Origin of the sequence: Rhizobium oryzicola (assembly GCF_030504645.1) — a bacterium.
Taxonomy (GTDB): Bacteria; Pseudomonadota; Alphaproteobacteria; order Rhizobiales; family Rhizobiaceae; genus Neorhizobium; species Neorhizobium oryzicola.
The window spans coordinates 114,462-172,132 of record NZ_JAUKWQ010000005.1 but is presented as its reverse complement, the minus strand read 5'-3'; the positions used below and the strand labels follow the sequence as shown (position 1 = coordinate 172,132).

The 57,671-nt window shown below is 59.1% G+C and carries 53 protein-coding genes (2 of these 53 cut by a window edge); 22 read left to right on the top strand and 31 right to left on the bottom strand.

Annotation, left to right across the window (positions count from 1 at the left end; genetic code table 11):
• The 6 genes in view from Q2T52_RS16790 to Q2T52_RS16765 are tightly spaced (at most 17 nt apart) and all read right to left on the bottom strand, a layout consistent with a single transcriptional unit that may run on beyond the window.
• Nucleotides 1-1,304 carry the 5' portion of a 3-hydroxyacyl-CoA dehydrogenase NAD-binding domain-containing protein gene (locus Q2T52_RS16790; RefSeq protein ID WP_302078162.1) on the bottom strand. It extends 667 nt beyond the left edge of the window, so 1,304 of the gene's 1,971 nt are visible here — the first part of the coding sequence; its start codon is at nt 1,302-1,304; its stop codon lies off the left edge, out of view.
• Nucleotides 1,305-1,315: 11 nt separating this feature from the next.
• Nucleotides 1,316-1,714 (bottom strand): RidA family protein, encoded by a 399-nt coding sequence (locus tag Q2T52_RS16785; RefSeq protein ID WP_302077944.1) that lies wholly within the window; start codon nt 1,712-1,714, stop codon nt 1,316-1,318.
• Between the two features lie 17 nt (nt 1,715-1,731).
• Nucleotides 1,732-2,907: an acyl-CoA dehydrogenase family protein gene (locus Q2T52_RS16780; RefSeq protein WP_302077943.1), complete on the bottom strand. Its 1,176-nt coding sequence runs from the start codon at nt 2,905-2,907 to the stop codon at nt 1,732-1,734.
• Nucleotides 2,908-2,909: 2 nt separating this feature from the next.
• Nucleotides 2,910-3,761, bottom strand: a complete 852-nt coding sequence (locus Q2T52_RS16775; protein WP_302077942.1) for an enoyl-CoA hydratase family protein — start codon at nt 3,759-3,761, stop codon at nt 2,910-2,912.
• Nucleotides 3,758-4,549, bottom strand: coding sequence for an SDR family NAD(P)-dependent oxidoreductase (locus Q2T52_RS16770; protein WP_302077941.1), 792 nt, complete (start codon nt 4,547-4,549; stop codon nt 3,758-3,760). Before Q2T52_RS16770 ends, Q2T52_RS16775 begins: the two co-directional genes overlap by 4 nt.
• Before the next feature lie 12 nt (nt 4,550-4,561).
• Nucleotides 4,562-6,877 (bottom strand): bifunctional salicylyl-CoA 5-hydroxylase/oxidoreductase, encoded by a 2,316-nt coding sequence (locus tag Q2T52_RS16765; protein ID WP_302077939.1) that lies wholly within the window; start codon nt 6,875-6,877, stop codon nt 4,562-4,564.
• Nucleotides 6,878-7,131: 254 nt separating this feature from the next.
• On the opposite strand from Q2T52_RS16765, the gene Q2T52_RS16760 reads away from it, so the two are divergent.
• On the top strand, nt 7,132-7,557 hold the full coding sequence (locus Q2T52_RS16760; protein ID WP_302077937.1) for an OsmC family protein: 426 nt from the start codon (nt 7,132-7,134) through the stop codon (nt 7,555-7,557).
• A gap of 3 nt (nt 7,558-7,560) precedes the next feature.
• On the opposite strand, the gene Q2T52_RS16755 is transcribed toward Q2T52_RS16760, so the two are convergent.
• Together Q2T52_RS16755 and Q2T52_RS16750 are read right to left on the bottom strand one after the other, a co-directional pair.
• The gene (locus Q2T52_RS16755; RefSeq protein ID WP_302077936.1) at nt 7,561-8,064 is read right to left on the bottom strand and encodes a BON domain-containing protein; all 504 of its coding nucleotides are present in this window, start codon (nt 8,062-8,064) and stop codon (nt 7,561-7,563) included.
• A 57-nt stretch (nt 8,065-8,121) separates the two neighbouring features.
• Nucleotides 8,122-8,616, bottom strand: coding sequence for a peptide deformylase (locus tag Q2T52_RS16750; protein WP_302077935.1), 495 nt, complete (start codon nt 8,614-8,616; stop codon nt 8,122-8,124).
• A 205-nt stretch (nt 8,617-8,821) separates the two neighbouring features.
• Here Q2T52_RS16750 and mgtE point away from each other — a divergent pair, with 205 nt between their 5' ends.
• Both mgtE and Q2T52_RS16740 read left to right on the top strand, forming a co-directional pair.
• The gene (gene mgtE / locus Q2T52_RS16745) at nt 8,822-10,240 is read left to right on the top strand and encodes a magnesium transporter (RefSeq protein ID WP_302077934.1); all 1,419 of its coding nucleotides are present in this window, start codon (nt 8,822-8,824) and stop codon (nt 10,238-10,240) included.
• 62 nt (nt 10,241-10,302) lie between these two features.
• The gene (locus Q2T52_RS16740; protein WP_302077933.1) at nt 10,303-10,689 is read left to right on the top strand and encodes a MerR family transcriptional regulator; all 387 of its coding nucleotides are present in this window, start codon (nt 10,303-10,305) and stop codon (nt 10,687-10,689) included.
• A gap of 4 nt (nt 10,690-10,693) precedes the next feature.
• Here Q2T52_RS16740 and Q2T52_RS16735 read toward each other — a convergent pair whose 3' ends face one another.
• Both Q2T52_RS16735 and Q2T52_RS16730 read right to left on the bottom strand, forming a co-directional pair.
• Nucleotides 10,694-11,704, bottom strand: coding sequence for a heparan-alpha-glucosaminide N-acetyltransferase (locus tag Q2T52_RS16735; RefSeq protein WP_302077932.1), 1,011 nt, complete (start codon nt 11,702-11,704; stop codon nt 10,694-10,696).
• 15 nt (nt 11,705-11,719) lie between these two features.
• Entirely contained in the window at nt 11,720-12,415 is a 696-nt protein-coding gene (locus tag Q2T52_RS16730) for a DUF599 domain-containing protein (protein ID WP_302077931.1), read from the bottom strand.
• Nucleotides 12,416-12,647: 232 nt separating this feature from the next.
• Between Q2T52_RS16730 and Q2T52_RS16725 the strand changes: the two genes are divergently transcribed.
• Nucleotides 12,648-14,048: an L-serine ammonia-lyase gene (locus tag Q2T52_RS16725; protein WP_302077930.1), complete on the top strand. Its 1,401-nt coding sequence runs from the start codon at nt 12,648-12,650 to the stop codon at nt 14,046-14,048.
• Nucleotides 14,049-14,087: 39 nt separating this feature from the next.
• Nucleotides 14,088-14,525 (top strand): DUF1489 family protein, encoded by a 438-nt coding sequence (locus Q2T52_RS16720; protein WP_302077928.1) that lies wholly within the window; start codon nt 14,088-14,090, stop codon nt 14,523-14,525.
• Between the two features lie 33 nt (nt 14,526-14,558).
• Here Q2T52_RS16720 and Q2T52_RS16715 read toward each other — a convergent pair whose 3' ends face one another.
• From Q2T52_RS16715 to Q2T52_RS16685, 7 genes are all read right to left on the bottom strand, one after another.
• Nucleotides 14,559-14,828 carry a hypothetical protein gene (locus Q2T52_RS16715; protein ID WP_436799548.1) on the bottom strand — a complete coding sequence of 90 codons (270 nt, stop codon included), beginning with the start codon at nt 14,826-14,828 and terminating at the stop codon, nt 14,559-14,561.
• Nucleotides 14,829-14,917: 89 nt separating this feature from the next.
• Nucleotides 14,918-16,324, bottom strand: a complete 1,407-nt coding sequence (locus Q2T52_RS16710) for a D-alanyl-D-alanine carboxypeptidase (RefSeq protein ID WP_302078160.1) — start codon at nt 16,322-16,324, stop codon at nt 14,918-14,920.
• 222 nt (nt 16,325-16,546) lie between these two features.
• Nucleotides 16,547-17,296: a hypothetical protein gene (locus Q2T52_RS16705; protein WP_302077927.1), complete on the bottom strand. Its 750-nt coding sequence runs from the start codon at nt 17,294-17,296 to the stop codon at nt 16,547-16,549.
• Between the two features lie 102 nt (nt 17,297-17,398).
• Nucleotides 17,399-18,013, bottom strand: coding sequence for a transglutaminase-like cysteine peptidase (locus Q2T52_RS16700; RefSeq protein ID WP_302077926.1), 615 nt, complete (start codon nt 18,011-18,013; stop codon nt 17,399-17,401).
• Nucleotides 18,014-18,616: 603 nt separating this feature from the next.
• Nucleotides 18,617-19,231: a PilZ domain-containing protein gene (locus tag Q2T52_RS16695; protein WP_302077925.1), complete on the bottom strand. Its 615-nt coding sequence runs from the start codon at nt 19,229-19,231 to the stop codon at nt 18,617-18,619.
• Nucleotides 19,232-19,302: 71 nt separating this feature from the next.
• Nucleotides 19,303-19,887: a PAS domain-containing protein gene (locus Q2T52_RS16690; protein ID WP_302077924.1), complete on the bottom strand. Its 585-nt coding sequence runs from the start codon at nt 19,885-19,887 to the stop codon at nt 19,303-19,305.
• A gap of 145 nt (nt 19,888-20,032) precedes the next feature.
• A complete protein-coding gene (locus Q2T52_RS16685) occupies nt 20,033-21,946 on the bottom strand; it encodes an acid phosphatase (RefSeq protein WP_302077923.1) in 1,914 nt (637 codons plus the stop codon).
• Nucleotides 21,947-22,149: 203 nt separating this feature from the next.
• On the opposite strand from Q2T52_RS16685, the gene Q2T52_RS16680 reads away from it, so the two are divergent.
• Nucleotides 22,150-22,953: a rhomboid family intramembrane serine protease gene (locus tag Q2T52_RS16680; RefSeq protein ID WP_302077922.1), complete on the top strand. Its 804-nt coding sequence runs from the start codon at nt 22,150-22,152 to the stop codon at nt 22,951-22,953.
• 408 nt (nt 22,954-23,361) lie between these two features.
• A complete protein-coding gene (locus Q2T52_RS16675; RefSeq protein ID WP_302077921.1) occupies nt 23,362-23,796 on the top strand; it encodes a CBS domain-containing protein in 435 nt (144 codons plus the stop codon).
• A 40-nt stretch (nt 23,797-23,836) separates the two neighbouring features.
• Here the strand turns inward: Q2T52_RS16675 and Q2T52_RS16670 are convergent, their stop codons facing one another.
• From Q2T52_RS16670 to folE, 3 genes are all read right to left on the bottom strand, one after another.
• A complete protein-coding gene (locus Q2T52_RS16670; protein ID WP_302077920.1) occupies nt 23,837-24,793 on the bottom strand; it encodes a patatin-like phospholipase family protein in 957 nt (318 codons plus the stop codon).
• A 105-nt stretch (nt 24,794-24,898) separates the two neighbouring features.
• A complete protein-coding gene (gene hisI, locus Q2T52_RS16665) occupies nt 24,899-25,351 on the bottom strand; it encodes a phosphoribosyl-AMP cyclohydrolase (protein WP_302077919.1) in 453 nt (150 codons plus the stop codon).
• A gap of 30 nt (nt 25,352-25,381) precedes the next feature.
• Nucleotides 25,382-25,990 (bottom strand): GTP cyclohydrolase I FolE, encoded by a 609-nt coding sequence (folE, locus tag Q2T52_RS16660; protein WP_302077918.1) that lies wholly within the window; start codon nt 25,988-25,990, stop codon nt 25,382-25,384.
• A gap of 278 nt (nt 25,991-26,268) precedes the next feature.
• Between folE and Q2T52_RS16655 the strand changes: the two genes are divergently transcribed.
• From Q2T52_RS16655 to Q2T52_RS16630, 6 genes are all read left to right on the top strand, one after another.
• Nucleotides 26,269-26,712: an iron-sulfur cluster assembly scaffold protein gene (locus Q2T52_RS16655; protein WP_302077917.1), complete on the top strand. Its 444-nt coding sequence runs from the start codon at nt 26,269-26,271 to the stop codon at nt 26,710-26,712.
• 5 nt (nt 26,713-26,717) lie between these two features.
• Nucleotides 26,718-27,095: a membrane protein insertion efficiency factor YidD gene (gene yidD, locus Q2T52_RS16650; RefSeq protein ID WP_302077916.1), complete on the top strand. Its 378-nt coding sequence runs from the start codon at nt 26,718-26,720 to the stop codon at nt 27,093-27,095.
• Nucleotides 27,096-27,239: 144 nt separating this feature from the next.
• The gene (locus Q2T52_RS16645) at nt 27,240-28,460 is read left to right on the top strand and encodes a D-alanyl-D-alanine carboxypeptidase (RefSeq protein WP_302077915.1); all 1,221 of its coding nucleotides are present in this window, start codon (nt 27,240-27,242) and stop codon (nt 28,458-28,460) included.
• 40 nt (nt 28,461-28,500) lie between these two features.
• Nucleotides 28,501-28,932, top strand: a complete 432-nt coding sequence (locus Q2T52_RS16640) for a DUF2267 domain-containing protein (protein WP_302077914.1) — start codon at nt 28,501-28,503, stop codon at nt 28,930-28,932.
• A 110-nt stretch (nt 28,933-29,042) separates the two neighbouring features.
• Nucleotides 29,043-31,043, top strand: a complete 2,001-nt coding sequence (gene thrS / locus Q2T52_RS16635; RefSeq protein ID WP_302077913.1) for a threonine--tRNA ligase — start codon at nt 29,043-29,045, stop codon at nt 31,041-31,043.
• Nucleotides 31,044-31,145: 102 nt separating this feature from the next.
• Complete coding sequence (locus Q2T52_RS16630) at nt 31,146-32,048, top strand: lysophospholipid acyltransferase family protein (protein WP_302077912.1); 903 nt, start codon at nt 31,146-31,148, stop codon at nt 32,046-32,048.
• Here the strand turns inward: Q2T52_RS16630 and Q2T52_RS16625 are convergent.
• Complete coding sequence (locus tag Q2T52_RS16625; RefSeq protein WP_436799547.1) at nt 31,972-32,976, bottom strand: RgsD C-terminal domain-containing protein; 1,005 nt, start codon at nt 32,974-32,976, stop codon at nt 31,972-31,974. The two genes, Q2T52_RS16630 and Q2T52_RS16625, sit on opposite strands and share 77 nt — an antisense overlap.
• Before the next feature lie 105 nt (nt 32,977-33,081).
• Between Q2T52_RS16625 and Q2T52_RS16620 the strand changes: the two genes are divergently transcribed.
• The 3 genes from Q2T52_RS16620 (at nt 33,082) to Q2T52_RS16610 (ending at nt 35,539) form a co-directional block, all read left to right on the top strand.
• On the top strand, nt 33,082-33,663 hold the full coding sequence (locus Q2T52_RS16620; RefSeq protein ID WP_302077911.1) for a nitroreductase family protein: 582 nt from the start codon (nt 33,082-33,084) through the stop codon (nt 33,661-33,663).
• Nucleotides 33,664-34,269, top strand: a complete 606-nt coding sequence (locus Q2T52_RS16615) for a flavin reductase family protein (RefSeq protein WP_302077910.1) — start codon at nt 33,664-33,666, stop codon at nt 34,267-34,269.
• 130 nt (nt 34,270-34,399) lie between these two features.
• Nucleotides 34,400-35,539 carry a DUF2336 domain-containing protein gene (locus tag Q2T52_RS16610; protein WP_302077909.1) on the top strand — a complete coding sequence of 380 codons (1,140 nt, stop codon included), beginning with the start codon at nt 34,400-34,402 and terminating at the stop codon, nt 35,537-35,539.
• A gap of 7 nt (nt 35,540-35,546) precedes the next feature.
• Here Q2T52_RS16610 and Q2T52_RS16605 read toward each other — a convergent pair whose 3' ends face one another.
• From Q2T52_RS16605 to Q2T52_RS16595, 3 genes are all read right to left on the bottom strand, one after another.
• Nucleotides 35,547-39,683 carry a tail fiber protein gene (locus Q2T52_RS16605; RefSeq protein ID WP_302077908.1) on the bottom strand — a complete coding sequence of 1,379 codons (4,137 nt, stop codon included), beginning with the start codon at nt 39,681-39,683 and terminating at the stop codon, nt 35,547-35,549.
• A 376-nt stretch (nt 39,684-40,059) separates the two neighbouring features.
• Complete coding sequence (locus tag Q2T52_RS16600; RefSeq protein WP_302077907.1) at nt 40,060-40,467, bottom strand: hypothetical protein; 408 nt, start codon at nt 40,465-40,467, stop codon at nt 40,060-40,062.
• Between the two features lie 159 nt (nt 40,468-40,626).
• Nucleotides 40,627-41,739, bottom strand: a complete 1,113-nt coding sequence (locus Q2T52_RS16595) for an AI-2E family transporter (protein WP_302078158.1) — start codon at nt 41,737-41,739, stop codon at nt 40,627-40,629.
• Nucleotides 41,740-41,954: 215 nt separating this feature from the next.
• Between Q2T52_RS16595 and Q2T52_RS16590 the strand changes: the two genes are divergently transcribed.
• Both Q2T52_RS16590 and Q2T52_RS16585 read left to right on the top strand, forming a co-directional pair.
• On the top strand, nt 41,955-42,497 hold the full coding sequence (locus Q2T52_RS16590; protein ID WP_302077906.1) for a biliverdin-producing heme oxygenase: 543 nt from the start codon (nt 41,955-41,957) through the stop codon (nt 42,495-42,497).
• A complete protein-coding gene (locus tag Q2T52_RS16585; RefSeq protein WP_302077905.1) occupies nt 42,498-45,050 on the top strand; it encodes an HWE histidine kinase domain-containing protein in 2,553 nt (850 codons plus the stop codon).
• A gap of 27 nt (nt 45,051-45,077) precedes the next feature.
• On the opposite strand, the gene parE is transcribed toward Q2T52_RS16585, so the two are convergent.
• Complete coding sequence (gene parE / locus Q2T52_RS16580; RefSeq protein WP_302077904.1) at nt 45,078-47,126, bottom strand: DNA topoisomerase IV subunit B; 2,049 nt, start codon at nt 47,124-47,126, stop codon at nt 45,078-45,080.
• Between the two features lie 223 nt (nt 47,127-47,349).
• Between parE and Q2T52_RS16575 the strand changes: the two genes are divergently transcribed.
• From Q2T52_RS16575 to pyrG, 4 genes are all read left to right on the top strand, one after another.
• The gene (locus Q2T52_RS16575; protein WP_302077903.1) at nt 47,350-48,246 is read left to right on the top strand and encodes an alpha/beta fold hydrolase domain-containing protein; all 897 of its coding nucleotides are present in this window, start codon (nt 47,350-47,352) and stop codon (nt 48,244-48,246) included.
• A gap of 155 nt (nt 48,247-48,401) precedes the next feature.
• Nucleotides 48,402-49,175, top strand: a complete 774-nt coding sequence (gene tpiA / locus Q2T52_RS16570; RefSeq protein WP_302077902.1) for a triose-phosphate isomerase — start codon at nt 48,402-48,404, stop codon at nt 49,173-49,175.
• A gap of 142 nt (nt 49,176-49,317) precedes the next feature.
• On the top strand, nt 49,318-49,725 hold the full coding sequence (gene secG / locus Q2T52_RS16565) for a preprotein translocase subunit SecG (RefSeq protein ID WP_302077901.1): 408 nt from the start codon (nt 49,318-49,320) through the stop codon (nt 49,723-49,725).
• Nucleotides 49,726-49,861: 136 nt separating this feature from the next.
• A complete protein-coding gene (pyrG, locus tag Q2T52_RS16560; RefSeq protein ID WP_302077900.1) occupies nt 49,862-51,490 on the top strand; it encodes a CTP synthase in 1,629 nt (542 codons plus the stop codon).
• Nucleotides 51,491-51,568: 78 nt separating this feature from the next.
• Here the strand turns inward: pyrG and Q2T52_RS16555 are convergent, their stop codons facing one another.
• The 6 genes in view from Q2T52_RS16555 to Q2T52_RS16530 are tightly spaced (at most 56 nt apart) and all read right to left on the bottom strand, a layout consistent with a single transcriptional unit that may run on beyond the window.
• The gene (locus Q2T52_RS16555; RefSeq protein WP_302077899.1) at nt 51,569-53,038 is read right to left on the bottom strand and encodes a cryptochrome/photolyase family protein; all 1,470 of its coding nucleotides are present in this window, start codon (nt 53,036-53,038) and stop codon (nt 51,569-51,571) included.
• 56 nt (nt 53,039-53,094) lie between these two features.
• Complete coding sequence (locus tag Q2T52_RS16550; protein ID WP_302077898.1) at nt 53,095-54,324, bottom strand: molybdopterin molybdotransferase MoeA; 1,230 nt, start codon at nt 54,322-54,324, stop codon at nt 53,095-53,097.
• A gap of 38 nt (nt 54,325-54,362) precedes the next feature.
• On the bottom strand, nt 54,363-54,845 hold the full coding sequence (moaC, locus tag Q2T52_RS16545) for a cyclic pyranopterin monophosphate synthase MoaC (protein WP_436799546.1): 483 nt from the start codon (nt 54,843-54,845) through the stop codon (nt 54,363-54,365).
• Complete coding sequence (gene trpC, locus Q2T52_RS16540; protein WP_302077896.1) at nt 54,845-55,660, bottom strand: indole-3-glycerol phosphate synthase TrpC; 816 nt, start codon at nt 55,658-55,660, stop codon at nt 54,845-54,847. The genes moaC and trpC overlap by 1 nt, the downstream gene beginning before the upstream one ends.
• Nucleotides 55,661-55,666: 6 nt before the next feature.
• A complete protein-coding gene (gene trpD / locus Q2T52_RS16535) occupies nt 55,667-56,683 on the bottom strand; it encodes an anthranilate phosphoribosyltransferase (protein WP_302077895.1) in 1,017 nt (338 codons plus the stop codon).
• Nucleotides 56,684-56,703: 20 nt separating this feature from the next.
• Nucleotides 56,704-57,671 carry the 3' portion of a peptidylprolyl isomerase gene (locus tag Q2T52_RS16530; protein WP_302077894.1) on the bottom strand. It continues 919 nt past the right edge of the window, so only the last 968 of its 1,887 coding nucleotides appear in the window; its start codon lies beyond the right edge, outside the window; it ends in the stop codon at nt 56,704-56,706.

Genomic DNA, 57,671 nt, shown 5'->3' with positions numbered 1-57,671 from the left:
GGCGAGAAGAAATGCAGGCCCAGAACACGTGCGGGATGCGCGGTCGCTGCGGCAATCTCGTCCGGGTTCAGGTAGCTGGTATTGGTCGCGAGAATCGCATCCGGCCGCAGCACCTTGTCCAAGCGCTGGAACAGATCGACCTTGACGGCGAGATCATCGAACACCGCCTCGATGACGAGATCTGAGCGCGAGAGATCGGCATCATCAGCGGTGACCGTGAGACGCAACGCCTGTACGTCTCGTTTCTCAGTGCTCATGCGGCCGCTCTTGACGGCGCGATCCAGCAGCCCCAGGACGCGCTCGCGGCCCTTGTCAGCTGCGTCAGCCGTCTGCTCCAGACCGATCACCCGGTAGCCGGCGGAAAGGGCCGCGACCGCGATGCCGCTGCCCATCAGGCCGAGGCCCGCAATGCCGATCGTTTCCACGGGACGCGGCGAAACGCCTTCAAGACCAGCCACTTTGCCGGCCTCGCGTTCTGCGAAAAACACATGGCGCAGCGCCTTGCTTTCCTGGCCATCGCGTAGGCGCAGGAAGGTCTGCCGCTCCTCTGCCAGACCGCTTGCCAAAGGCTCGCTGCTGGCGATCCTCACCAGATGCGCGATCTCAACAGGCGCCGTTTGGCCACGCGCTTTGGCAACAATCTTCGCTTCCGCCTCTGCAAATGCCGCTGCGTTCAGATCAGGCGCAGGAAGCGCGCCGGTACGCCGCAGAGGATGCGCAGCGAAGGTGCGCGCCAGAGCGCAGGAGATCTCCAAAAGATCGCCCTCCACCACCTCGTCGAGAACGCCGAGCAGCTTGGCTTCCGCGGCCTTCACCGTGCGCCCGGAGGCGATCATTTCCAGTGCCGCCAGAGCGCCGATGAGACGCGGCAGACGCTGCGTGCCACCAGCACCCGGTACCAATCCAAGTTTCACCTCGGGCAGCGCGACCGTGGCGGAGGAGAGCGCAACGCGACCATGGCAGGCAAGCGCCACTTCCAGCCCGCCGCCCAAGGCAGCGCCATTCAGGGCGGCAATGACCGGCTTTCCATAGGCTTCGATGGCGTCGATCACATCAGGCAGGATCGGTTCGACCGGCGGCTTGCCGAACTCGCGGATGTCGGCGCCACCGATAAAGGTCTTGCCCGCTGCCGCGATCACGATCCCGGTAACGGATTGGTCATCGCGGGCAGCGTCGAGCGCTGCCATCAGGCCTTTGCGCACATCCGCCGAGGTGGCGTTGACCGGCGGATTGTCGATCGTCAGCTCAAGAATGCCGTCACGCATGTCACCTGAAATCGTCTGCGAATAGGCAAGGCCCGGCATGGCTTCCATCCTTATTCCGGAATGACGGCAATCGCCTGGATTTCGATCTTGGCGCGGTCCTCCATAAGGGCCACCACCTGCACCGCTGCCATGGCCGGGAAATGCCGCCCGATGATCTCGCGGTATGCTTGGCCGATGCCCTTCAGATTGGCGAGATATTCCTGCTTGTCGGTGAAATACCAGGTCATGGTGGTGATGTGTTCCGGCCGTGCCCCGGCCTCCGCCAATACCGCGACAATGTTCTCCAGCGTCTGGCGCACCTGGCCGACAATGTCATCGGTCTCGAACTCACACTGGCCGTTCCAGCCGATCTGACCGCCCACATAGACCTGACGGCCGCTGGCCGCGACGCCGTTGGCATAGCCGATCGGCTTGGCCCAGCCCTCGGGCTGCAGAATGGTATGCGTCATCAAGGTCTCCAGTCTTTTCAGGTCTTCAACAGTTCGCGGGCGATGATGAGTTTCTGCACTTCAGTGGCACCTTCGTAGATGCGCAGCGCCCGGATCTCGCGGTAGAGTTTTTCCACCGTCTCACCGGAGCGCACGCCGCGGCCACCGAACATCTGCACGGCGCGGTCGATCACCTTCTGCGCGTTTTCCGTGGCGATCATTTTCGCCATGGCTGCTTCCTTGGTGGTGGGCAGGCCCTGCACGTCGCGTCGCCAGGCAGCGCGGTAGGTGAGGAGCGCGCCGGCATCGATATCAGCCGCCATGTCGCCTAATGCAGCCTGCGTCAGTTGCAGGTCGGACAGGTGAGCACCGAACATCGGTCGGCTTCTGGCATGGGTCAGTGCTTCGTCCAAGGCGCGGCGCGCAAAGCCAAGCGATGCCGCCGCAACGGAGGCGCGGAAGATATCGAGCGTGCGCATGGCGATCTTGAAGCCTTCGCCCGGATTGCCGAGCAGGCGCGTCGCCGGGATGCGGCAGTTCTCGAAGCGGATGGTGGCCAGCGGATGCGGCGCGATCACGTCGATCCGCTCGGCAATGGAGAAACCAGGATCATCGGCGAAAACGACAAAGGCGGAAATGCCCCGCGTGCCGGGCGCTTCGCCCGTGCGGGCAAAGACGGTGTAGACATCAGCAATGCCGCCGTTGGAAATCCAGGTTTTCTCGCCATCCAAAACAAAGTGATCGCCCTCACGGCGGGCGGCGCATTGCATGGCGGCGACATCCGATCCGGCCTCCTTTTCGGAGAGCGCGAATGCGGAAATCCACTCGCCCTTCTGAACCTTGGGCAGCACGGCCTGTTTCAGTTCGTCCGAGCCCACCAGCCCGATGGCGCCGGTTCCAAGCCCCTGCATGGCGAAGGCGAAATCCGCCAGCCCATCGTGCCAGGCCAGCATTTCGCGGGTCAGGCACACACTGCGGGAATCGATGGGCGTGGTTCCGCCTGAACCTGTGGCGGCATCCAGCAGCCCGGCTTGACCGAGCGCGCGCACGAAGGTGCGGCAGGTCTTGTCCGTATTAGAATGATCGACGGCTGCGAAGACATCGGACTTGGCAAAAGCCGCGATGCGTTCCGCGAGCGCCTTGTGGCTGACATCAAAGAAGGGCCAGTCGAGGTGGTCGAGGTTCGGACCCGTCAAAAGGGTAGGGGCAGCCATAATCAGTTACCCTCGAACTGTGGCTTGCGCTTTTCTGCGAAGGCCTCGAAGGCGCGACGGAAATCGTTCGTCGCCATGCAAATTGCCTGCGCCTGCGCTTCCGATTCCACCAGTTCCTCGATGCCCATGGCCCATTCCTGGTTCAGCATGGTCTTGGTCATGGTATGCGCGAACCACGGCCCGTCGGCCAGCGAATGCGCGAGCTTCAGCGCTTCCGCTTCGAGCGAAGCCGCCTCGTGCAGGGCATTGTAGAACCCCCAGGCGTGGCCCTCGGCAGCAGACATGGCGCGGCCGGTGAACAGCAGCTCCGCCGCGCGGCCCTGACCGATAATGCGCGGAAGAATTCCGCAGGCACCCATGTCAGCACCGGCCAGACCGACGCGGGTGAACAGGAATGCGGTCTTGGCTTCCGGGGTCGCCAGCCGCAGATCGGATGCCATCGCAAGGATCGCCCCGGCGCCTGCGCAAATGCCATCGACGGCCGCGATGATCGGCTGTGGGCATCTGCGCATGGCCTTCACCAGATCGCCGGTCATGCGGGTAAAGGCCAGGAGATCGGGCATGGCCATCTTGGTCAGCGGCTCGATGATCTCGAAGACGTCGCCGCCGGAGGAGAAATTGCCGCCCGCACCACTCAGCACGATCGCTCGGATATCCGAGGCATAAGCGAGATCGCGGAAAAGATCACGCAGCTCCGCATAGCTTTCGAAGGTCAGCGGGTTCTTACGCTCTGGACGATTGAGCGAGATGGTTCCGACGCGTCCATCCTCGCTGACGGACCAGAGAAAATGCTTCGCCTGATAATCCCTGAACGGCCTGCGATATGCGGCCATGGACGGCTGATCCGTATTCATCCTGAAAAGACCTCCCCACCGGCAATCGCGATTGCCTGTCCTGTCATCGATTGCGCGGATGGCGAAGCCAGCCACAGAACGGCGTCTGCAACCTCCTCCGGCATCACCAGCCGTCCTTGCGGATTGTGTTTCGTCAGCTCCTTCAGCGCCTCGTCTTCGCTGCGCCCGGTTTTCTGCATGATCGTTTCGATCGAGCGGCGCACCAGCGGCGTATCGGTAAAGCCTGGGCAGACGGCATTCACCGTCACGCCCGTCTTCGCGAGTTCCAGCGCTAGAGCGCGGGTGAGCCCGATCACCCCATGCTTGGCCGCGACATAGGCAGAAACATAGGCATAACCGGTGAGGCCAGCGGTGGATGCGACATTGATAATGCGCGCGCCATTCCCTCTGGCCTTCAGATCCGGCAGCACCGCCTGTGTCACCGAAAAGACCCCGGTCAGATCCACCGAGAGCACATGGTTCCACTGTTCCAGCGTCGTCTTCTCGAAGGATGCGGTCGGCGCCTCGCCGGCATTGTTGACGAGGATATCGACCGGCCCGAACACCGCACGCGCCTTCGCAAGACCCGCTGCGATGGCCTCAGGGTCAGTCACGTCAAAACCGGACACGGGGTTTGCGGCGCTTGGCTCAAGCCTGTCCGCCAGTGCCTTTAGCGGTTCGGCTCTGCGCCCGGCCAACGTCACCCTGGCACCGGCTTCCGCCAGTGCCACAGCAATCGCAGCACCGATGCCGGAACCGGCACCGGTGACGAGCGCATGACGACCTTCGAGACGGTGGTTGAGGCTCATGATGGGTGATCCCTACTTCGCCGTCTGCCCGGCACGGGCGAGGTTTGTCTCATACTGGCTCTTGCCGGAATAATATTGCTTCGGCCAGGCAATGTCGCTCAAGCCGATGCGGGCTGCCTCATGCAGCGTCCAGGCGGGATCGGCGAGATGCGGACGGGCGACGGCGCAGAGATCGGCGCGACCGGCGGAGATGATCGAGTTGGCGTGATCGGCCTCCGAGATGGCGCCGACGGCAATCGTCGGGATGCCGATCTCGTTGCGGATCTTGTCGGAGAAGGGCGTCTGGAACAGGCGGCCATAGACCGGCTTTTCTTCCTTCCACACCTGACCAGACGAGCAGTCGATCACATCGGCGCCGGCATCCTTGAACATTTTTGCAAAGATTGCCGCATCCTCCGGCGTATTGCCGCCCTCGAACCAGTCATGGCAGGAGAGGCGCACGGAAATCGGCTTGTCTTCGGGCCAGACGGCGCGCACGGCGCGGAAGACTTCCAGCGGATAGCGCGCCCGGTTTGCGTGGCTGCCGCCGTATTCGTCATCGCGCCGGTTGGTCAGCGGCGACAGGAAGGAAGATAGCAGATAGCCGTGGGCTGCGTGGAATTCCAACCAATCGGCACCGGCTTTTGCGGCGCGCTTGGTGGCAGCGACAAAGTCAGCTTTCACCCGGTCCATGTCGGCGCGATCCATCGCCTTCGGCACCTGGCTATTTTTGAGATAGGGCAGGGCGGAGGCCGACAGCAGCGGCCAGGCGCCATCCTCCAGTGGCTGGTCGATGCCATCCCAGGCAAGCTTTGTCGCGCCCTTGCGACCCGCATGGCCGAGCTGGATGCCAACCTTGGCGTTGCTGTTGGCGTGCACGAAATCGGCAAAGCGCTTCCAGCCTTCGATCTGGTCGTCGTTCCAGAGGCCGAGGCAGCCGGGGGTGATGCGCGCATCCGGGGATACGCAGGTCATTTCGGCAAAGACGAGGCCTGCACCGCCCAGTGCACGGGAGCCGAGATGCACCAGATGAAAGTCTCCGAGGACGCCATCCTTAGCGGAGTACATGGCCATTGGCGACACAACGATCCGGTTCGGCAGCGTGACATTGCGCACCGTGTAGGGTGTGAACATCGGCGGCGGCACCTTGCCGTTCTTGCCGGGCGCGATACCGGATTGTTCGGCAAACCAGCGCTCGTAGCCTTCGAGCCAAGTCTTGTCGCGCAGGCGCAGATTCTCGTGGCTGATACGCTGCGAGCGCGTCAGCATGGAATACATGAACTGTTTGGGAGGCAGTGTGTCCGCATAGCGGGTGCCAACCACTTCGAACCATTCCATGGCGTTGCGGGCCGCATTCTGGATGCGGGCGACGTCGACGCGGCGGATTTCCTCGTAGGTCTCAAGGACGGCTGGGATCTTGTCGGTGTCGTGCCCCAGTTTCTGGAACTGGTTGGCGAGTTCGATCGCGTCATCAATGGCAAGCTTCGTGCCGGAGCCGATCGCGAAGTGGGCGGTATGGGCCGCGTCACCCATCAGCACCACATGGCTGTTGCCGTTGAAATGGCTCCACTTGCCGCAGATCAACCGCTGGAAGTTGAGCCAGGCCGAGCCGCGCAGATGACGCGCATTGGTCATCAGCGGCGCGCCTTCCAGGACCTCTGCAAACAGGTCCTGGCAGAAGTCGATCGACTGCTGCTGGTCCATCTCGCCGAGCTTGTGCGCCTGATAGGCTTCTTCGGTCGTCTCTATGATGAAGGTCGAGGTGTTTTCGTCGAACTTGTAGATATGCGCCTGGAACCAGCCATGATCCGTCTTGCGGAAATCGAAGGTGAAGGCGTCGAACAGCTTGTTGGTGCCGAGCCAGATATACCGGTTCGGCCGTACCACCATATCCGGCTGGAAGACATCGGCGTATTTCTGGCGGATGCGGGAGTTGACGCCGTCAGATGCGATGATCAGATCGGCTTCGGGGAAATCCTGATCGCCTTCCGCCTCTGTTTCGAAGACAAGCTGGACGCCCAGCGCCTCGCAACGGCGCTGCAGGATGTTCAGGAGCTTCTTGCGGCCGATGCCGACAAAACCATGACCAGTCGTGCGCTGGCGCATGCCCTTGAACAGAACCTCGATATCGTCCCAGTGATTGAACGCATCTTCGATCTCGGCAGCGCTTTCGGCGTCCCAGGCACGCATGGCCTGCATGGTCGCATCGGAAAACACCACGCCCCAGCCGAAGGTATCGTAAGGGCGGTTGCGCTCCACGACGCGGACATCGTGATCCGGATGGAGCTTCTTCATCAGGAGGGCGAAATAGAGGCCAGCCGGACCTCCGCCGATGCAGACGATGCGCATGCGCATTCCTTCCCTGGGCAATGTGAACGCTGTTCCGATGCGTCATTATTTTAAGTTTAAAATATAGACGCGCGGACAAGCGCGTCAAGCGGAATCTCTGCATGGCTTGCCATCAGGAAGGACAGGTGTTGGCGGCTTGCGTAAACGCTTGGCACACCACAAATCAGCTTGGTGTTTGACGCTTTTCAAGGAGAAGCGGACACTGTAACGGTCGCGGCAGTGACCGTCGGCATGACGAGCAGAGGAACAAGGCGATGGATCTGAAAACACGCACACGCGTAACCGGCGCCACGGGCAAGATGGCGCGCCATGGACATGCAAGTCTGGTCACGGAAACCGGCGGAACGCTCGATGTCGTGACCGGCGTTTCAGATCCTGGCTTCAACCCGTTGGATCTTCTCTACGCATCGCTCGCCGCCTGCCTGGTGCTGAGCGTGAAGGGAGCGGTGAACCGGCTACAGTTCGCAGATCGATTCGTGGACGTTTCGGCTCATGTGAACGGCGAGAAGGCCCACGAGGGGCCTTCAAGGGTTGAGACGATCCATGCCAAACTCACCGTCAATGGTGACTTTTCGGAGCTCGAGCGTCAGGAAATTGCCAAGCTCGCCAAGGAGCTTTGCACCGTCAGCAATACGCTGGCTCTCACCCCCGCCATCCACGTCAGTGTCGAATCGGCCTGACGATTATTCATCGTCATCGTCGGGGATGTGCGTATCGACGCCGGCGAGCGTCAGGTTGTTGACGACCTTACTGACACCCGGCATGCGCCGCACATGGCCGATCAGTCGGCGCATGGTATCGTCGTCATCGATGGTACCTTCCAGCGTCACCGTGGTGCCATCGGCGCGAATGTCGATGGTTTCCAGCGGAACGAGATCCAGTGCATCGATGGCATCGGTCACGCGCTCTTCAAGGTCGTCGTCGTCCTCCAGGCCTTGAGTGGCCGGTGTCGCGCGATCCTTGATGCGTTCTTCCAGACCGGTCTCGTCGGCGCTGTCGACCATGAAGCCCTTGTTGCGTTCGCGGTCGAAATTGGCGGAAGGGTCACCATAGGCGGCATTGTCCACCGCGCCGGCGGTCGCCCCCGCCTGATCGGCATAGGGCCAGCCGTCGTCGATATTGCGGGTATCGTAATCGCGATAGTCTTCCTCGCGAGACAGATTGTTGACGTTCTTCTTGGACGACATGTCAGCCTCCTGGTTTGGTCGGAGGCATAACGTTCGGCAGCCGAGTTGGTTCGCTGATTACGTGTTTTGCTTCTCCCACTTTTTCGTCAGGCGCTCGCGTTTCAGGCGGGAGAGCCGTTTCAGCCAGAAGATACCGTCGAGCTGATCGATCTCGTGCTGGATGCAGATAGCGAGAAATCCGTCCGCATCCGCCTCATGCAGGGTGCCCGTCAGATCCTGGTATCGGTAGCGGATGGTGCCAGGGCGTTCGATCTCTTCCGTGAAACCCGGCATCGACACGCTGCCCTCGGTATTGCGACTGAGCGTTTGTCCAAACGACAGGATCTCCGGGTTAACAAGCACGAGCCGGGAAGCCTCGCCGGAAAGCTCGATCACCGTCACCCGCTGTGGGACGCCGATGTGGGCTGCGGTGATTCCAACCCCCGGCGCCGCATGCATGGTCTCCGTAAGATCCTCGACAAGCTGGCGAAGCGCCTCGTCGAAATGGATGACGGGTTCGCAGGGCGTCGAAAGGCCGGAATGCGGATATTTGAGGATGGGTCTGACAGCCACGGGCAAGTCCGTTCGAGGATAAGGCAGATGATTGCAACCGAACCGGCGGAAACGCTGGACCGGCGTCTTCTATTGTTCTAGCAGGGATCTGTTCGACTTGCAGCGCCTTGGCAAGCCGGTGCTATCCAATTGTTGACAATCAGGTTTCGGCATTCATTCTGCCTCCGGCTTCCGGTCGGCAGAAACAGTGAGCGAGGATGCGGCTATGTCCAATATCGAAGAAGACCGTCCGCGCGCTCATCACGAAGAAACCCACGACGATATCTATGCTGAAAACGGCTCCATCAGGGCCGATTTTCTCGCGATGGTTGGCGCAGCCATTGGTGACCGCGACATTCTTTTCCTGCGCAAGCACGTCGCCGAACTGCATGAATCCGAACTCGGCGACCTGCTCGAATCGATCCTGCCTGAACAGCGCATGGCGCTGGTGCGTCTGCTTGGCAACGATTTCGACCTGACGGCGCTGACCGAGGTCGACGAAACCATCCGTATGGAAATCGTCGACCAGATGCCGAACGCACAGATTGCGGCGGCTATCGGCGAGCTCGATTCGGACGACGCCGTCTACATTCTGGAAGATCTGGACCAGGAAGACCGCGAAGAAATCCTGGCGCAGCTGCCGTTTACGGAGCGGGTGCGCCTGCGCCGCGCACTGGATTATCCGGAAAGCTCCGCCGGTCGCCGCATGCAGACGGAATTCGTCGCCGTGCCGCCGTTTTGGACGGTCGGCCAGACGATCGACTACATGCGCGACGAGGAGGAACTGCCGGAAAGCTTTACGCAGATCTTCGTGATCGACCCCACCTTCAAGCTGCTCGGCGTTGTCGATCTCGACCGGATTCTGCGCACCAAGCGTCCGGTGAAGATCGAAGCCATCATGCGGGAGACGAATTATCCGATCCCCGCCGACATGGACCAGGAAGAGGCCGCACAGCTCTTCGAGCAATATGACCTTCTGTCCGCAGCAGTGGTGGATGAAAACGGACGGCTTGTCGGCGTGCTCACCATCGATGACGTGGTCGACGTCATCCAGGAAGAGGCCGAAGAGGACATCATGCGCCTCGGCGGTGTCGGTGACGAAGAACTGTCCGACACAGTCATGACCACCTCGCGCTCGCGCGTGCCCTGGCTGCTCGTCAACCTGCTCACGGCTATCCTGGCGGCATCCGTGATCTCCCTATTTGACGCGACGATTGAAAAAATTGTCGCGCTCGCGGTGCTGATGCCGATTGTCGCCGGCATGGGCGGCAATGCCGCGTCCCAGACCATGACCGTGACGGTGCGCGCGCTTGCGACGCGTGATCTCGACATTCATAACGCGGCGCGCATCGTGCGTCGTGAGGCCGGTGTCGGGCTTTTGAACGGGGCAATCTTCGGCGTGCTGATCGGCGTGGTGGCCGGGCTGTGGTTCCAGGATGTCAATATCGGCGGCATCATCGCCTCCGCCATGCTGATCAACATGATGGCCGCAGCGCTGGCTGGCATCATGATTCCGCTGATCCTGGACAAGGTCGGCGTGGATCCGGCCGTGGCGTCCGCCGTCTTCGTAACGACAGTCACCGATGTGACAGGCTTCTTCTCATTTCTGGGTTTGGCCACCTGGTGGTTCGCCATCGGCAAGTGAGCCAAAATTGACTGTTACGTAAAAGTCAATTATTGTGACGCTTCACTGACAGGACGTGCGGCGTGAACAAATACTATTCCATCACAGAGCTAACGCGGGAATTCGGGGTTTCCACCCGCACACTGCGTTTCTACGAAGATGAAGGCCTGATCCATCCGGAGCGACGTGGCCGCACGCGTCTCTATCGTGCCGCGGATCGCCGACTGATCGGGGAAATCCTGCGTGGCCGGCGTATCGGTTTCACGATTGCAGAGATCCGCGAAATCATTCAGGTCTACAAGGAGCCGCCCGGCGAACTCGGTCAGCTCAAGCTACTGATGAAGCGTGTGGACGAAAAGCGCGAAGAGCTGCGCCAGAAGCGCAAGGACATCGACGACACCCTGAGCGAGCTCGACAATGTCGAAGAGGCGTGTCTCACGCGCCTCGCGGAAATCGGCGTCGGCACCTGACATCCTATTTGCTTTCGGCTGGCACTTCCCGGCTCGACATTGAACATTCCATCGCCAGGGACTGAACCCGCTCATCCGTTGCGGGATTGATTTCCCGACGGTTCAAGGGCTCGAAAAGCGATTGTTGGATCAGCTTGTCCTTCGTGCACCCACAGAAGCTCTGGCACATGCCGACCTCATTGCCGCCGCCAACACAGCTTGCCGTGCAGCTGCGCATGTATGCCGCTACTGGGTCAGGTGCTGGGGCAGGATGGACCAGCGAGAATAGATAGACGAGGCCGATCAGCACTGGCTGGTGCACCAAATAAAAGACGAGGCTGTGCTGGCCTGCCTTGGTGAGAAGGTTTGCCTTTGCCTGTAAACCCGCCAGCCTTGGAAACGCGCCGGCACGCTTGAGAAACCCAGCGACGGCCAATCCAGCCAGCGGAGAAGCCAGCCACGGAAAGATCGGCACGAAATCGTTAGAGCGAGGAATGGCCGCTCCGAATCCTGTCCACGCGAGATACTTTGGATCGAGCGCCGGGAAACTGATGACGCCCGGCAGAATGTAATGATCGAGAACCATGCCGCTGATCAAAAGTAGCGAAGCAATGGCCGGCACGATCGGTGGCAATCCAACGAAGCCCAGCGCGATCAGGCTGGAGACGGTGATGTTGTGCAGGATACCGAAGAAGATCCATTCATCCGGTAGCGCCACATAGGTGCCGATGCTGATTAGCAGAGCGGCGCCTGCAACCATGCCAAGGCGCTTCTGGAACGAGGCCCAGCGGATGCCGTTGCCATGCGCCAGCACGAGGCTGACACCGACCAGAAAGAGGAAGGATGTCGCAATCGCCCGGGCGTAAAGCTTCCAGAGCCCTTGCGTCGCCGTTCCCGGCTCGATGTATCCGAAGAATTCCAGATCCCAGGTGAAGTGATAGGATGCCATCGCAAGGAGAGCGACGCCGCGAAGCGTGTCGATCAGGAGAATGCGGGGGGACCGCTCGGCCGGCGGGGCGAGTGTTTCAACGGACAAGCAAATTCCAATCGCTCAAGAGAGTTCTTCGGCATCCATCAGCGCCAGACGCGCCTCGGAATAGAACTGGCGACGCGTCAAAACGATGACCACGAATACCGTCGTGGCGATGAACATATAGGGCCCGACGAACCAGCCGAGATAGCCGATCGAAAGAAAAATCGTGCGCAGGCCCGAATTGAAGTTGCGGGCGGCGATCACGTTCATGCGGATCACCTTTTCCGCCGCCCGTTCAGCCGCCACGCGGTCCTCGGCAACCTCGGAAGTCAGGGGCAGGGCACCGAACAGAATGGTGCAGTAGTTGAACAGTCGGTAAGCCCAGCCAAACTTGAAAAAGGCGAAGGCGAACATGGCGGTGAGTCCGGCGACCTTCAACTCGAAGGCCATCCTGCCGCTATACTCCACCAGCGGCAGATCGCGCAGGATCATGTCAACGCGATCGGTCGCGCCAAGCAGCGCAAAGCAGCCGCCGATGGCGAAAATGGATGTAGAGGCAAAGAAGGCCGTTCCGTTCTGCAGGCCCGCCAGGATCTGCGTGTCGATCATCCGCAGCTCGCGGCGTAGCGCATTGTGGATCCATTGGCGTCGCCGCGCGATCATGGCCTGGTTCAGGCTCTGGCGCGAAAAGATCTGCCTGCCGCCGGTCGCCCAGGAATAGCCGAACCAGAGAAACAGAAACAATGCGAGAGCGACGTAATCGGCGATTGTCATGGCGTCCGTGCTTGGCTTGTCGGAATTGGGATCTCTTCGCTCTTGCTATGCGTCAGTTCCATACCGATCTCAAGGTGGGCCCGGCCTCTCGGAATTGGGAGATGGACATTTGTCCTCCGGCATAGGAAGTTCCGCGTCGTTTCGGACCGATCCGATGTCGAACGACAGCCAGCGACAGGCTGCTGATCTCGGTAGTTTGACAGCGCCGCATTACTCTCAGGTGGATCATAGAATGTTTCTTTCCGTGTTTGACGTCTTCAAGATCGGCGTTGGCCCGTCCAGCTCGCACACGATGGGACCAATGTCGGCAGCGAATCGGTTTCTTGATCTCATCCTGTCGGATGAGTGGCCAAGACCGGCCGGGCGCCACATCGCTTCCTTGAAGGTCAGCCTGCACGGCTCGCTGGCCTTTACGGGCGTTGGTCACGGCACCGGCCGCGCGGTGATCCTGGGGCTGATGGGCGAGAAGCCGGATACGGTCGATCCCGATCACATGGAATCGATCCTGGAGCAGGTCGAGCGGACTGGAAAGGTGACGCCTCCCGGCCACCCTCCTTATGCATTTTTGCCAAAGACGGACCTGATCTACGACAAGAAGCAGGCACTGCCCGGCCACGCGAACGGCATGAGCATTTCTGCCTACGATAGCGACGAGCGCCTTCTGCTGAAGCGCATCTATTATTCGATCGGCGGCGGTTTCGTGGTGACCGACACGGAACTCGAGGCGATGCGCAACAGCGCCAAGAATCATGTGACGGAGAAGGTGCCTTATCCCTTCGCAACGGCGAAGCAGATGCTCGACATGGCGCGAGGCTCAGGCCTTTCTATTGCCGCCATGAAGCGCGCCAACGAGCTGACGAAGATGAGCGCCGAGGAACTGGATGCCGGACTGGATCGCATCTGGGCGGCCATGGCGAACTGTATCGATCGCGGGCTGAAAGTTGAAGGTATCATGCCGGGTGGTTTGAAGGTGCGCCGTCGCGCCAAGGCGATCCACGACAAACTGAATGAGGAATGGCGCTCCAACCGCATGAACCCGCTGCTCGCCAACGACTGGCTGAGTGTGTATGCCATGGCCGTGAACGAGGAAAATGCCGGTGGCGGCCGCGTGGTGACGGCACCGACCAATGGGGCTGCGGGCGTCATTCCGGCCACAATTCGTTACTTCCTGCATTTCCACGAGGATGCGACGCAAGAAGATGTCCGCACTTTCCTGCTGACGGCGGCAGCGATCGGCGGCATCATCAAGCACAATGCCTCCATCTCGGGCGCCGAAGTCGGCTGTCAGGGCGAAGTGGGGTCGGCGGCAGCCATGGCGGCTGCCGGGCTCGCAGCCGTCATGGATGGCTCCCCCGAGCAGATCGAGAATGCGGCGGAGATCGCGCTGGAGCATCATCTCGGCATGACCTGCGATCCCGTCGCTGGCCTGGTGCAGGTGCCGTGCATCGAACGCAATGCGCTGGGTGCCGTCAAGGCGGTGACAGCAGCTTCGCTGGCGGTGAAAGGCGACGGGCAGCATTTCGTGCCGCTTGATGCCGCCATCGAAACCATGCGTCAGACCGGCAACGACATGAGCGAGAAGTATAAAGAAACCTCGACTGGCGGGTTGGCCGTCAACGTCGTGGAATGTTGAACCTCTTGACCTTCGGTAAAGAAGGCGCTTGATGCGGGCATGGCACTACATCTGATCAAACTTTGCGTCGGCGCGGATTCGATCCAGGATCTCAGGGAATGGGTTGCGGATCGCTGCATGACGGCGATGGCGGCAGGACTTGAACCGCATTCGGTTCACACGACCCGCATGGTTCCCAAGCGGATCGAGGAATTGCTCGATGGCGGCTCGCTCTATTGGGTGATCAAGGGGCAGGTGAGTGCGCGTCAGAGTCTCATCGACATCAAGACCTATACGGGTAGCGACGGAATTGGCCGCTGCGAATTGATACTCGGACCTGAGGTGATTGAGACCGCACCGCAGCCGAAGCGACCATTCCAGGGCTGGCGTTACCTGAAGCCGGAGGACGCTCCGCGCGATCTCGGTTCAATCGGGGAAGACATCACCGAAATCCCGGAACACCTGCGCCGCGAATTGGCTGAGCTGGGGCTTCTGTAAAGCATCGGCACGCGGGGCCGATCACTGTTTGTCTTACCGCAATCGCAGATAAACCGGCGCTCGACCGGCGCGCGTTGCGACATGCAGGTGGATCTGCGCTTCCGGCTGCGCATGGCGCCAGGCACGCGCGCCATGGCTGAGCAACATGGCCACCAGATCGCGCGTGCGGTCCTTCTGGCGGGGAACACCGAGACCCGCAAGCCGCATGGCGGCTTCATGGAGCGGGTGAAGGGCTGCGGCTTTCAATCGCCCCTTGGCACCAAAGGGCGGAGTGAACTCCGTGTTGTTCTCGTTCATCGCCATAACTGACCTCGTACGCAATACAAATCGAGGAACTCGTGTGCAGGTGGATTAAACCTGCGACCCGGCCAAAGCACACGGCCGGGTAAGACTTACTGGAGGGATGCCCAGCACTGGACGCCCTTCTTCTTCAGGGTGTTGCAGGCATTGACCGCTGCCTTCTGGTCATCAAAGCCACCGAACCGGGCGCGATACATCTGGCTGCCACTGGTGTTGACGGCGACTGCAAAAGGTTTGGCGGAACGCAGCACCTGTCCGCCTTTCTCCTGCGCACTCTGCAGGAGATCCATGGCTCCGTCCTTGGACGGAGAAACGCCAATCTGAACAACCCAGCCGTTGGACGGGGCATCACTGGAAGCGGTCTGCGAAGCGCTAGCCGGACGGGTCGATGCTGTCGTGAGAGAATCGGTATCCTGCGTTTCGAGCGCAGATACCTTCTGGGGAATTGCAGCTGGTGGCACGGGAGCGCGCATCTGGGTTGGCTGGCGACCCATTGCTGCGTTCATAGCATCCGCCGCACCGCGCTGTTTGGGCTCTGACGCATAGGCGGAAGCACCGGGAAGACGTTCGTCGTAGCGTGCTGACGGTACCGGACCGCTATTGGGAAGATCCTTCGAAACGGTCTGGCGCGCTTCCGCCACCGGCTGCGCGGGCTCCACGGGAACCGGAGCGGCTGCAGCGACAACGCGGGCAGGGCTGCGCGTCTGCGCAATCAAAGGACTTGCGGCACCTTGGGACGCCTTCGGCATATAGGTCGCCACCAGACGACGCATCTGTGCATCACGCGCGCCGCCGCTGGTGCCGCCGAGAACTACGGCGACGATGGAACGCCCATCCGCCTGAGCCGACGTGACCAGATTGAAGCCGGCGGCATTCGTGTAACCGGTCTTGATTCCGTCGACGCCGCGGACAGTGCCAACGAGACGGTTATGATTGCCGATCACCTGCTTGCCGAAACGGAAGGAGCGGGTGGAGAAGTAGCCGTAATACTGCGGGAAGTGTTGGCGAAGCGCGATACCAAGGCGAGCCTGATCGCGAGCCGTCGTCATCTGTGCCGTATTGGGCAGCCCGTTGGCATTGCGATAGGTCGTGCGCGTCATGCCGAGAGCGCGGGCTTTTGCAGTCATCATCTGCGCAAAGCGACCGTCATTACCGGCAATCTTTTCAGCGAGAGCCGTCGCCATGTCGTTTGCAGAGCGCGTTACGAGAGCAAGGATGGCTTGCTCGACCGTAACACTGCCACCTGGGCGCACACCGAGCTTCGAGGGAGGTTCTGCCGCCGCATGGGCGGAAACTGGTACCGGCGAATCGAGTTTGAGACGACCTGCTTCAAGCGCCTCAAAGGTGAGGTACAGAGTCATCATCTTGGTGAGGGACGCAGGATAGCGAAGCCCATCCGGATCTTCGCTGTAGAGAACCTTGCCGGTCTTGGCATCGACAACGATACCTGCCGACTTGGCTCTCGCGTCCGCAATCTCTGTCGTTGCTGCGAATGACAGGGTGACGGCAAAGACGAATTCAACGACCCGTCCGAAGATCGAAATGCCACCCTTGGGGCTTGAGGTCGTGTTGACTTGATTCAGCACGGCTGCACTCACTCACTTGTTCTTTCGTGTTTTTCTGTCCGGCTGCGCCCCCGCAGCGCCGTTCATGCCACCCTATGCGACTAGCGTTACCAAGTGGTTTATGATGAATGGCTTGTTAGGGAATCCGGCCGCATTTTAGCCACCTGTGCTGGTCGAGGAGACGAGATGGTTCGTGATGAACCGGGTCACGGCACCATCCAACTGGTTCCAGTCCCGCAGGTTTGCGTATGAGAATCGGTAGAGGACGCTGAGGCCGGAGCCCAGATGGATGTCGCGTTGGCAGTCGCCACTGCCGTTAGCATCAGTGTTCTTGGGGATGATGCAACGCACCACGTAATTGGTCGTGCCTGGTCGTGGGGCGGTAAAGATCACCTCGTCTCCATAGCCGCTATCGGGCTTCAGACGATTCAGTGTCAGTCCGTATGGTCCCGTTTCCGGCTTGCCTTCGAACAGCCTGTTATAGATCGGTTCCAGTCTGCCGGACATGTCACGCGACATGGTTGCTTCCGACAGTTGGACAAAGATCAACGATCCGGCATTTCCGACATCGTCAAATTTCCGCTGCAAGGCGGGACTGTAGCCGGTCATTTCGGGCCATGCGAAGTAGAGATTGGTCTGCTCGCTCGGGCCATTCGTCCGTTGTTCGCTGAAGCGAATCGTATTGGCCGGCAGGTTCAGGGTGTCTGATCCGATAGTGATCGCATATTCCTGAGTGCTATCCGTATGACCGCCAAGCGCAAGCTGTCCGCCGTAAGTTCGTGCGGTCACATTGATCGCAAAGGTGAGTGCTGCCATGCCGGCAATCGCCGCTGTAACGCGATAGAGAACACGGTTCGAAATCAGCGGCTGCTCTTCGTGGGAACCGACTGCCATATCCGTCTGCATGAAGCTGCCCCAAAAAGGAAAGCCCGCACCTGATGGCGCGGGCAAGAGCATCTTCGGATATTCGTGGTTAACGAATGGTAAACGGGGAGGTCATGGAGGAGATCAGTTGCCGACGGCGCCGACGGCAACGGCAGTGCCGCGGCTGTCCTGCAGCTTGACCCACTGGCCGGGATTGTCGCTCGATTGACGCTTCAGGTACGTGTATTCCGTCTCGCTCCAGAGCATGACCTTGTTGCGCATATTGTCGAGAACGAAGTCGCCGCGATCGGTACGGACCGTCAGCACAGCATGACCTTCGCCATTCGGCTGCAGGACCACCGTCATCAAAAGGTTTGATGGGCTGATACCCTGGCCGATCAGCATCTTGCGCTTCAGCAGTGCGTAGTCCTCGCAGTCACCGGCCGTGGTGGGGTAGGCCCATTTTTCTTCCACACCATAAAGCTCCATGTCGGTCATGGGTTTGATGGTGGTGTTGACGGTGTAGTTCACATCAAGGATTTTGCGCCAACGCTCCTCGGTCAGGGCAAGCGGACCAGGGTCACGGCCGGTCGGCACGCATTCGCTGGGATAGTTCTTGCAGAATTCGTAATGGCCGATCGGCTGGTTAGCTTTGCCGGTGACGACCATGCTGGAAGGCAAGGCGAGAGCGGATTGCGAGGACACCAGCGCAATAAAGAGGCCAGCAAGACCTGCGCCAATTTTCTTTGCGTGAAGCATTCTGTTTCTCCCTGTTCGTTGGGGAAACAGTCTCACGAGCGGCTTGCTCGATCGCCAAATTCGATAGTCAAATCAGAGGCTTGTTTTATTCAACTGCGGATAAAACAAGCCTCAAATGCACATCGTATTTTTGGCGAATATGAATCAGATTCGATGGGCAATTGTATCGAATGCGAATCAAATTCGGATCAAGTTGTTCGCATCGGATGCCAAGCGACTGACCGATCTGGCTTTTCTTTTCAGGCTACCGCTACCGGAGTCGCTCCGCTGCGTCGGCCTTCCTATCCGCGGAGAGCACGCGAGGTCGTGACGGGCGGCAGACGGAACGGGTTTTCACCTGCGAATCGGGTGTCCCAGACACAAAATAGCCGGGGATTTTTTTGTGCCGGAACGGGAAATGTGTCCCTCTTTCGCCATCGCATGGTCAATGATTACTTAAATTTGGCTGCGATTCGCGGAGGATCATCGCCTCCATCATGCGACGGGTATGACGATCGCAGCTCCGGGGCTGCGTGATTGCGGCAGCCGGTGGCCAATACGGCGTGAGGACAACTGCGGTCCGCAGGTCAAGGGGGATGTGGCGTGCGAACGACCGCTCTGACGTCAAAGGAAGGCGCGGAGGGACTCGCGGGTCTGGACGGTGGCGAATTCGATCGCGACACCTTCTGCGAAATGACGCACGATGCGGCCACGCATTTCGTTGAGCCGGACAGGTGTGCCGATGTCGGGACGCATCTCGACATCCACCGCGGCGCCGGACAATGACAGGTCAAGCAGGCGGCACGAATAGCGACGCCCATCCTCAAGAGTGAGTTCCGCTCGTGTAACGCGCGGCGTGAGACGGTCGTGACGACGGTCTTCCGGCAGGCCGAGCTCATGGCGGTTGGCCAACCAGGTCAACTGGGCAGCAAGCTTTTCGCGCTTGCGGTCCGTCGCGTTGATGGACATCAGGAAGCCATCGTGGCGCTTTTGCAGGACATGTCCCTCGATCCGCCCAAGCTGATCGATATAAGCAATGATGCGCTCCTGAAGAGCCGGTGCACCTTCGCAGACCATCAGTGCGTCACCCGGAGACATTTCCGTGACGGTGCAGCTATATTCCTCGTGGTTCGCAAGCATCAGCCGTCCAGGCATGTTCACAGACACGCTCTGAAAAACACGCTGTGCTGCTGCCTGGGCAGAAGACGCGGTCGCTGTTGCTGGCTGAAACGAGAACATATTGAGCTTTCACTGATCTAAGCCCAATAAAGCTACTACCGAGGAGTTAACATAAGGTTCGGCACACCTTTTCAATTGAGGGGATCGGCGCGATTGGCTTTACCCTCAAGAGCTGCAGAGAGAAGACGCTGAATGACCGATTGCCGCGCCAAGTAGGCAGAGGAACGGCGGGCATTTTCCAGCACAGGCCGCCAGTCGATGATCCGCAGAGTACAGATCGTCCCCCTCATCTGCTGTTTGTCAGACGGCAGGAAGCTTCCCAGGATTCTCTCCGTCAAAAGGTTCGAGGATTTCAAGGGCAGGAAAAGCATCTCAAATGCCGTCTCGATACCTTCGATATCCGTCCCAATCACAGAGGCAATCATCGCACGCTCGGTTCGGAGAGCCGCCAGCACCGCCTCCGCTGCCGTATCGGCGGACTTGATCTCCCAGAGATCGTCGAAAAGGCTGCCCCGCAATTCTCCACCCAGCCGATCGCACATGCGCGTACCGGCCAGCCGGAACCGCAAATAGGGTCCTTCCGCCTTCAGGATAAAAAGGTCAGGCAGTGTTTTGCCAAGCGCCGAAGGCTGCACGGCGCTTCGGAACGGCGCCGCCCCACCCCTCCTGAGACTGTCCCAATAAGTGAATATTTCGTAACTGCGGTCGTTCTGCATTGGAACCATTCGTCTCGTTTCGAGCCGGAAAACGGGCTTGCTGCCTCCGGTTCCGCATACGGAGCGAATATCGTGCCAAGTGTGTTAGGTGTTAGTAATGCAAGGGGAATACGGCCCGCCCTTCGGCGAGCCGCTGGCATGAGGATTAGCCTTCGATACGAACGGAGAGGCCGTTCTGGCCGTAGACCGGCGTCAGCTTGAAGCCCTCAAGAACAATCTCGTCGAACTTGCCGTTGAAGGTGCCGGCCTGGATGAGCTTGATCTCATCACCTGCCTTCGGCTTCTGGCCATCAGCGAGGGTGAGAACGAGTTTGCCGCCTTCGATTGCGACGGACTTCGCAACTGATACGCCCCCATTGAGCGACAGTTGAAGACCAGCATTCTTGCGAACCGTCAGGTTGCCGCCAATCGCGAGCGACTTGGCCTCGACAACGGCCTTGCCGCCGGCGAGATAGACATCGCCTTTGCCGAATGCCGTATCGGACTGCGCCACCAGCGCGCCATTTTCGACGACGACGCCGCCGCTAAAGCTGTTGGTGCCGCTGAGTGCAAGACTGCCCGAGCCTTGCTTGGTCAATTTGCCGGCACCCTCGATATCGTTCTTCCACGTGTCCGCAGCGTTGAAGCCGCCCTTGGATGCGTCCATGCTGACCGCGACGTCGCCATCGAAGGCACCGTAGCCGTCAGCGGCATCGAACAGATTCAGACGACCCCAGCCTTCAGCATCGCTGATGATCGGGTAGCCGGACGCAATCTCCGTCGTCTTGAGAACCACACGGCGCTGTTCTGCAGAAAGATAGGGCAGGCGGGTTTCCAGCAGCACCTCGGCACCCTTCGGCACGACGGGCGCAACATCAGTCTTGCCGATTTGGCGGTGGCCATAGGTCATGCGCGGCTCGAAGAAGGCTTTGTTTTCCTTCCAGTCGGCAAAGCGATCCTTGGTCTTGTCACTCGCATGAGCGAGCACGAACAGCTTGTTCAAGTCGCCGTTCGCAGTCTCCTTCGAAAGATAGGACTGCGCCTGCCCAAAAGCTTCCACCTTCAGACCAGCGTATTTTTCCCGGTTCAGGTTATAGGCAACGACTGCCAGCGCCTGCACGCGGCCGCCCAGAACATCGAAAGTCTGGTGCATGCCGGCACGGATGCGGTTCTCACCCATCAGGGCCGCGCGGGTCACCATCTCCTGATAGCGCTGCGGAACGAGATAAGCCATCACGAGCGCATCACGCCAGCCTTCAGCCGTATGGCCGCTCGGAAAGCCGCCGTCGCTGGCAGGCTTGTCGCTCTTGGCGGGCTCCAACTGCGGCACAACGCGGACATCGGCGCTGGCGCGGTAGGGGCGGGCATACTTGTAATAGCGCTTGGCCGGTTCGGTCGAACCGTTGTCGCTGCCAGCATCGAACAGATCAACAGCCTTGCCGAGATCGGGATTCTCCTTGGAGCCGACGCCGCGGTTGTTGCCCTTGTCATCGTACTTCACCTTGACGGCATCGGCAGGCATGTCGGTGATCGTGGTGGTCTGACGTGCACCCTTGCGCCACACATCCGCCAGTGGGCCGAGGCCATCCACGATGCTGACATTCTTGCCGCGGCGATCATCGAGGTAGGCTTCGCGGTCCAGTTCCGGCGTCTGCGCACGGGTGACCTTCACGGAGTATGCAATATTGGCGTCGTGCACTTCAGGCAGTTTCTTCTTGCCGTCCGTGGCGCTGCCCGGAATGCCATCCCAATCGGATTTCACCACTGCCGGGCAATTGTCCTTGGCAGGTGCATCCTGATCCGCATCTACGAATGCGGATCGGGGCGTCCAGAGATCGAGGAAGCCCGACAGGAGGCGCACGCCCGCATTTGCTTCCAATGTCGCAAGGCACGCATCACCGCGCTGGTTAGTGCCGCCCGCATCGACATAGGCCACGACACCGGTGGGTGCGGGCGCCGTATCAACCTTTCCTAAGCCGGCAGGCGCAGGCGGAAGCACAAGGGTGTCGGCAAAGGCGGGCGCCTGGAGAGAGGCAACCAGGATGACGGTGTAAAGAGCAGTTGAACTGCGAAAGATCATTGGTTCTTGTCCAAATGTTCAGCTGTTAAAATTGAAGACGGCTCGGATCGCGTCCGTTCCCGGTCCTCATAGTTCAGGCATGCGTCAGTTTTCTTACAATTCTCTCGCACGGGCTTGTCCCACGCAGTTGTGTAGCGGCGCTCCTTTTCCTGTGGTGACTTCCTGTTATATCTCTGACCGAGTGGCGTAAGGACGTAAGACGCATGGATGAGTCGCCGAAAGGCCCGTGGACCAATGATGACGGCGGACACCGTGCCTCCGATGCACCTGTGCCGCCCGCAGCTGCGCCTGCTGAAACAGGGCCGCCAGATCGGCCGCGACAGCCCGCGTTGAATTTGCCGCCGCTGCTGACCCTCATCCTTGCCTTGCTGGTCGTGCTTTTTGTCCTCGACCAGTACGTGCTGTCGTCCAGCATGCGATCGTTGCTGCTGTTCGAAATGGCCTTTACCCCGCTGCGCTACGTCTACCCATTGGCGGATCAGGGGCTGGAATGGCTGTGGACGCCGGTAACCTATTCGCTGCTGCACGGAAGCATAGAACATCTGTTGTTCAACGGGTTGTGGTTGGCAGCCTTCGGCGCCCCAGTGCTTCGTCGCATCGGCGCATCGCGCTTCATCGTATTCTGGGCGCTGTCCGCTGCTGCCGCTGCCTTTTTCCATGCCGGATTGAACTGGGGAGAAGAGACGATCCTGATCGGGGCATCCGGAGTTATTTCCGCTCTCATGGCAGCGGCCTGCCGCTTTGCCTTCCCATCCGGTCGCTTTTCGCTTGGGGGAAGTGAAGTTCATCGCCTGCCGCGCCAGACGATCATCGGCGCCATGCGCAATCGCACCGTGCTGATCTTCACCATCCTCTGGTTCCTTGGAAATATCCTGATCGCGGTGGGTATCCCATTGGTGGGTGCGGATTCCGGTCCTATCGCTTGGGATGCTCATGTTGGCGGTTTCGTCTTCGGCTATCTGCTGTTTGGCCTGTTCGATCCTGTGGCCGGTGAACGGCCGGCATGACTGCGAAGCCTGCCGACTGATCCGTTTTGAAAGCGTCGCATTCCAGTGGTTGAAGCGCGGCGCTGCCGGCTGATTATCGGTCAGCGCGTATCGCGCCACCGGAAATAGGCGATACTTCCGGCCCCAAGGGCAAACGCAAGACAGAATCCGAATACGATCATCGTCACACTCCTCCAGTTGACGTGGTGAAATTGCGTCGCGCTCCTCTTCGCGACAGCAGGCGGACTTGACCACGTGAATCGATTGAAAGCAAGCACTGCGTGTGCGGTCGCTCTGGCCCAGGAGGGCATCCGGCATTTCTGTTGCATTTAAATGGTCGAAGGCGCACCATCATGTTCCGCTATCGTCAGGCCCGGGGAGGGGCTTTGAGTCGAGGCGGAAACTGCAGTTCGTCAATGGGAGGAATTGATGTCTTTGTCAGTGAAGAACATGCTTGACGCCAAAGGTCGCAACGTCGTCTCCATCACGCGGGACAAGACGCTGAAAGAGGTGGCGGATATTCTCAATACCCATGGCATTGGTGCTGTGGTCGTCACGAGCCTCGAAAACCGGATTGCCGGCATTTTCACCGAACGTGATCTCGTGAAAGCCATTGCGCGAGAAGGCGCCGATGTGCTGGACAAGCCCGTATCATACGCCATGACGACAAATGTGACCCGCTGCCGCGAGGACACAACCGCCAACGAGTTGATGGAAATCATGAGCGCTGGCCGCTTCCGTCACGTGCCCGTCGAAGACGGTGGAAAGCTGGTCGGGATCATCTCGATCGGTGACGTCGTGAAATCGCGTATCCGCGAGATCGAGATGGAGGCGGAACACATCAAGGCCTATATCGCCGGTTGACGCTTGAGGGGTGCAGGGGAGGTGAGCGGCGCGATCGCGATCAGCCCGCAAAGACCTCCTGCACCCGCTTCAGATCGGCGATCCGGTTCTTGACCTCCTGGTAGCCGCGATCAATCGCTTCGCCGGCCCGGTGAAACTCTGACAGGCCAATATCGCCGACGCGGGGATGCAGCGCGATATCGGGCGGATCACCCGCAAGTCTGGCGCGCGAGATGCGCTCCTGGATGATGTTAAAGGCCTGAACCATCACACTAGGCATGCCAATCCGCGCTTCCTTGACGTGGGTATGCTGGCCTGTGACGACAGGTTGAACGCTCGCATTGTGCTTCACGACGGCTGAGCGCCCAAAGACATCGTAGTTGAGGTTTACGGCAGCCACCAGGGGCTGCTCATAAGCTCGACAGACGGATGTCGGCACGGGATTGACCAGCGCTCCATCCACCAGCGTCCGATTGTTGCATCGAACCGGCTCGAAGATGCCGGGAAGGGCGTAAGATGCGCGCAACCCCGTGATCAGCGATCCGCTGGTGATCCACACTTCATGGCCACTGTGAAGTTCCGTGGCCACGGCAACGAAGGGACGATCGAGGTCCTCGATCGCCATATCTTCCAGGTGCTCCTGCATCCGCTTGGTGAGACGCATGCCGCCCAGCAGACCGCCACCGCCGATCGTCAGATCCAGAAGGCCTGCGATGCGTCGCATCGTCAACGACCGGGCGAAGGTCTCCAGTTCGTCCAGCTTGCCTGCCAGATAGCACCCACCGACGAGCGCGCCGATCGACGTTCCGGCGATCATGCCGACCTCAATGCCCTCTTCCTCCAGGGCTCGCAACACACCGATATGCGCCCAGCCACGTGCAGCTCCACCTCCAAGTGCGAGAGCGAGCTTTGCCTTTCGAGGCTTTACCGGGTGTTGGGGCTTTGCCGCCGTTGTTGATCCACCAGCATCAGCCGGCGCCGTCTGCGGATCATGTTTGGGCCAATTCCAATTCAGCATCTGCCACCCTCCTCCTGGCTGAACAGACCAGAATTCATTAGACCCTTGAGAGGTTTCGATTTCGTTGCGCCGGAAAACGGCAATCAACGCAGCAGATGGTTTGGATCAGGAACCGCTATAAACCTGCGTGGGATCAAAATGGCGCTCGTCATCCACCACTTCAAGGTGGGCCTGTCCGTCCAGCAGGGATACGGCACGATAAAAGCAGGAACGCCGACCGGTGTGGCAGCTGGCGGCATGGCCGCCAACCGATACTTTCAGCCAAACCGCATCCTGGTCGCAATCGGTCAGCAGTTCAGTGACTGTCTGCAGATTGCCCGAAGTCTCGCCCTTCTTCCAGATTTTGGCGCGCGAGCGGCTGTAATAGTGGGCGATACCGGTCTCGATGGTCAGAGCCAAGGCCTCGGCATTCATATGAGCGACCATCAAAAGCTGGCCGTCAGAAGCGTCTGTGACAACGGCCGTCACCAGCCCCGCTTCGTCGAAACGGGGCGTGAAGGGACCGCGCTCTTCCAATGCAGTCTTGTCCGATGGGGCAGCCTGAAATTCGATCGTCATTGAAATGCCTAGAGCGAACTTTGACCCGGCTCAGCGCCGGATCAGGGTGAGGAAGCGAGCCTGTTCTGCGGCATTGTCCTTGAAGTCGGCCGTAAAGGTCGTGGTGAGCGTCGTCGAGCCCTGCTTCTGGATGCCGCGCATTGCCATGCAGAGATGCTCAGCCTCGATCATAACGGCGACGCCGCGCGGCTGAAGCACGTCCTGTATGGAGTTGGCGATCTGTGCCGTCATCGTTTCCTGCGTCTGCAGGCGGCGACCGAACACTTCGACAAGGCGTGCGATCTTGGAAAGACCCAGCACGCGGCCCTTCGGCAGATAGGCAACATGCGCCTTGCCGATGATCGGCACCATGTGGTGTTCGCAGTGAGAGAAGAATGGAATATCCTTCACCAGCACCATGTCATCAAAGCCACCAACCTCTTCAAAGGTGCGGCCGAGAATATCTTCCGGCTCCTGATCATAGCCGGCAAAAAGCTCACGATAGGATTTGGCGACGCGCTTTGGCGTATCGAGCAAACCTTCGCGGGTCGGATCGTCGCCTGCCCAGCGCAGCAGGGTGCGAACAGCTTCTTCAGCCTCCTGTTGGGAAGGCCGTGCCTGCGGTTGCCCGGCGGGGAAATTCTTCACAATGGCGTCCATGTTTTGACTCCTGATGCGGTTCAAGGCCGCACCTGACCGAGAACCGATCTGGCTGATTGCCTTGCCGACCGGTCCTTACGCGCTATCTGGCCTGCCGGATCTTTTTTTACAAGATAATCCGTCCTGCTTTCGAAGCAGTTTCCGGCAAATCTTTCTTCCTTGATCGGCAAGGGACGCGCTATCATATAGTTAGTCTCGGCCGGTTCACCAGTCCGTATATGAAGACGGACCGTTCTCAATCGCTTACAGGCAGCCGGTCTCGCTCGAAAGAACCGATCATGGACGACATCTACAATAGCCGCATCCTGGAACTGGCCGGCAACATCGAACGCTCCGGCACGCTTGAGGATGCGGATGCATCCAGTGAAAAGCACTCCAAGCTCTGTGGATCCAAAGTGAGAGTGTACCTCAAGGTCGACAATGGCATCGTGACGGATTTCGCCCATCAGGTCCGCGCCTGTGCTCTGGGGCAGGCCGCTTCGTCCGTCATGGCACGGCATGTGGTCGGTGCGACGGCAGCGGAAATCCGCCAGGCGCGCGACGAGATGCTCGCCATGCTGAAGCAGGATGGCGAGGGACCGACCGGTCGCTTCGACGAGATGCGGGTGCTAAAGCCGGTGAAGGATTACAAGGCGCGCCACGCCTCCACCATGCTGACCTTCGATGCGGTGGTCGATTGTCTCGATCAGATCGATGCCCGCAGCCCGGCCATGGCGAGCTGATTGCCATGTGCCAGCACTGCAACATGCTGGATGACGACGAGGACGAACGTCCTCGCAAGCGTGGCCGCAATTATGCCGGTCCGTTCCAGAAGACCCCCGGTCGGCTGTTTGGCATGGGGCTGATCCGACTCTATCAATTGACGTTGTCGGGCTTCATCGGCAATTCCTGCCGGCACATCCCAACTTGTTCCGAATTCGGTTATGAAGCCGTCGCTCGCCACGGCTTGTGGTTTGGTGGCTGGATGACTGCATGGCGGTTCGTTCGCTGCGGTCCCTTTGGTTCATCCGGCCTCGACCCGGTCCCCGAAGCGCTGCAGCCTTACCAGAAGTGGTTGACGCCTTGGCGCTATCGTTCGCAATCGTCGGCTGCCATCAATCGCTAACGACGGAAAACCTGATCAACCCCCTGTTAATCTCGTTTCGAAATTTACCCCGGGCGCATCCCGTTTTGGCGCATGCGCGTCCTAATTTGCGTCGATATTGGACGTCAACGCGCAAGGCACAAGAAACTCGCCGGGGCAGGGATTATGCAGATCTGGACATGGGGTGCGCGAAAGCTCGCGCTCGGATTGCTGTTGGCCACATCAATGGCCGCGACCGCCGTTGCGGCACAGCGGCAGATGTCTTGGGCCGTCATGGACGCCAAGACGGGACGCATCATTGCCGACGAAGGCGGCAAGACGATGCACCCTCCGGCATCGCTCGCCAAGATGATGACGCTTTATCTGACATTCGAAGCGCTGCGCTCCGGCCGGCTGCACTGGGATGACAAGATCAAGATGTCCAGCAATGCCGCCTCCAAGGTGCGCATGAAGCTGAACGTGAAGGCCGGCACGACGATCACCGTTCGCGAAGCCGTCAACAGCATGATCATCATTTCCGCCAATGACGCTGCGACCGCCATGGGTGAACATCTCGCGGGATCCGAGGCGGCTTTCGGCCGCATGATGACGGAGAAAGCACGGCGCCTCGGCATGAAGAGCACCATCTTCGTGACGCCGTCGGGCCTGACTGCCAAAACGCGGCAGGTGACGACGCCGGAGGACATGGCGCGTTTGGGCCTGGCGCTGAAGCGTGATTTCCCGGCCAACTATCAACTCTTTGCGCAGCGCACGTACAACTTCCGTGGCCGCGTTCTGCATGGCCATAACAATCTGATGTATCGTTATGCGGGTGTCGATGGCATCAAGACCGGCTACACAGATGCATCCGGATATAACCTCGTGTCCTCGCTGAACGCGGACGGCAGGCGGCTGATCGGGGTGGTCCTTGGCGGACCGACGGCGCGCAGCCGCGACGACAAGATGGCTGCACTCCTCAACAAGTATTCCAAGGCATCGATCATGGTTGCCGAGCAGGAAGAAAAGAAACCGCGCGCAAAGACGGTAAAGCTTGCCTCTGCCCCGATGCCGGAAGATCGTCCGACAAAGATTGGGGCCAAGGGCAAGCATGGCGACGAAGTCGAGATCGAGCAGGGCGATGGCGGTGAGACAGTTGCCGAGGCTGGTGCCGGACGTTGGAAGCTGCAGGTTGGCACCTCGTCAACCCGTGATGGTGCAAACGATCTCAAGGAAAAGGCAGAGGATGCGCTGAAGGGTGCAAAGGGCGAAATCGTCTCCTCCGGCAAAGGCAAGAGCCATGTTTACAAGGTTCGTCTCGGCGGCTTCAAATCCAGCGCCGATGCCAACAAGGCTTGCTCGAACCTGAAGAAGCAGAGGATGGATTGCTTCGCGGTCTCGTCTCGGTAAGGTCACGCCGTGACCGTGCATCAGACAGCGGATTACATTCATGCCCATGCCGATGGAATACCGCCACGCTTCGCGCGATTTCGATGCCTTCATGGAAGATCTGAAGGCGGTTTCCATGCTGCGAACGAGTCATCAGGCCTATACGATGCTGCAAGCCGTTTTACAGGTCTTCCGGCGTCGGTTGGAGATCGATCAGGCTATTCGGTTTGCGAACCTATTGCCGCCGGTCTTGCGGTCGATCTTCGTGAGTGACTGGGACACGACCGAGGGCGTCCTGCCTTTCAAGACCCGTCAGGAGATGATGGCTGAGGTGAGGGCGCTCCGGCATAATCACAATCTCTCCACTGAGTCAGCCATCGAAGATGTAACTACGGCCGTTCGGCGTCATGTGGATGAGGTGCCGTTCGAGCAATTCCTGCGGACGCATTCGTCCGATGCAGCACGCTTCTGGGGCTATTCTTCGGCAGGCTGACGCCTTTACTCCAGGGACATTTGCGCTTATCACGGCGACCGTTCGCCGGCCTTCGAAAGGCCCTTTAGCACCACCCGCATTCGTTGGCGGGACTGGATCAGGAGAATCATATGTCCGTTTCCCTCACTTTCCCCGATGGATCCGTTCGCTCGTTTGACGCGGGCACCACCGGCCTTGCCGTCGCGGAGTCGATTTCCAAATCGCTGGCCAAGAAGGCGGTCGCCGTCGCGATCGATGGCACTGTGCGCGACCTCTCCGACCCCGTTGTCGAGGGGAAGATCGAGATCATCACCCGGACCGATCCACGCGCGCTGGAACTGATCCGCCACGATGCAGCCCACGTGATGGCAGAGGCCGTGCAGGAACTGTGGCCCGGTACGCAGGTGACGATCGGTCCGGTGATCGAAAACGGCTTCTACTATGACTTTGCCAAAAACGAGCCGTTCACGCCCGACGATCTGCCGAAGATCGAAGCGAAGATGAAGGAGATCATCGGTCGCAACAAGCCGTTCACCAAGCAGATCTGGTCGCGTGACAAAGCCAAGCAGGTGTTCGCCGACAAGGGTGAAGGTTTCAAGGTCGAACTCGTCGATGCGATTCCGGAAGACCAGGATCTCAAGATCTATTACCAGGGCGACTGGTTCGATCTTTGCCGCGGCCCGCACATGGCTTCCACCGGCCAGGTCGGCACTGCCTTCAAGCTGATGAAGGTGGCCGGCGCCTATTGGCGTGGCGATAGCAACAACCCGATGCTGAGCCGCATCTACGGCACGGCCTGGGCAACGCAGGAAGAGCTGGACCAATACCTGCACATTCTTGCGGAAGCGGAGAAGCGCGATCACCGCAAGCTTGGCCGCGAGATGGATCTATTCCACTTCCAGGAGGAAGGTCCGGGCGTCGTGTTCTGGCATGGTAAAGGCTGGCGCATGTTCCAAACTCTGACGGCCTATATGCGCCGCCGCCTCGCCAACACCTATCAGGAGGTGAATGCACCACAGGTCCTCGACTCCTCACTCTGGGAAACCTCCGGTCACTGGGGCTGGTACCAGGAAAACATGTTTGCGGTGAAATCGGCCTATGCCTTCACGCATCCGGACGACAAGGAAGCCGATAACCGCGTCTTCGCGCTGAAGCCGATGAACTGCCCAGGCCACGTGCAGATCTTCAAACATGGATTGAGGTCTTATCGCGAAATGCCTGTACGCCTCGCGGAATTCGGCCTCGTACATCGCTATGAAGCGTCCGGTGCGCTGCATGGCCTGATGCGCGTGCGCGGTTTCACGCAGGACGACGCGCATGTCTTCTGCACGGAAGAGCAGATGGCGGCGGAATGCCTGCGCATCAACGACCTGATCCTGTCGGTCTATGAAGATTTCGGCTTCCACGAAGTGGTGGTGAAACTCTCCACGCGTCCTGAAAAGCGTGTGGGTTCGGATGCGCTCTGGGATCGCGCTGAAAGCGTGATGATGGACGTTTTGAAGACCATCGAAGCCCAATCCGGCGGTCGCATCAAGACCGGCATCCTGCCGGGCGAGGGTGCCTTCTACGGGCCGAAGTTCGAATATACGCTGAAGGACGCAATCGGACGCGAATGGCAGTGCGGCACCACGCAGGTTGACTTCAACTTGCCGGAACGCTTTGGCGCTTTCTACATCGACGACAAGTCGGAGAAGGTTCAGCCGGTAATGATCCACCGTGCCATATGCGGTTCGATGGAACGCTTCCTCGGCATCCTCATCGAGAACTTCGCCGGTCACATGCCGCTGTGGTTCGCGCCGCTGCAGGTCGTTGTGGCGACGATCACTTCGGAAGCGGATGATTATGGCCGCGAAGTGGCTGAAGCCCTGCGCGATGCGGGTCTGGTCGTTGAGGAGGATTTCCGCAACGAGAAGATTAACTACAAGGTTCGTGAGCACTCTGTTACCAAGGTGCCAGTGATCATCGTCTGCGGCAAGAAGGAAGCTGAAGAGCGCTCCGTCAACATCCGTCGTCTGGGCAGCCAGGCGCAGACCTCGATGTCCCTGGCCGATGCGATTGCGTCGCTTGGTGAAGAGGCGACGCCGCCGGATGTTCGTCGTCGGCAGGCGCAGCGCAAGGCCGCCGCAGAATAGACCACACATCGACGGAGGATCTGCCAGGTGCTGGCAGGTCCTCCGCCAGTTTTATTTCGTGCCACCATGCCCAAGGGCATTTTGTTTAGAGCGGGATCGATCTTGCGCTTCAGACAACTTTCCTACGCAAACGAACGCGATCCGCGTCTGAAACGCTGGTTGATTCACAGCATCGAACGTTTGTCCGGGCGGGACAGGGTTGTTGGTCTCTATGAGACTTGGCGAAACTCCATCGTGTCCGACCCCGGCAATGCATTCAGCCGAATGCTCGATCTGCTGCAAATCCGGCTGTTCATCCGAGGACAATGGCCTCCACGGGATCTCCCTCAGGGGCCTCTGGTCATGGTGGCAAATCATCCCTTTGGCATTGGCGATGGCATTGCCATCCTCTCTCTGGCGGAAGCGCTTGGGCGGCCCTTCCGCATCCTCATCCATAATGAGCTTCTAAAGGTTCCCGAAATGGAGCCTTACGCGTTACCAGTTTGCTTCGAGGAAACCAAGGAAGCCTTGGCGATCAACATGAATACCCGCCGAGATGCCATCGGGCTTCTGCAGTCGGGAACCACTGTGGTGATCTTTCCGGCGGGCGGTGTGGCGACCGCACCGAGAGGTTTTGGCGAAGCGGAAGATCTTCCCTGGAAAATTTTTGTGGCCAAGCTTGTTCAGTCGGCCAAAGCCAATGTGATGCCGATCCATTTCGAAGGCCAGAATGGACGTCTATTCCATCTGGTCAGTCGGGTTTCGATGACTTTGAGGTTGTCACTGCTGATCCGTGAATTCATCCGTCTTTCCGGCAACACGCTGCATATTTGCGTCGGCGATGTGCTGCGGTGGGCGGATCTTGAAAAGATGCGCGACCGTCAGGAGTTGATCACAGCACTCCACACGGCCGTCTTTTCGCTGAAGCCGTCCGAGAGTCGAAAGCGGTTCAATCTGCGTCGATTTCCGGCGCGGTCGCGCCCGGAGCAGGCGCGCCCGCAGTCTGGTGCTGGTCACGCATCATAACTTCGACGTCGACATTCTTGCCGGCCTTGATGCTGAATTCCTTCTGGAAAATCTTGTCCTTGTTGCGGGCGATCGCTGTATAGTCGCCCTCGGTCAGAACCATGGTCGTGAAGGCACTCACACTTTCACTCACCACGTCGCCGCCAGCTGTCAAAACCGACCAGGCGGTATCTGCAATCGCCTCACCACCCTTCTGGGAAACCAGCTTTAGCGTCACCTGCGCGGCACGATGGGTCAGCGTGGCTTCGGTCAGCTTGCCAGCTTCAACCTGGATATCGGCACGCACCACGGAGTTGATGTCGCCGTATTCGGAGACAACATGATATTTCCCGGCGTTGAGCCGGATGATCGTGTTCGGCGCAACATTGGCCATGATGAGGCCCCGCTCGCCGTCATCACGCACATCAGACGAATAGACCGAAAATGTCAGTTGCTTGTCGGGGATGCGCTGATCCTTGCCGGCCACGCCCTTGAGAACGATGCCGCCTGCATCGAGCACCAGCGTTTCCCGAGGTGCAGCGCCATCGGCAGGTACGTTCAGCTTTTTGGTGATGCCCGCGCGGCCAAAGGCGACGTTCACGAAATAGTCGCCCGGACTTAAGTGGAAGTCCGCTTTGCCACCTTCGGCAGTCGCCACAAGCGGCAGCTTCCCGTCTGGGCCTGGGATGGGGCTGAAGACGCGCCAAGTCAGGCCGGACTTCATCACTTCGCCATTGGGCACGAGCTTGGCTTCGAGTGTCACTTCGCGGGAGATCGCAGCGGCGGGTCGGCCCATGGTCGGCGAAAAGGCGTTGAGCTTCGTCGTCTTGCCGGTGGAATCCAGTTGCTTGAAGCTCTTGAAGGCGTCTTCAGCCTTGGCCGCAACGATCCCTTGCGCGGCAATCGACATTGCGGCGGCAAAGAGGAGGGGGAGCGGACGAGATTTCATCTTGAGCTGGCCGTTGACTCTTGTGACCTGAACCGCCACTTGAAGACCAACCGGAAGGCAATTTCAAGACCCTCATTCACGCAACATCTCCAGACGGCATCTCCCATGAGCAAGAACGAACCTCTTCTGCAGTATCTCTCAACGCGCCGGTCCACCCCAGCCTTGCAGTTGACGGAACCCGGCCCCAGCCGCGCTGAGATCGAGTCCATGCTGACGCTTGCCTCGCGCGTGCCTGACCATGGCAAGCTTGCGCCGTGGCGCTTCATCGTTCTGCGCGGTGAGCAGCGAAAAACGCTTGGTTCGGCCCTGCTCGAAATCGCCCTCAAGAAGACGCCGGAACTCTCGCCCGAGCAGCAGGAAGTGGAACGTACCCGCTTCACCCGTGCGCCGCTTGTGATTGCGGTTGTCAGCCGCGCTGCCCCGCATGTGAAGATCCCGGAATGGGAACAGGTTCTTTCGGCGGGCGCCGTATGCCTCAACCTGTTCATGGCCGCCAATGCCCATGGCTTCGCCGCCAACTGGCTCAGCGAATGGATCTCCTATGACGAAAACGCCAAGGCACTTCTCGGTATTGCTGCCGAGGAGCAGGTCGCTGGCCTCGTCTATATCGGTTCCACGACATTTCCATCAACGGACCGTCCGCGCCCGGAACTGTCCGATATCGTTACCTGGATCGGGGAAGAGTAAATGTTCTATCCAACCGATACGAACGCGCATGGCCTGGCCCACGATCCCTTCAAGGCGATCGTGGCGCCCCGACCGATCGGTTGGATCGGTACCAAGGGCAGGGACGGGTCGCTGAACCTGTCCCCCTATTCTTTTTTCAATGCGATTTCGGATAATCCGAAACTGGTTCTATTCTCCTCCAGCGGGCGCAAGCATAGCCTGAAGAACGCCGAGGAGACCGGACAGTTTACAGCAAGTCTCGTCAGCCGACACCTGGTTGACAAGATGAACACGTCCTCGGCGCCGGTGGAATATGGCGTTGACGAGTTCCAGCTCGCAGGGCTGACGCCGCGCATGGGAGAAATCATTGAGGCACCCTTCGTGGCTGAAGCCTATGCGGCGCTCGAATGCCGCGTGACGGAGATCCTCTGCCCGAAGCGTGTCGACGGAACGCCAAGCGAATCCTATGTGGTGTTCGGTCAGGTCGTCGGAATCCACATCGACGAAAACATTATCCGCGACGGTCGCATCGACATGGGTCTGGCACGACCGATCGCCCGCATGGGCTACATGGACTATGCTGACGGCGGTTCCGACGTATTTCAGCTGATGCGACCCAAGGCCTGACAAAGGCTTACGTCTTTCTGTATTGGGTCCTTGGTTAATAAGCATGGTGAACCGATCGTAAACCTTTCGGTTCTAAGGTCTTCCCCAGGCAAGTGTTGGTAGTAGTCCTCCCGGCATATGGGGTGTATCGGTGATTCTGGATAGTTTTATTCGCTGGACCGAAAATGCGAAAGCAAGCGATCGGGCCAAGGCGGCAAATGCATTGGTCAGAGCCTATCTAGAGCTTCCCGAACAGGATGATCGCCGCCGTCAGGCGGTGCACGCGATGTTGTATCTCCTGGATGATCCTTCTCCGGCAGTGCGTCAGGTTCTTGCTGATCAACTGGCCTATTCGCCCATTGCTCCGCGCGCGCTGATGTTGGCGCTTGCAGAAGACCAGCCAGAAATTTCCGGTCCAGTGCTTACGCTGTCACCTGTGTTGTCTGATTCTGATCTGGTCGAGCTTGGGGGACGTGGATCTTCCGTGACGCGTGCCTTGATTGCAGCCAGGCCATTTCTGACGAGTGGCGCGGCTGCGGCCATTGCGGAAGTTGGTGAAGTTGAAGAAGTCCAGTTTCTTCTGGAAAACAGGTCCGCTCAGCTGACGCGCTACAGCCTGCGGCGCCTGGCGGAACGGCACGGCGAAGATAGGGCAATCCGCAATCTTCTTCTGGAACGAGAGGATTTGCCGGCGGATGCGCGCGTGATGCTGGTGCAACGTGTCACGGATGCACTGGCAAGCTCGCCTCTTGTTCGCACCACGATGTCTGCGACGCGGATCGCCTATATGACCCAGACGGCTTCTGATGCTGCGACCTTGATGCTGGCCGGCACGACGCCCCCAAGCGAACTGTCTGTGCTTATCGATCACCTGTGCACGACGGCGCGAATGACGCCCGTCCTGTTGCTTCATGCGCTCTGCACAGGCCGGATTGAGTTCTTCGTCTGCGCCATCACGTCTCTCTCCAGCCTTGAGGAACGCCGCGTTCGCTCGCTTCTGGCAACAGGGCGTTTCCACGCTGTGCGCGCCTTGCTGGAGGCCAGCGGACTTGGTCGTGACGTTGCAGAGATCTTCTGTCAGGCAATTTTCCTGTGGCGCGACATGGCACGCGGCGCGCAAGACGCTGAAACGGCGGATATATGCGGGGAGCTTCTGTCACGTGTCGCACGTCCGGATGATCCATTTTCCCCGGTCAGCGAAGTGCTCGCAAAGCTTGAGGAACTGCACCGTATGGAGCATCGCCGACATGTTCGGGCGATGTCCAATTCCACGGCATTGGCGGTAGCATAGAGCTTGGTCAGGTGTACCAGAGGCCATCCGATATAAAGGCGGTTTGGCCCACTTTGTTTTCAGCACTATCTGCGAATAACGCCAGTACCTTTTCCGCTGCAAACGCTCCCTTATCGAGCTGCGACACCCAGTAATCAAAACCGGCCTTATCGTAGCCGCGCCCCAAAACGTTCTTGTAGAGGTTTTCGACATACGTCTTGTTATCCGAGAGGTCGCCATAGCGTGAGGCAAATTCCGGCGAGCGTAAGAAGAGACGGGCCATGTCTTCCAGGTTCAGGGCTTTGGCATCGAGCTTGTTGATCCAGAAGCCGGCACCGCCCGAATCGGGCCCGCGGCTGAATGCCGCCTTGTAAAGACGAAGTATGGTGCCGGCGTTCCCGTCGAAATCGAGAGCAAGCGTGCCGTCACTAAATTTGATGCGCTCGAAACTCGTCAACTGGATCTGGTAGCCAGCATTGAGGGTGACCACCCCATCCTTTACCTGAATGGTATAGGTTGATCTCGGCTGCGTCAGCACCGCAGTATCGAAGCCAGCTCCGCCGCTGGTCTTCTGGTCCACAGGCTTGATTTCCACAATCGTATTGGCTCCGTCATTGCCGGGAGCCGGCGCTGGCGTGCCTGGTGTGGTTGGGTTTGTCGCCGGCGGAGTGGGCGTGGAACCGCCGCCGCCCGTGGACGGGTTCGAGGGCGCCGGTGGATCGATGACGGGTGGGGGAGGTGCCTTCGCAACATCGATGGCAATCGTACCTGTATAGGACTTAGCACCACCGCTTCCTGAGTTACCGCCGTCATCGACAAAGACCGACAGCATCGCTTTTCCGTCAAAGCCCGAATCCGGCGTAAAGCTCATACCGTTCAACGCCTTGTTCAGCGCGTCGAGAGTGCCTGCGATCTGAAAGGCTTTGCTACCACTGGCACCATCCACGATATCGATACCGACAAGTCCCGCTGGAAGTTTGAGGATGCCATGATCAGCAGTCAGCTTCAGCGTCACCTTGCCAGCGCCGGCATCCGTATCGGACAGCGTGATGCCATTGTTACCAGCGCTGCTGAAGCTAAGTGTTTCGCCATAGGCAATGGACTTCGCGGCGGGGAGCTTTGCACTCGGTGCATTGTTGACCGGATTGACCGTGATGGAAAACGCAGAAGCGCTAGGCTGGCTCTTATCTTCGTCGGCGTCATCGACGGCCACCTGGAAGGACGCTGACGTGGTTTCCGTGCCATCATGGCGGAAACTGACTTTGCCGGCTTTCAGGTCCGCGGCGGTAAAGGCGGCAGCTGTTTTGCCATCGACAAGAATCTTGCCGTTGGTGACAGCTTGAACTGAAAATTTGATAACATCGGCACCGTTGTCTGGATCGGTAAAGCCGAGTTGTGTGTCCGTTAGAACAACATCGCCACCCTCATCGACTGTCGCAGAGAGCGATCCCGCCAGTAACGGCGGCCTATTCATGCCCACGACGATAGCCGCGGTCGATCCAGGGTCGGTAAGTTTCGTGAGGGCATCGTTGCCGGCCAGATCCTTGATGGCGCTGCCATTCAGGTCGAGCATATCGGCGAGGGTGATGCCCTGCCGTGCCTTGAAACCATCTGGTATCATTGCGGAGAAGGTCAGCGTGGATGTCCCGCTTCCCGAGGTATAGTCGGCGTAAATCTGGCTACCATTTTCGCCAGTGATGATCAGGCGCGGCGTGCCGTTCGTAACCAGAACATCTTCGCCGAAGGATGCGGTGAATGTCAGACGGTTGCCAGCCTGATAGCTGCCTGCATTCGGTAGGGTCGTTGCCACAATGCCCGGCGCCTGGTGATCAACGGTAAAGGTCTGCGCATTGGCGGGCACCGACTGTCCGGACATATTGCCGGCCACATCCTTTACACCGCTGATCGTGATGCCAACCGTTCCGTTGGCCGTTGACAGATCGCCACCTGATACCGTCACGACATAGTGGCTGGCATCGGTCGAAGTCACCTCAGCAGCAGCGGAACTGCCGGATATCGTGACGTTGCCAGAGTTGAACGAAACAGCCTCGTTGAAAGTGACATTGAACTTCAGAACATCCGCATTGGTGGTCTCGCCCGCAGGAAGAGCGCGCTGAATTGCGGTTACAACAGGAGCGGTCTGATCAACAGTGATGGATGTCGGCAGGGCAGTCGCATCACTGGCCGCCCCGTCCAAGCCGATCTGGCGAACAAGGAGCTTCCCAGCCGCGTAGGTGCCTTCCGGCACGGTAAAACTGGTGTCAGTCCCGGTCTGCCAGGTAACACCACCATCGAGACTGAACTGATAACCTCCGCCATCGGCGACGCCAGAGACGTTGATCTTCCCGTCAGTGGTTATGCCATCGGCAGCCCCTGTGTCATTGGACAAGGCGATCGACGGGGAGGCGGGCTTGGGCAGCTCGATGGTCTCAAATGCCAAAGCATCGACGGCAACGTTCTTCAAGACCACCGTCGTGCCGTTGGCAAAGGTCAGGACCGTGTCATTGCCGGATGCCCGGGCAAGCGCCCGCAGATCGGCAAGGCTTCGAATACCGGAGAAAACATCACCGGAAAGCTTGTCTTCAGCTGGATTGAAATCGGTTATGGTGTCATTGCCCTGGCCGACGACGAACACATCTCTGCCAGCGCCGCCCGTCAGGATATTCGTACCGGAACCGCCAGAAAGGCGATCGTTGCCGCTGCCGCCATCGATAACATTGTTACCATTGTCACCGGTCAGCACATCATCGAAGTTCGAACCTTTGAGGTTTTCGATGCTGATATAGGTGTCACCCGCTGCATCACCCTGATTTTTGGAGGCGTCGGCCAGATTGGCCACAACCCCCTTGTCAGCATCCTCGTAGGAGGCCGTATCGTTGCCTGGACCTCCGTCCAGTCTATCGGCACCTTTTCCCCCCACTAGGACATCATTGCCTACGTCACCCTTCAGGATGTCATCGCCATCCTTGCCGCGCAACGTGTCGTCCAGCAAGCTCCCACGGACGCTGTTCGCGCCACTGTCGCCGGTGTAGTTGAGGGAGGGCAGCAAGTTATGAGTGGCATAATAACTATCAAACCCGAATGCTTGCCCTAGGTGGAAATTGTCGTTTCCATACGAGCCATCATCCACGATTGCCCGGCCGACGAGATTAGGTAAGAAAAACGTCTCATAATTGCCGCCATAGGTCCAGCCAATCAAGGAATATAGTTGGTCGTATTGTGATATGCTGAGAGGGCGCCCATCCGCCGGAAGCCAATCGTCGGAGAGCAATGTCAGATCGCCCGCATAGGGAACAATCTCCCCCAAAAGCGGTGTGCCAAGTAATTCAGGGTGATCGCCCCCAGGATAAGTCCCCCTTACCTTGATGATATAATTGAGCGCGATCGAAGGTGAAACATTGCTTACGTTGACCAAGCCGTAGAAGTCGCCCGTGAGGGTGACCAAATTGTCATTTGTAAGCAAAGTTCCAGTGCTGCCGACTTCGGTACCCAAAGCCATCGGTATTTCGCCAGGAGTATTTCCGGCACCGATAACCGTTTTTCCAATCAGATTCGGAATGCGAAAGACCGAGTCGCTTGAACTCTGATCATATGTATGGCCAATCGCCCTGTACAGATAAGGCAACTGCATAGCAGAAACATAGCTTCCGTTGGCGATTGTATAACCGTCAGGAATTCTGGCTCCTGGGCTTGCATAATAGAAAACGGTACCGGTAGGATACTGGTCAGGTCCGCCTGGGCCGATCTTGATAACTGGGAGAAGCTTGACAGAAGGGTGGATATTGCTAACGGGAGTGTTTGATCCTCCCCATTGGCTTGGTAGATTGCTCTGATTCAGTGGGCTCGATGCGCGATCTACATTTACATATGGATCTCCATAGTCATAGTTGCCACCTACAATGGTCCGTCCTGAAAAATTCGGGATCTTGAAGTTACTGGTTCCGTTGCCGCCGTATGTGGTCCCCATAATGGAAAAAAGATATCCATTAGCGTCATTGATGGGGAGGGTTCGTCCATCGGCTATCACACCGGAAACATAATCGCCAAATGCGTATGTACGCACCACTCCGGGGATCACCCGCTCCACGTAGTCTACATCGCGGAAATAGCTGGTTACGATGCCCTGTCTTAAAACCAGGCTTTTCTGATAATCGATTTGCTCCACTGACGAACCCCCGACGGAATTTGGACACAGGCAGACCCATCGCCCGCATCAACCGGTACGGACCTTCCGCCTTTGTCGTGTTGTTAAGCCTGGACGAAGTGGATCTTGGAGATCTCGGCGACGCGCCTGCATCGACAGCGGTCGATGTTCCCTGGCTCTTTCCCCGGATAGTCCGCGATCAGCGTATTTTGTCCGACGTCCTAGGTTTCAATAACCTGAATGATCGATGCACGTTTTACGGTTTGCTGAGTACTGTTTCAATTTTTAAAAGCTATGAGATGAGCGCGCTTGGATGCTCTGCCTTCGAGATCGGTGCCGATCCCGCTGACGCATCCGTCCTGATTATGGTTTCGCATTATTCCGATGCGGGGTAGACTTACCGCAGCCGTTTCACAACCCAGGCATATCCATCCTGCACCATTGTGACCGGCTTGCGCACCAGGTTCTTCATGCCCTCAGAGGTCGGCAGGATCGACTGAACCTTATCGATCGCCTGGCGGGCGAGGCTTTGTTCCTCGGCGCGCTTTTCGGCCGGCGTTGTTGCCTGTAGCAGCGGCACCGAGTGCGGCGCTTCGGGTGCTTTTGCTTCCGTGATGCTCGGGTCCTGGCACACCGCGATCACGACCGGGTAAGAAACATTGACGAAGCGCCCCAGCTCCTTTTCCGACACTGCGTTGCATTGCTCGATCGTTTGCCACCGCTGCTGGAGCGTCGCAATGTAGGAGCAGTCTGTGGCGCTGTCATCGCAGCCGAGAATGGTCATGAGGACGAGAGCGGTGCGCATGGTACTTTCCGGAGAGACGTTGCCGATGCCTCGATAGAAGCCGGAAACATGTCCGGCTGAAGGCAGTCTCACCCCTCAGGCGCAACACCAGAAATTTTCAGCAGGCCAATGGCCTGCTCAATAATCAGGAGAATATTCGATCGGAGATGGCTCCGCCGATCAGGCGGAGCGTCTTTCCTTGGAGATGTCGGGAGGTATTTCGATCTGTGTCATATTGCTGAGTTCGATCTCACGGATCCATTCACGCCAGATAGCAACCAGCAGCGCCATCAGCACGGGGCCAATGAAAAGACCGAGGAAACCCATGGTCTTTACGCCGCCAACCAGACCGAAGAAGGTCGGCAGGAACGGCAGCTTGATGGGACCGCCGACGAGCTTCGGGCGGATGGTCTTGTCGACGATGAAGAGCTCGACCGTACCCCAGGTCAGCAAGCCGATGCCGGCCACATAGGCACCGTTCGCCACCAGATACAGCGAAACGAGTGTGAAGGAGAGGGGCGCGCCGCCGGGTATCAGGGCCATAATGCCGGTCAGGAAGCCCAGCGTCACTGGCGATGGAACGCCTGCGATCCAGTAGGCAATGCCAAGAATAATGCCTTCACCGATGGCGATCAGTGTCTGCCCGGTCACCGTCGAGCTGATCGTGGCCGGCACCACGCGGGAGATACGCTCCCAGCGGCCAGGCAGAATGCGTTCGCCAAGCTTGTCGATCTGGCGGGTGAAGGCTGCACCGTCGCGATAGACGAAGAAGAGCGCGATCAGCGTGAAGACCAGCGTGAGAATCAGGTGGAAGGCGCCGTCGCCCGCAGCAATCACCGCACGATAGATGTTGCCGATATTGGCGCCGCTCACCAATTGCACCAACTGACCAATGGCGCCAGGTTCGCCGACATGGCGCTCCCATTGGGTGCCGAGCCACTCGCCAACACCCGGCAACTGCACGATCCACGCCGGCGGAGGCGAGCCCATGCGGTTGGCCTGGAGCGCCCAACTGATCCACTGGCGTACTTCGCCAGTTGTGTAACTGATGGCAATACTGAGCGGCACGACAATGAAGGTGATGACGCAGATGATTGCGATCGTTGCGCCGAGCGTGGTGTTTCCGCCAGTCCTCTTCAGCAGATCGCGATAGAGCGGCCAGCTTGCGAAACCGACGACCAGTGCGGCAAGCACGGGAACGATGAAGCCGTGGAAGAAATAAATCCCGGCAAAGACCACAAGCACGAGAAGCCAGCGCGCGACGGAGATTGGCGGAATCAATGCTATCCGCATGGGAGAGACGGGGCCAAGCCAACTCGGCTCTCTGGGAATTTTCGGGTTGTCGCTCACGACGGCACTATCATCCTTATTACGCGCTCGCATCGCAGTTCATCGCTTTCAAGACGCTCGGTCAGGCTTGCAGATCATGGTTGAAGATTTCACCTTGTCGTATGTGACGGATGCGTTAAAAATAAGAACATCGTCAACAAAGCTTTGTTTCTCTCCCCATGACCGCATCACAACGCCGCTTCCTTCTGAGGGAGCGCACGTCCGAACGTCATTCGATCGTCGATGCCGCGGTCGGCTCATTGGCTACTTTGGATCAATATAGACTTTATTTGCAAGGGGTTCATGACTTTCGTCTGCCCATCGAGCAAGCTTTGTCGAATTTAGTTTTGCCCTCATGCTTCCAAAGCTGGCGACCGCAGGTCATAGGCAAAGAAATTCTGATGGACATGCATGACCTCGCAATCACGCCAAACAGGCAACACAGCAATTTTTCTCTGGGAGAGGATCTGGAAACGGTGCTCGGTGCGCTCTACGTGATTGAGGGTTCGTCTCTTGGTGCACGTGTTCTCTTCTCGCGTGCCGTCGCGCTTGGGCTCGGTGAAAGCTTTGGCGCGCGTCATCTGGCAAGGCAATCCACCTCAAAAGGTTGGAAGACTTTTCTTGAAGTGCTTGATGCCGCACCCGTAGTCGACATGGAAAAGGTTATCCAGGCGTCGCAGGCGGTTTTCATCCTTGCGGAAAAGGCCTTCAAGGAAGTTTGAATGCAGACTGCAGATCCGGTCGATCTTACGAATTGCGATCGAGAACCCATCCACATCCCGGGAAGTATTCAGCCACACGGATGTCTGATTGCTTGCGACGTGACAGGGTCAACAATTTCAAGGTATTCGGTCAACGTCGAAGCCATGCTGGGCGTACCGGTCTTTGCCGGCCAGCGGCTCGATGAGGCGCTGGGCCAAGATATTGCGCATACGCTTCGTAATGCTCTGGCAACCAGCGACGATCCGGCAAGACCGGCATTAAGGTTTGGTGTGGCTCTCCCATCCGGCCTTTTTGACATCGCCGTTCATCGCAGCGATGACGGTGCAATCATTGAGTTCGAAGCCTCAAACGGTCAGTCTGATCAGCCGCTTGAAACAGCGCGCCTGCTCATTAGCCGCATCCGTTCTATCGATGGCATCGACGCGCTTGTGGAAAAATCGGCGCGGCTTGTTTTTGCCATGCTGGGCTATGACCGCGTGATGATCTATCGGTTCGAGCATGATGGAGCCGGTAAGGTCGTCAGCGAATATAAGCGGCGCGATCTGGAAAGCTTCAAGGGTCAGTATTTTCCTGCAAGCGACATCCCCAAGCAGGCACGTATTCTCTACATCAAGAATACGATCCGCGTGATATCGGATGCCAGCGGCGCGCGCGTTGCCGTCGTTCCGGAATTCGATGAGGAAGGACAGTCACTGGACCTGTCGTTTGCTCATCTGCGTAGCGTTTCACCGATCCATTGCGAGTATCTTCGCAACATGGGCGTTGGTGCATCCATGTCGATCTCCATCATCGTTGATGGCGAGCTCTGGGGGCTGATCGCCTGCCACCATTATTCGCCAAAGGTGTTGACGATGACGCAGCGCGTGGCCGCCGAGATGTTCGGTGAGTTCTTTTCGCTGCATCTGAATGCGTTGAAGCAAAAGGATATTCTGGACACTGCCAACAAGGCGCGTCGGTCTCTCGATCGCTTCCTGCAATCCGCTTCCCACAATTCAGATGTTGCCGGTCTTCTTCGGCAGTCGCTGACTGAATTTGCGCAGATCATGCCTTCGGACGGGGTCGGCTTGTGGCTCGATGGTTCCTGGAATTGGTACGGCGTCACACCACCCAAGGAGGCGATGCCGGAGATCGCTGATTTTGTAGGGTCCGTGGCGAGCGGTCGCATATGGTCCACCGATACGATTTCCCTGCACCTGCCTCATGCTCAATCCTACGCATCGGAGGTCTGCGGGGTCCTGGCCATACCGCTGTCTCAGCGACCCCGAGACTACCTGTTTTTCTTTCGCAAAGAGCTTGTTCTGACACTGGACTGGGCGGGCAACCCGGACAAGTCTTACGATGTCGGCCCTCTGGGAGATCGCCTGACGCCGCGCAAGAGTTTTGCGATCTGGAAGGAAACGGTGCGCATGAAGGCGCAGCGCTGGACGGAAAGCGAACGGGAAATTGCCGAGGCCATCCGGGCAGTTCTGGTTGAGATTGTCCTGCATCACAACGAACTGATCGCTGACGAGCGCGGCAAGGCCGATGTGCGACAGCGAATGCTGAACGAAGAACTCAACCATCGAGTCAAGAATATCCTCGCTGTCATCAAGGCGCTGGTGGGGCATCCGGTGGAAGAGGGGCGGACGATCCGTGAATATGTCGGCGCACTGAAGGGCCGCATTCAAGCACTTGCCTTTGCTCATGACCAGGTTGTTCGGGGTGGGGATGGCGGGTCGTTGAGAGATCTGTTGGAAGCGGAGCTGAAACCATACCGCGAGGGTGCGCGCTCGATCATGTTGCAGGGCCCTGATGTCTGGCTCGATAGTCGCGGCTTTTCGGTCATGGCCCTCGTCTTGCACGAAATGTCGACCAACGCAGCCAAATATGGGGCGCTATCTGTCAACACCGGGCTGCTGAAAATTACTTGGTCCAAAACTGCGGACCATTCCTGCGAACTGCTCTGGGACGAAAAGGGTGGCCCAAGCGTGACGGCGCCATCGCGCGCAGGTTTCGGTACGGTGCTTATTGACCGAAGCATTCCGTATGAACTTGGGGGCGAAAGCCGGGTCTCCTATGATCCCTCCGGTCTCGTCGCCCGCTTCCTAATTCCTGGGACGCACATCCAAGGCGGCGATGCGTCCGGCGAAGCGAAGGCGACAGAGTTGAATGCAGCGCCGGCAGAAGAGCTTGTCGATCTGCTGGCGGATCTGGAAGTGCTGTTCGTGGAGGATCAGATGCTGGTCGCCGCCGATGTCGAAGGCATACTGGCTGATCATGGCATGACGAAAATCACGACGGCGCCTTCCGCCTCGGAAGCCTTACGTCGGCTCAAGACGTTTACGCCTGATATCGCGATCCTGGACGTCAATCTCGGCTCGGAAACTTCACTTCCCATTGCTGAGGAACTGACGCGCCGAAACGTGCCGTTCGTCTTCGCGACAGGTTACAGCGACCAGTCTATCATCCCAGCCAGCTTCGATGCACCCGTGGTGCGCAAACCCTATGAGGCAACCGCTTTGATTGGTGCCATTCTGCGATTGATGGCTGATCGAAAAGCCCGCGTTCATTGATGCTACGGCGACAATGAATGCTCCGCTTTAAATATCGAGATTTTCGGCAAAGGCTGCGCGTTCTTGGATGAACCGGAAACGCGCATCCGCCTTCGTGCCCATGAGATTATCGACCGCCTCGCGCGTCCCCTCGAAGTCGATCTCATCGATGGAGACACGCAGAAGCGTGCGCTTGGCGGGGTCCATCGTGGTTTCCTTCAACTGCTGCGGCATCATTTCGCCGAGGCCTTTGAAGCGCCCGATTTCGACCTTCTTGCCCTTGAAGGTGGTTTCCATCAGCTCGGCGCGATGGGCATCATCGCGCGCATAGACGATCTTCGCGCCCTGGCGGATCACGTAGAGCGGTGGCACCGCGAGATAGAGGTGATTGCCCCGGATGAGCTCCGGCATTTCCTGATAAAAGAAGGTGATCAGCAATGACGCGATGTGGGCGCCATCGACATCAGCATCGGTCATGATGATGACGCGCTCGTAGCGCAGGTCTTCGTCACGATACTTGCTGCGCGTACCGCAGCCGAGCGCCTGGATGAGATCGGCAATCTGCTGGTTGGCGGACAGTTTCTCGCGGCTGGCGCTGCCAACGTTCAGGATCTTGCCGCGCAGCGGCAGGATCGCCTGGTTCATACGGTTCCGCGCCTGCTTGGCGGAGCCACCAGCCGAGTCACCCTCGACAATGAAGAGCTCCGCCCCCTCTGCGGTGTTCTGCGAGCAATCGGCCAGCTTGCCCGGCAGGCGCAGCTTGCGCACCGCCGTCTTGCGGTTGACTTCCTTTTCCTTGCGGCGACGCAGCCGCTCTTCGGCGCGCTCGATCACCCAGTCCAGAAGCTTGGCCGCCTCGTTGGGATTGCCCGCAAGATAATGATCGAAGGGGTCGCGCAGCGCGTTTTCAACGATACGCTGCGCCTCGACTGTTGCCAGCTTGTCCTTGGTCTGGCCGACGAATTCCGGCTCGCGTATGAAGACCGAAAGCATGCCGACCGCCGATATCATCACGTCTTCAGTGGTGATGTCCTTGGCGCGCTTGTTCTGCGTCAGCTCGGCGTAATTCTTCAGCCCCTTGAGAAGGGCAATTCGAAGGCCAGCCTCGTGCGTTCCACCCTCAGGGGTCGGGATAGTATTGCAATAGGAGTGGACCTGCGGATCGCCGCCATACCAGGTGATGGCCCATTCCAGCGCGCCATGGCCGCCGGTCTTTTCTGTGCGGCCGGAGAAGATCTCGCGCGTGACGGTGAATTCCTTGCCGAGCGTCGCCGCCAGATAATCCTTCAGACCACCCGGAAAATGGAAGACGGCCTTTTCCGGGATCTCGCCACCGGCGGGCACCAGACCCGGATCGCAGCTCCAGCGAATTTCCACGCCGCCGAAAAGATAGGCCTTGGAGCGCGCCATGCGGAAGATGCGGCCCGCATCGAACTTCGCGTGATCACCGAAGATCTGCGGATCGGGATGGAAGCGCACCTTCGTGCCACGTCGATTATGCACGTCGCCAAGCTCTTCCAGTCCTCCCAGCGGAACGCCACGCGAAAACCGCTGGCGGTAAAGCTTGCGGTTTCGCGCTACTTCCACTTCCAGGAGATCAGACAGCGCGTTGACAACGGAGACGCCGACGCCATGCAGACCGCCTGATGTCTCATAGGCCTTTCCGTCGAATTTGCCGCCCGCGTGCAACTTGGTCATGATGACTTCAAGCGTTGACTTGCCGGGCACCTGAGGGTGGTTCTCCACGGGAATACCGCGGCCGTTATCGGTGACGGTCAGGAAGCCCTCGGCATCCAGATGCACTTCAATGAAATTGGCATGGCCGGCAACTGCTTCGTCCATCGAGTTGTCGATGACCTCGGCAAACAGATGGTGAAGCGCCTTTTCATCGGTGCCGCCGATATACATGCCAGGGCGCATGCGCACCGGCTCAAGGCCTTCCAGAACGCGGATGGATGATGCGCCGTAGCTCTCGTCGGTTGCTGCGGGAACCGGTTGCGGACGCTCGACCTGCTTCGCAGGCGCGGGCTCGACAACATCTGTTGCCTTGGGCGTCGCTTTGGGTAGGCTCGCAAAGAGGTCGTTGCTATCGTCCATGGTTCCGTCAATATCGCCTTATGGGGGACAGCGGTTGTGCGCGTGCTTGTGACGTGATCTGCTCGCGCTTGCCGCTGCGGAGTGGCTATCGAATCGGCCGGGAGTGTGCCAGAAAACCGGCTTTTTCGCGATGCCCGTCAAACAGGGCTTCGTATCGAGGATTTGCGCTGCAATGCCCGCGATGGCAAGGCAGCGAACTGCAGCGATGGGGAACAAACCTTTTATGTCCACAGATCATTTTGCGCTGCGGTGGTTTGCTGCCCTTTTGCTACCGTTGTACCTCACGGCGTCCAGCAGCTTAGCAGCGCCGCTCGACGGGCCGATTCGCCCCTTCAAAGATGACCTTTTTTCGTCGGAGACGGTTCTGGAAACCGCGGATGGCGGCGCATTCAAGGTCATGGACTACCAGGAACTGCGCGACATCAACGCTCGCGACGAGGAGCCGGAGAGACGGGTCAAATCCCGTTATGTCGATCTGCGCGTGAAGGAGTATCAGGCGAACGAGACGCTGATGCTTTCAGGGGCGAAGCTCGATGTTGCCCGCGTCGGGCGCGAGGTGAACGCGAACTTTACGGTCATCTTCATCCATGGGCGAGGGGGAGACAGACGCCTCGGCGTCAACGATTACACCTTCGGCGGCAACTTCAACCGGCTGAAGAATCTCGTCGTGATGCATGGTGGGGTCTACTACGCGCCTTCGATCAAGAGTTTCGATCCGAACGGTGCAGCCGATGTGGCGGGATTGATCCGTCACGCCTTCGAGCAATCCGCAGGGCGACCAGTAATCCTTGCCTGCGCCTCCATGGGCGGCTTCATCTGCCAGAGCGTGTCGCGCGACAAGGAGGCAGTGCGCTACCTCAAGGGTCTCGTAATCATGAGCGGACCACCGGATCCCGGCTTCCTGACGACGCCGGCGGCAAAATTAAAACTGCCCGTTTACTTTGCGCATGGCAGCGCCGATTCCGTCTACAAGGCAGATGATCAGATCGCCCTCTACAAAAAGATGCTGGAGAAGCATTACCCCACCGTCTTCACCCTGTTTCGCACCGGTGGACACGGCACGCCGATCCGCATGAGCGACTGGCGCGAAATTTTGAATTTCATGCTGGCAAGCAGGTGACAGCCTGCCTCAGACGTCTTAACCACGCTTTTGAACCAAGTTCACGCTTTTCCATACCATTTCCAATGGGATCGAATTAAAAGCGGAGCTTGTTCGTCGATTTTAATAGGTGGCCGTTCTCCAGAACGGTCGGGAGAAAAGGGAAACCAAGACCGATGACGCCGGATGTACGCCCGCTGGTAGCCGGAAACTGGAAGATGAACGGCACGCGCGCCTCGCTCGATCAGATCAAGGCCATTTCGGATGGCGTTGCTGGCCATGCACTCGTCAGCAAGGTTGATGCCCTGCTGTGCCCGCCGGCCACGCTGCTCTACGTCGCGACCGCGCTCTGCACGGACAGCCCACTTTTGATCGGCGCACAGGATTGCCATCAGAATGCATCCGGCGCCCATACTGGCGATATCTCCGCCGAGATGATTGCCGACTGCTACGGCACCTATGTGATCGTCGGCCATTCGGAGCGCCGCAGTGATCATGCTGAAACCGATCATCTTGTGCGCGCAAAGGCGGAAGCGGCCTATGCCGCCGACTTGACCGCAATCATCTGCATCGGTGAAACAGCCGATGAGCGCAAGGCCGGTCAGACACTTGAAATCCTCAAGCGCCAGTTGGCAGGCTCCGTGCCGGATGGCGCGACGGCTGAAAATACCGTGATCGCCTACGAACCTGTCTGGGCGATCGGAACCGGATTGACCCCGACCGCCGACGACGTTGAAAAGGCGCATGCCTTCATGCGCAACGAACTGGCGACGCGCTTCGGCAAGGAAGGCGCAAAGATCCGCATTCTCTACGGGGGCTCCGTCAAGCCTGGCAACGCCGTGGAGTTGATGAGCGTTGCCAATGTGGACGGCGCTCTTGTTGGCGGCGCGAGCTTGAAAGCGTCGGACTTCCTCGCCATCTACGGCGCATACAGCTCACTCGTTGAGTAAGCTCACCTTTGATGGGCTCGACGATCTCTCGTGAAAATGCCGGGAGATCGTACTTGCCCCTTGGAATGCGCGGCCGCCTCAGGTAAAGAGCCGCCAAAGCTGTGACGAATGCGTGCCGATTGGCGCGCGGAATGGACTGACAATGCAGACCGTTTTGATTGTGATCCACCTGATGATCGTTCTCGCCCTGGTGGGTGTGGTGCTCATCCAGCGCTCCGAAGGTGGCGGGCTCGGCATCGGCGGAGGCTCCGGCTTCATGTCCGCACGAGGCACTGCAAACGCCCTGACGCGCACGACCGCGATCCTGGCGACCCTCTTCTTCATCACGTCGCTGGTTCTCGGCATCCTTGCTCGCTACGAATCCAAGCCGACGGACATTCTTGATCGCATCCCCGCATCTCAGCAGGGCCAGGGCAACGGCATTCTCGATTCGCTCGGGCCCGCATCCGGCCAGCCGGCACCTGCCAATGGCGCTGCTGCTCCTGCTACTTCCGGTGCTGCAGCACCTGCTCCTGCACCGGCCAACAACCAAGCGGTCCCGACGAAATAAGGCCCGCTTCAAGCTTGAACGTCCGGCAGGCCAAAAGCCTGCCGGTTTTCTTTTGTCTGGATTTCAACAGCCTTAACCGTCCCATGTCATTTTTGGGCTGGCGGAATCGTTCGTGAAAAGGTATCCGGTGACTCCCATGGCGCGATATGTATTCATCACTGGCGGCGTGGTTTCTTCCCTTGGAAAAGGAATTGCGGCTGCAGCCCTCGGAGCCTTGCTACAGGCCAGAGGTTACCGGGTTCGGCTACGCAAGCTCGACCCCTATCTCAACGTCGACCCGGGCACCATGAGCCCGACCCAGCACGGCGAGGTCTTCGTGACCGATGACGGCGCTGAAACGGATCTCGATCTGGGTCACTACGAACGCTTCACGGGGCGTTCGGCAACGAAGACCGACAACATCACCACCGGTCGGATCTACAAGAACATCATCGACAAGGAACGCCGCGGCGATTACCTTGGCGCAACCGTTCAGGTCATTCCGCACGTCACCAATGAAATCAAGGACTTCGTTGTCGAAGGCAATGATGACTATGATTTCGTGATCTGCGAAATCGGCGGTACCGTCGGCGATATCGAGGCAATGCCCTTCGTGGAAGCCATCCGTCAGCTCGGCAACGAGTTGCCGCGCGGAACGGCTGTCTATCTTCACCTCACCCTGATGCCGTACATTCCGGCAGCCGGCGAGTTGAAGACCAAGCCGACGCAGCATTCCGTCAAGGAACTGCAGGCCCTCGGTATTGCGCCGGATATTTTGCTTGTTCGTGCGGATCGCGAGATCCCGGAAGCAGAACGCCGCAAGCTTTCCCTGTTCTGCAACGTTCGTCCGTCCGCGGTCATTCAGGCGCTTGACGTCGCCAACATCTATGACGTGCCGACTGCATATCATAAGGAAGGTCTCGACTCGGAAGTGCTGGCAGCATTCGGTATCGAACCGGCACCAAAGCCACGTCTCGACAACTGGGAAGAAGTGGGCAATCGCATCCGTACCCCGGAAGGCGAGGTGACCATTGCCATCGTCGGCAAGTATACGGGCCTCAAGGATGCCTATAAATCGCTGATCGAGGCGCTTCATCACGGTGGCATTGCCAACCATGTGAAGGTGAAGCTGGAATGGATCGAGTCGGAGATCTTCGAAAAGGAAGATCCGGCACCCTATCTCGAAAAGGTCGATGGCATTCTGGTTCCCGGTGGCTTTGGCGAACGCGGTGCGGAAGGAAAGATCAATGCGGCCCGCTTTGCGCGTGAGCGCAAGGTGCCGTATTTCGGCATCTGCTTCGGCATGCAGATGGCGGTCATCGAAGCAGCCCGCAATCTGGCTGGCGTTTCGGAAGCATCCTCCACCGAGTTCGGCCCGACCAAGGAGCCCGTGGTTGGCCTGATGACCGAGTGGGTCAAGGGCAATGCAACGGAGAAGCGTTCGGCGGCTGGCGATCTCGGCGGCACGATGCGTCTTGGCGCCTACAAGGCCGCTCTGAAGCGCGACACCAAAATCGCGGACATCTACGGAGCGACGGATATTTCCGAGCGTCACCGCCACCGTTACGAAGTGAACGTGGACTATAAGGATCGTCTGGAAAACTGCGGCCTGGTCTTCTCTGGCATGTCGCCGGATGGGCTTCTGCCTGAGACGATCGAGTATCCCGACCATCCGTGGTTCATCGGTGTCCAGTACCATCCGGAACTGAAGAGCCGTCCGCTCGATCCTCACCCGCTGTTTCGCAGCTTCATTGAAGCGGCTTTGGAACAGAGCCGTCTCGTCTGAGACGACCCGCCATCAAATATCGGAAAGGCCGGTGCTCATTCAGCTCCGGCCTTTTTCTTTGCAATCAGGTGCGGGTTATCAGGCGTCGCGGGGATCGGGCTCCGAGCTGCGGCCGGTCACTTCAGCATAGGCGGCAAGCGCGTGATCGCGCGCTGTGAAGTGGTCGACGACCGGATTCGGATAGGTGGTCCCGAGCTTGACGCCGGCCCGCGCCAGAACATCCAACGGCGCATCGAACGGACGGTGGATATACTTGTTATCCAGCTTGGCGAGTTCCGGCACGAATTCGCGAACATAGCTTCCATCGGGATCGAATTTTTCGCCTTGAAGGATCGGATTGAAGACGCGGAAAAAGGGGGCTGCGTCAGCGCCCGATCCGGCCACCCATTGCCAATTGGCGGCGTTGGAGGCAACATCCGCATCGACGAGCGTATCGCGAAACCAGGCCTCGCCCTGCCTCCAGTCAATCATCAGGTCCTTGATCAGGAAGGATGCCGTGATCATCCGCACGCGATTGTGCATATAGCCATGTCGCCAGAGCTGGCGCATGCCGGCGTCGACAATGGGATAACCGGTCATGCCCCGCGTCCAGGCCGTAAAACCATCGCGGTTCTTCGACCAGGGGAAGCGGTCAAACTTGTCATTCCAATTCTTAACTGGAAGCTGTGGAAAGGAAGCCAGCAAGTGGTAGGAGAACTCGCGCCATACCAGTTCCTTGCGGAAGTGGATGATATCGGCATTGGCGAATTCGCCCAACTGACGGGTGGCGAACCAGACGCGCGCCGGCGAGATTTCACCGAAAGCAAGATGCGGCGAAAGGTTGGACGTGGCATCGCCGAGACCGGGAAAGTCTCTATCCTTCTTGTAGGTCTGGATCGGCTTTTTTGTGAAGGCGGCAAGTTTTGTCCATGCACCCTTTTCTCCGGGCGTCCAGATACGATCGAATTCCGCGGCCCAGTTCGGGTTCTTGGGCAGCAGGTCCCAGTCCTTGAGAACCTCTGTTTCGAGGTTGATGAGGGATGAGGAAATTTTCTTAGGCGGATCCAGCGGTTCGCGCGGGTCGCCATCACGATCCAGCGCTTTCCAGAAGGGCGTATAGACGCGGTAGCTTCCGCCCGTTCCGGTGCGCATGGAATGCGGGTCGTGCAGAAGCTGGCCCTTGAAGCGCTTTACTTCGATCCGGTCTTCTTGCAGCGCTGCGATGATTTCCGCATCGAGATCATCACGTTCGTAGTGGCGGTTAAAGAGAACGCGATCGCTGCCGGTCTGCTCGGCAAGCTTTCTCAAGACATCTGCAGCCTTGCCGCTCCTTAAAAGCAGCTGGCCGCCTATCGCTTCAACACTTTTCAAAAGTGCCGAAAGGGAGTGATGCAGCCACCACGCTTGTGCTCCGCCAAGCGGACCTGTGCGTTCGCTTTCCGGCTCTCGGATGTAAACACAGATGACGGGACGACCGCTTTGTGCGGCGGCTGTCAGCGCACCATTGTCATCCAGCCTGAGATCCTTTCGAAACCAGAGAATGACCGGTGCTGGCTTTGAATTCGACACGATAACTCCCGAATCTTTGGGTAATTCAGGAATTACGAAATGTGGCCGCTATCGGATCAGACGGTACTGGGGCGAATGAGAATAATCGGGCAGGGCGCGCCAGCGGGCAGTTCCGGTGCATGCGGCGGCCGCACGATCAGGCAATCGGCATGCGCGAAGACCTTCATCATCGAGGAATCCTGCTTGCCGAAGGAGCGGGCGATCAGACTGCCGTCATTGCCACGGCTCAATGTGGCCCGCAGGTAATCCTGACGGTGATCATTGGCTGATATTGTGGTCTCCGTGAAAGCTTGTGCCTCACGACGCGGCTTGAGCTGGCGCGCAAGGCGCGCGATCAATGGCTCTAGAAACAGCGTCCCGCAGACGAGGCTTGCCACCGGGTTGCCGGGCAAGCCCAGAACCTGCATGCCGTCAATATTGCCCACCATCAGCGGCTTTCCCGGCCGCATGGCAATGCGCCAGAAATCGAGCTCCATGCCTGAGGCCTTGAGGCTTGCCTGCACGAGATCATGATCCCCCACCGACGCGCCGCCCAAGGTGACAAGCACATCCACCTTCGCCGCCCGCGCCCTGGCAATGGCCGCCTCGATCAGATCCTTGCGATCCGGAACAATACCGAGATCGAGAACCTCGCCGCCGGCAGCATCCACGAGGGCTGCCACACCAAAGGTGTTGGAGGCGATGATCTGCGAAGGACCGGGGTGCAGGCCTGGCACCACCAGTTCGTCGCCGGTGGCCAAAAGCGCCACCAGCGGCTTGCGGTAGACCACCAGTTCCGGATGGTTCATCGCAGCGGCAACCGTGACATGCGAATAATCGAGAACCGTTCCCGCCGTCAGCACCACTTCGCCCTCGGCAAAATCCTGGCCGCGCGGACGCACATGGCGTCCGGCCACGACAGGAAATTTCGTGCGGATGCGACTGTCCTCCAGAACCTCTGCATCCTCCTGGATCAGGATGCTGTCGGCACCATCGGGCAAAGGTGCGCCTGTGAAGATACGTACAGCCTGACCCGCAGCAAGCGATCCTTCAAAGGCATGGCCGGCAGCGGCCTGGCCGATAACGGAGAGAACAGCGCCGACCTCAGGCGCGTCCACGGCGCGCAGTGCATAGCCATCCATGGCAGAGGCGTTAAAGGGTGGTTGGGTGAGGCGGGCCGTGAGATCCTCTGCCAGCACCCGGCCACGGGCCGCTTGGAGGCTTACGGTCTCGGTCGCCTCAACAGGAACTCCCTTTGCCAACAGACGGGACAGCGCTTCCGAAACGGGCAGGAGATTGGTGGCCATGATCTGCTCCTCGGATGATATTTGGTGATGGGCGGACTTTACCGCCGCCAGTCGCCGGATTTTCCGCCGCTCTTTTCCAAGAGGTGAATGCCGCCGATTTCCATGCCCTTATCGGCGGCCTTGGCCATGTCATAGATGGTTAGACATGCGACGGAGACGGCAGTCAGTGCCTCCATCTCAACACCGGTCTTGCCGGTGAGCTTCGCCATCGCGGTCACCCGCAGGCCCGGAAGCTCCGCATCCTCCGTGATCTCGACCGACACCTTTGTGAGCATCAGTGGATGACACAACGGAATAAGGTTTGATGTCTGCTTGGCGGCCATGATTCCGGCTAAGCGGGCCGTACCCATCACATCGCCCTTCTTGGCATTGCCCTCACGGATCAACGCCAGGGTTTCCGGCAGCATGCGCACGAAGCCCTCGGCGGTCGCGACACGCACAGTATCATTCTTGTCTGCGACATCCACCATATTGGCCTCGCCGGAGGCGCCGATATGAGAGAGGCGGGGCTCGTCCGTCATCACTCAGCTGCCTGCACTGCGGCATCACCGAGAAGGAGTGTGCGCGTTGCCGCCGTCACATCCGTCTGGCGCATCAAGCTTTCACCCACCAGGAAGGTGCTGATGCCGGAACGCTGGAGGCGCTGACAATCCGCATGGGTGAAGATACCGCTTTCGCCCACCAGCAGACGATCTGCAGGCACCATGCCCGCCAGTCTCTCGCTGGTTTCGAGGCTGACGTCGAAGGTGCGCAGGTTGCGGTTGTTGATGCCGACCAGGGGCGAGGCGAGCCGCAGTGCCCGCTCCATCTCCTCCTCGTCATGCACTTCGATCAGCACGTCCATGCCGAGTTCGAAAGCTTCATTTTCCAGACGGCGGGCATCGTCGTCGGAGAGCGAGGCCATGATCAGGAGAATGCAGTCGCCGCCCCAGGCGCGGGCCTCATGAACCTGATAGGTGTCGAACATGAAATCCTTGCGCAGCGCCGGCAGCGAGCAGGCATTGCGGGCGGCGGTCAGAAATTCCGGTGCGCCTTGAAAGCTTGGTTTGTCTGTCAGAACGGAAAGGCAGGCGGCACCGCCGGCTTCATAGGCGCTCGCAAGAGAAGGCGGATCGAAGTCCGGACGGATCAGCCCCTTGGACGGACTTGCCTTCTTGATCTCGGCAATAAGGCTAAACAAACCTGCATCGGCTTTCGCCTTGAGTGCGCGATAGAAACCACGCGGGGCGGGTTGATCGGCCGCCATGGCCTTCAGGTCGGCCAGCGAGACCTTCGTCTTGGCGGCGGCAATCTCTTCCAGCTTATAGGCTTCGATCTTCTTGAGGATGTCGCTCATGGCATCTCACCTTGCTTCGTTCGAGACGGCAACGAGCTTTTCCAGCACGCTTGCGGCACGGCCTTCGTCCAGGGAGGCGGAGGCGAGTTTCATACCCTCGGATATAGTGGCGACCTTGCCGGCGACCAGAAGTGCTGCGGCGGCATTGCAGAGCGAAATATCGCGATAGGCGTTCTTGGCTCCGGCCAAAACATTCCGAAGTGCCTTGGCATTGACTTCGCCATTACCACCCTTGAGATCGGCGAGATTGGCAATCTCGACGCCAAAATCGGCAGGCTTCAGTTCAAAGCTGCGGATCTTGCCGTCTTCCAGCGCCGTCACATGCGTCACGCCTGTGGTGGTGATTTCATCCATGCCTTCGCCGTGAACGACCCACAGGCTCTCGGAGCCAACATCCCGCATGACTTCCGCAATCGGTTGTAGCCAGCGTGGGGAGAAGACGCCCAGCAACTGCCGTTTCGCTCCCGCCGGATTCGAAAGGGGGCCAAGGATGTTGAAGATGGTCCGCGTGCCGAGCTCTACACGGCTTGGGCCGACATGGCGCATGGCGGCATGGTGCATCTGCGCGAACATGAAGCCGATACCGGCTTCCTCGATGCAGCGGGCGATGTGATCAGGCGCAATTTCCAGATTGACGCCGAGGCAGCTCAGCGCATCGGCCGTGCCAGACTTCGAGGAGAGCGCGCGGTTGCCATGCTTGGCGACCGGCACCCCAGCGCCGGCGGCAATCAAGGCGGCCAGTGTCGAGATATTATAGGTGCCGATGCCGTCGCCACCCGTGCCGACGATGTCGATGACATCAGCTCGCGTTTCCACCGGCAGCATCTTGGCGCGCATGGTCGAGACCGCACCGGCAATCTCGTCCACGGTCTCACCACGGACGCGCAGCGCCATCAGGAAGCCGCCGATCTGCGAGGGCGTCGCTTCTCCAGACATCAGGATGTCGAAGGCCTGGCGGGCCTCGTCGCGGCTCAGCGCCTCGCCATTGGCAACCTTGGCAATGAAGGGTTTCAGTTCAGGCATGGTTACTCCTCCCGAAACCCTCAGCGCACGGATGCCTGATCGGCCAGAGCCTGGTTGATCGACACGCCGTATTTGGTCTGCAGCTGGTTGACCATCTGGTCGAGAATGTCGTCGCCGGCGGCGCGGGCAATCTGCTGAAGCTGCTGGTCATTGCTGGTGAGCGCATCCGCCTGATCGGCCTTCACATCGGTCACCTTCAAGAGCAGGCGGCTTTCACCATCGGCGCCTTGCGCAACCGCATTGGTGTTGACCGGGCCGGAGAACACTGCACGCAGAGCCTCGGGCCCAAAGATTGCGTCAGTACCAGTGCGGTGGAGGCCATTCTTGCTTTCGACGGCAATGCCAAGCTCGCCGGCGATGGTGGCCAGCGTTTCGCCCTTGTCCAGGCGCGCCTTCAGCTCATCCGCCTTCTTGGCGAGCGCAGCCTTCTGCTGCTCATTCGTCCAGTCGGCAACGGCCTTGTCCTTGACTTCGGACAGCGGACGGTCACGCTCCGGGATCACTTCGCGCAGGTCAAACCAGAGATAGCCGTTCTGGCCGAAGTTCAGGGCGAGGTTTTCCGTGCCGACATCGGTGCGGAAGACTTCCGGCAGAAGGTTGGGGAGGGCAGGCAGGTTGGCGACCTTGTTGCCATCAATGTCATTGCCGCTGCGGTCAGTGGTGACCGTCACAGTCTTCAGCTTCAACTGGTTGGCAGCGTCCTCCAGAGAGGAACCGGAGCCACGCAGATCCTCGAAACGATCATGCACCGCCTGCACTTCCTGGGCAGCGGCGGCAAGTGCCAGCTGCTTGCGGATATCGTCCTTTACCTCGTCCAGGCTCTTCGTCGCCTCGGCACGGATATTGTTGACGCGAATGATCACCGGGCCGAAGGCGCCTTCCACGACAGGCGTGGTGCCACCATTGGCGGCGACCGCGAAGGCGGCGTTTGCCACGTTCTGATCCGGCAACTGGTCCTTGGTCAGGTCGCCGAGAAGCACATCGGCGG

Coding starts and splice junctions, on each gene's coding strand:
- Q2T52_RS16700 (WP_302077926.1), bottom strand. CDS start 18,013: ATGCTTCACGCAAAGAAAATTGGCGCAGGTCTTGCTGGCCTCTTTATT.
- Q2T52_RS16575 (WP_302077903.1), top strand. CDS start 47,350: ATGTCCACAGATCATTTTGCGCTGCGGTGGTTTGCTGCCCTTTTGCTA.
- Q2T52_RS16705 (WP_302077927.1), bottom strand. CDS start 17,296: ATGCAGACGGATATGGCAGTCGGTTCCCACGAAGAGCAGCCGCTGATT.
- Q2T52_RS16715 (WP_436799548.1), bottom strand. CDS start 14,828: ATGGCGATGAACGAGAACAACACGGAGTTCACTCCGCCCTTTGGTGCC.
- Q2T52_RS16765 (WP_302077939.1), bottom strand. CDS start 6,877: ATGCGCATCGTCTGCATCGGCGGAGGTCCGGCTGGCCTCTATTTCGCC.
- thrS (WP_302077913.1), top strand. CDS start 29,043: ATGTCCGTTTCCCTCACTTTCCCCGATGGATCCGTTCGCTCGTTTGAC.
- Q2T52_RS16640 (WP_302077914.1), top strand. CDS start 28,501: ATGCCCATGCCGATGGAATACCGCCACGCTTCGCGCGATTTCGATGCC.
- Q2T52_RS16720 (WP_302077928.1), top strand. CDS start 14,088: ATGGCACTACATCTGATCAAACTTTGCGTCGGCGCGGATTCGATCCAG.
- moaC (WP_436799546.1), bottom strand. CDS start 54,845: ATGACGGACGAGCCCCGCCTCTCTCATATCGGCGCCTCCGGCGAGGCC.
- Q2T52_RS16730 (WP_302077931.1), bottom strand. CDS start 12,415: ATGACAATCGCCGATTACGTCGCTCTCGCATTGTTTCTGTTTCTCTGG.
- mgtE (WP_302077934.1), top strand. CDS start 8,822: ATGTCCAATATCGAAGAAGACCGTCCGCGCGCTCATCACGAAGAAACC.
- Q2T52_RS16675 (WP_302077921.1), top strand. CDS start 23,362: ATGTCTTTGTCAGTGAAGAACATGCTTGACGCCAAAGGTCGCAACGTC.
- hisI (WP_302077919.1), bottom strand. CDS start 25,351: ATGACGATCGAATTTCAGGCTGCCCCATCGGACAAGACTGCATTGGAA.
- parE (WP_302077904.1), bottom strand. CDS start 47,126: ATGGACGATAGCAACGACCTCTTTGCGAGCCTACCCAAAGCGACGCCC.
- secG (WP_302077901.1), top strand. CDS start 49,318: ATGCAGACCGTTTTGATTGTGATCCACCTGATGATCGTTCTCGCCCTG.
- tpiA (WP_302077902.1), top strand. CDS start 48,402: ATGACGCCGGATGTACGCCCGCTGGTAGCCGGAAACTGGAAGATGAAC.
- Q2T52_RS16680 (WP_302077922.1), top strand. CDS start 22,150: ATGGATGAGTCGCCGAAAGGCCCGTGGACCAATGATGACGGCGGACAC.
- Q2T52_RS16620 (WP_302077911.1), top strand. CDS start 33,082: ATGAGCAAGAACGAACCTCTTCTGCAGTATCTCTCAACGCGCCGGTCC.
- Q2T52_RS16590 (WP_302077906.1), top strand. CDS start 41,955: ATGACCGCATCACAACGCCGCTTCCTTCTGAGGGAGCGCACGTCCGAA.
- Q2T52_RS16755 (WP_302077936.1), bottom strand. CDS start 8,064: ATGTCGTCCAAGAAGAACGTCAACAATCTGTCTCGCGAGGAAGACTAT.
- Q2T52_RS16775 (WP_302077942.1), bottom strand. CDS start 3,761: ATGAATACGGATCAGCCGTCCATGGCCGCATATCGCAGGCCGTTCAGG.
- yidD (WP_302077916.1), top strand. CDS start 26,718: ATGTGCCAGCACTGCAACATGCTGGATGACGACGAGGACGAACGTCCT.
- Q2T52_RS16760 (WP_302077937.1), top strand. CDS start 7,132: ATGGATCTGAAAACACGCACACGCGTAACCGGCGCCACGGGCAAGATG.
- Q2T52_RS16785 (WP_302077944.1), bottom strand. CDS start 1,714: ATGACGCATACCATTCTGCAGCCCGAGGGCTGGGCCAAGCCGATCGGC.
- trpD (WP_302077895.1), bottom strand. CDS start 56,683: ATGCCTGAACTGAAACCCTTCATTGCCAAGGTTGCCAATGGCGAGGCG.
- Q2T52_RS16685 (WP_302077923.1), bottom strand. CDS start 21,946: ATGATCTTTCGCAGTTCAACTGCTCTTTACACCGTCATCCTGGTTGCC.
- Q2T52_RS16615 (WP_302077910.1), top strand. CDS start 33,664: ATGTTCTATCCAACCGATACGAACGCGCATGGCCTGGCCCACGATCCC.
- Q2T52_RS16690 (WP_302077924.1), bottom strand. CDS start 19,887: ATGCAGAACGACCGCAGTTACGAAATATTCACTTATTGGGACAGTCTC.
- trpC (WP_302077896.1), bottom strand. CDS start 55,660: ATGAGCGACATCCTCAAGAAGATCGAAGCCTATAAGCTGGAAGAGATT.
- Q2T52_RS16655 (WP_302077917.1), top strand. CDS start 26,269: ATGGACGACATCTACAATAGCCGCATCCTGGAACTGGCCGGCAACATC.
- pyrG (WP_302077900.1), top strand. CDS start 49,862: ATGGCGCGATATGTATTCATCACTGGCGGCGTGGTTTCTTCCCTTGGA.
- Q2T52_RS16550 (WP_302077898.1), bottom strand. CDS start 54,324: ATGGCCACCAATCTCCTGCCCGTTTCGGAAGCGCTGTCCCGTCTGTTG.
- Q2T52_RS16695 (WP_302077925.1), bottom strand. CDS start 19,231: ATGTTCTCGTTTCAGCCAGCAACAGCGACCGCGTCTTCTGCCCAGGCA.
- Q2T52_RS16600 (WP_302077907.1), bottom strand. CDS start 40,467: ATGCGCACCGCTCTCGTCCTCATGACCATTCTCGGCTGCGATGACAGC.
- Q2T52_RS16625 (WP_436799547.1), bottom strand. CDS start 32,976: ATGAAATCTCGTCCGCTCCCCCTCCTCTTTGCCGCCGCAATGTCGATT.
- Q2T52_RS16595 (WP_302078158.1), bottom strand. CDS start 41,739: ATGCGGATAGCATTGATTCCGCCAATCTCCGTCGCGCGCTGGCTTCTC.
- Q2T52_RS16670 (WP_302077920.1), bottom strand. CDS start 24,793: ATGCTGAATTGGAATTGGCCCAAACATGATCCGCAGACGGCGCCGGCT.
- Q2T52_RS16725 (WP_302077930.1), top strand. CDS start 12,648: ATGTTTCTTTCCGTGTTTGACGTCTTCAAGATCGGCGTTGGCCCGTCC.
- Q2T52_RS16780 (WP_302077943.1), bottom strand. CDS start 2,907: ATGGCTGCCCCTACCCTTTTGACGGGTCCGAACCTCGACCACCTCGAC.
- folE (WP_302077918.1), bottom strand. CDS start 25,990: ATGGACGCCATTGTGAAGAATTTCCCCGCCGGGCAACCGCAGGCACGG.
- Q2T52_RS16645 (WP_302077915.1), top strand. CDS start 27,240: ATGCAGATCTGGACATGGGGTGCGCGAAAGCTCGCGCTCGGATTGCTG.
- Q2T52_RS16585 (WP_302077905.1), top strand. CDS start 42,498: ATGCAGACTGCAGATCCGGTCGATCTTACGAATTGCGATCGAGAACCC.
- Q2T52_RS16770 (WP_302077941.1), bottom strand. CDS start 4,549: ATGAGCCTCAACCACCGTCTCGAAGGTCGTCATGCGCTCGTCACCGGT.